This is a genomic window from Aeromicrobium sp. CFBP 8757, assembly GCF_014841755.1.
Lineage (GTDB): Bacteria > Actinomycetota > Actinomycetes > Propionibacteriales > Nocardioidaceae > Aeromicrobium.
Genome location: NZ_JACYUM010000001.1, coordinates 114,092 through 171,048, shown reverse-complemented (window position 1 = coordinate 171,048; position 56,957 = coordinate 114,092). Strand labels below are relative to the sequence as shown.

The following is a 56,957-nucleotide window of genomic DNA, read 5'->3' as shown; positions in this document are numbered from 1 at the left end:
TTTAGCTGGGTCACCGCGTCCTCAAGAGCTTCGAGGGCTTCGCCCTCCTTGCTCACCGCCTCGAACAGGCGGTCGATGTCGCTGTCGTTGGCATGCACTCTCATCACCTCGAGTACTCACGGCCCCGGGTGGGCGATGAGTAGCCCCAGTCGTGCGAGGTTTCTTCATCCGCGGCGGCCGCGAACTGCGCCAGTCGATCGAGCGAGAGGCAGGCGCGCCGCCGGAGTGTGCGCGGATTCAGCCCGTGCCGGGTTGCCACTGCGGCAACGGCGGCCGAACCCGTCATACCGGCGCGACCACGGCGGGCTGAGTAGTTCTCGCTGTCAGCTGCCACGGCCAAGTCAACGAGCAGGGCGCGGTCGGCCTTGCTGATGACGCCTGCGCTGATTGCCTCGGAGAACAGGTCGAGCAGGTCGGCGGCCGGGTTGTCCTGCTCGTCCTCGACGAGGGTGTTGAAGAGCCTTCGCCACACCGGCGAGTCCTCGTCGACGCAGACGGATTGCATCCAGGTGCGCCCCGATCGGCGTGCACCATCGCCGACTCCGAGCTCGGCCTGCACTCCTTTGCGGGTGTCGCGCAGGATCGAGAAGGCCGTCGAACGGCGGTTCTCCCAGTCGAACGTCTTGACCGTCGACCACAAGTGGCTGGCCACGAGCTCATCGATCGTGACGCTCAGGTCTGACAGATCCCATGCGATCTTCGCTGCTCCGGGGAGCAGAGCCCAGGTCAGCGCTGTGATCGCCGCCGGGTCCGCATGGCCGGTCGATGAACCGAGCTTGGCCAGCGTCCGCAGCACACGGTCGGTCGCCTCGTAGTCAGCCGACCTCGTCCAACTACTCAGGTCTGCCGGATCGTCCACGACGGCCAGCTCGGGCTCCATCGTCGTCCACTGGATCCATCGGCTGCGTGCCAGCGTCATCGCAGGCCCTTCGACGTCGTCGACGCCGAGCATCTTTGCCACGCTCATCTCCAGGTCCTTCCTGTCTGCCTTGGTGGTCATGGCAGGAAGGTGGCGCGCCGATGTCGCCCGATACGTTCCCCCTTCGGGCTCTCTGGCCTGCTTCTCAGGGGGGAACGTCAGTGTTTGCGCAGGTCACGGCACGTTCCCCCGAAAGTTCAGGGAAGAGGCCGCCCAGGGTTGACCCACGCAAAAAGCAACGGACTGACGGTGGCCGAAGCCGCCGTCAGTCCGTCGTGCGCGAAGGGTGATTGCCTACATGGCTGCGCGCCGTGCCCACTGGTGCGCGTCGAGAATCTCCTCGGTGCGGGCCGGCAGCTCGGTGCATGCCTGTCCGTCGTCGTCGCGGTTGCACACCTCATCGCGGATGACCCGGGCGGCTTCGCCGATGTGTCCTCGGGCTTCGAGCACGGCCGCCAGGTCAAGTCGGGTTACCTCTTCATCTGGGGCTGCCGTGACGGCGATGCTGGCTGCCGTCCGGGCGCGCTCGAGGTCGCCGGCGTGAAGGTTGTGGGTCACGACCACGTGAGCGACGTCGGCGATCGCGCAGACCATGTGCTGGTCAAGACGGTCACCCTCGAGCAGCCAGCCCCAGCCGCCAGGGCGGAGCTTCTCGAACGGGCGGCCGGTGATCAGCCGCAGGGCGCGCTCGAGGTCGTCGATACCGGCGGGTCCGTGGCTCTCACCGCGGAGTCGGAGCCTGCGGAACAGGTCCACGTCGACCAGGGCATCGACGACTTGGTACACGCCGGTGCCTCGTTCCTGTGCCATCGGTGCTTCCCGCGCGGCGGGGAGGAACTTCTGCCCGGTGACGGGGTCAGTTCCCAGCCAGTGGCGCAGCTTGTTGACGTCGGTGCGCACTCTGGCGGCGTTGAGGTCGAACGCGGTGGCGACCTCGTCGGTGGTAGCGCCGTAGGGTCGTGTGGCGAGGTAGGCGAACAGCTCGGTGTAGAACGGCCGGCGCCGATCCAGTGCTGTGCCGCTGGTCCTGGCGACGACGGGTCCGAGCAGCGTCAGCCGGGGTCGGATGCAGCTGTCGGCTTCCCACTCCTGCAGGTCCGCATCCAGCGTCGGGTCCGCCGCGGCGACCTCCTCGCGCACGGTCTGCGTCACCTTGGGTGCCACTGCGTTCAGGTCCGCCACAGTCGTGGCGGCCGCACGCGTGTACTCCTCGTCGGCGGCGGGGAGCACCGACGCGGCCGGCTCGAGGGTCGTGGCCGATCGGCTGACCGTGTACTGGTCGCGCAGCGATCCCATCGCGTCAGCCATCGGCTGCCACTCCTGGTCGCCCGCAAGATCGGGAACGGCCTCGTCGGCGAGGGAGTCGGCCTGAGCCAGCAGTGCGGCGCACCCGTGAGCTTCGGCCGATGTCAGACCGACGGCCTTCACCGTCAGGTTCACCGACGGGATGGTCAGCTGTCGGCGCTCGTCGATGTGAATCTCGAAGCCGCGGCTCTGCTCGGCGCCGGGCAGGAGAACAGCGGTGGCAGTGCGGCCATGGTGATCCTTCATCAACTCCATCAGCTGCTCGAGCTCGGCGAGGTCGCCGGCCTGGTCCACGATGAGCATGCGCGAAGGCCAGGGGTCCGCGTCGTCCTGCCGGGCCCGGGCGGTCGACGTATCGATGCCGGCGGCCGCGAGGCGATCGATCGTGCTGACCGCTTCGGCGACAGCGTTCGCGGCAGCCGAGGTGGCCTCGGCGTGGACTGTGACCCGATCGGGACTCACCGCGGCCATCTCGTGTGCGATACCAATCACGTCTAGCGCGGTGTGCTTGGACCAGGGGTTGCAAGCGACCTCTGCCGCGACGAACCGGGCGAAGTCGACTCCTGCGGTCTCGTCGCCTGTCACGACCATGTTGAGGTCCTCAAGGTTCAGCATCCAGGAGGCGTCACGGTCGTCCTGGCCGATGGTCACCAGCAGCGGCCACGGGGCGGGACTGTCGGGGTGGTGAGGGCCGATCAGGTCGAGATCGACATCAGTATCCACCACCCACAGCAAGCCGTCATCAGAGATCACCCACGGGACTCCCGGTGCGGTCGCTGGGGTCCGCAGGTGGACGGCCACCGCCGCCCCTGTCACCTCGACGGCAGCCAGCGAAGGCAGCTCCACGGACTGGGCGGCCAGTGAGGAGGCCAGGCGCACCAGCACGGTTTCGACCAGCTCGACCGTCGCGATCGTCGACGAGCCCGCCACGGTGACCGATTTCTCTGCGTGCATCAGCTCGGGAAGCGTCGGTGCGATTGAACGGCCCGGCCGGCGGGACCGGTGCTGTCCGGCGCGGCGGGCGCGCAGTCCTAGGAGCAATGAGCCCGCCAGAAGGGCTCCCCCACCGGCGAGGCCTCGCATCAGCCACGACGGAAGACCTGCGTCATCGACGACGTCGAGGTGTTGCGCAGGCTCGCTCGATCCGCTCGATCCGCTCGAGGCGGCCTGAGCGGAAGGGGTCATCCCGGTCGAGCCCCCCGCTCCAACGGCCTCGGAGGCAACCTCACCGGCGCTCTCCTGAACCACCTCGGGTGCCGCTTCGGGAGTGGCCTCATGGACGGCTGGTGTTTGCGCCTGCTCAGGCGTTGAAGTGGCACGCTTCGGAGTCGAGGTCTCCTTGGATGGGACGGTGAGGTTCCATCCGGGTTGGATCATGTCGGGGTCGGAGAGGGTGCGGCCGTCGACCTGACGTTCGCCCTTGTTGGCCTCCCAGATCTTGGACCAGTTCGCGCCATCTCCGTACTGATCCTCAGCGATTCCCCACAGGCTGTCGCCAGAGTGCACCTCGACTTGCGTGTCTTCGGTCTTCGGTCGACCTGGGGTGGTCGCAGCTGTCGCGGGCATTTTCAGCTCCCAGCCGGGCTGAACGGCTTCGGATGAGCGGAAGACCTTGCCTCCCGTCATAGGCCGGCCCTCGTTGAGGCTGGCGATCTGACTGAACCGCGCCCCGTCGCCGAGGTGCTTCTCGGCCAGGCCCCAGAGGGTGTCGCCGTGCTGGACGGTGATCGTGTCGCCGACTTCCGGTGCCTGCTCACCCGCGGGCGGAACGGGCGGGGTTTTCGTGGCGGGTGCTGCAGCTGCCGGCGGCACAGGTGCCGTTGCGGCCGTTGCGGCAGCTGCGCTGAAGGTGCTGATAGTTCCCGACCCGATCGCAAGCACCACGGCGGTCACCAGCACGCGCGCGAGGTTCTGTTGGAAGCCGAACGCCCCGGGCACACGCACGTCGATTCCGCGGTTGCTGATCGCGGCGGCGGTCTCCACCACGATGCACACCATCAGCTGTGCCCACAGGAACCACGCGAGGGCGGCTAGGACGCCGATGATCGCCTCGTCAGTCAGCGGCTGATCCATCGAGACGCCGCCAGCCGGCCACGGGTTGCCCACGATGACACCGAGCATGACCGGAGGTCCACTGACCAGAAGCGTCAGTAATGCCAGCGCAACGAGTGCTTTGATCCAGCGCATCGTGTTCTCCTAGAGTTGTGCAGTCGCCCCCTCCGTCCGACCACTGCGGCCGACCGAGGGGACAGAATCGGCCGAGAAAGCTCCTAGGCCGTCGGACTCCCACGCACGACGGTGCGTGTGGGCCGCGACCGGTCAGAATCCTGGGCGAGCAGGTCGAGCGTGTGGCTTCGCACGGGCTTCAGGCTCTCGCCGCGTTGACGGATTCGGCAGACGCGGACCCGCTCGTCGGCAGCTGCGTCACGCCGACCGCCGACAGGATCGCGGTCTTAGAGTGGGATTTGATCGTGACCGTGACTGTCCCGCCGTCGACGTCGACCTGGGCTCGGGGTGCCCCGACCTGCGAGAGGTAGCCCTGCGCCGCGGCAACAGCCTTGGACGGGTCGACCGTCGGATCTCCTCCGTCACGGAGGCTGTCCTGGTTCAGCGCGTCGGCGCCGATCCGGGCAGCCTGCTCGGCCTGACCGGTGAGCCGGCGGTTGGATGCCAAGGCGTAGCCACCGTCGATGACCACGCCGGCCATCGCGACCAGCGCCGTGGTGATGAGCACGACGAACAGAGCCGTCACGCCGTCTTCGTTGCGGTGGGTCCGTGTCATGTCGTCGTCCTTTCAGCTGGCCCGGTAGGTCTCGATCGGCACAGTCGCCTGCGCTGAGAACACGCGCCTGCCGGGTAGACCCGACAGAGCGACGTCGCCCAGGCTCGCGATACACCGCAGCTGGACCTTGACTGTCCCGCCCGGCTTGTAGTCCGAGACGTCCACGCTCAGATCGAGGCTCTGGCAGTCCAGTCCCCGATCACCAAGCGCCGCGGCCGCGGTCGAGCGAGCAGCGTCGGAGGACCGGCTGGTGTTGCGCTCGAGCGATGCGACCCGGGCGGCGTCAGCAGCTGCTCCCTCGACCTGCTGGCGGGCATGAGCCATGCGGCCCAGACCCACGACCAGCAGGAACGCCACGATCAGCACCGGCACGATCAACACGAGTTCGACCGCTGCGGTCCCCCGCTCGTCACGGGTCTTCACTGTGCCTGCTCAACGGGAGGGACGTACCGTTCGACCGGGCCCGACGAGGTCTCCTTGACCTTCGGGCGCACACCCGGGACCAAAGAGATGACAGTCCCGGTGACGGTCACTGTCGCGGTATCGGGGGTGCGGCTTGCTGACACCGACCGGGTCGTGAGCATCTTGGGGCCGAGGCGGTCGAGGTACTTGACCGCCTCGGCCTGTGCCCCGTCCTGGGTGCCGTCGGCTCGACGAGCAACCGCGGTGCCCTGCTCGGCCGCCGCTTCGACGACGGACCGGGCGTGCGCTACCAGGGCGTACTGCACGATGAACATCAGGACGAGCAGCAGCACGGGCGCGATGAGGACAAATTGGATGATCGAGGCCGCTCCCCGCTCGTCTTTGCCCTGCTGGTTACTCACGAGTCGTCATCCCGTCGAGATCGACTCGGCCTTGCCGGTGAACTTGGCGATGATGATCCCGCAGATCACGATCGCCGCGGCGGCGAACAACGCGGTGATGATGACGGTCTGCGTGATCTCGCCGCGTTCATCGCGACGCTGGTTCTGGTGGTTGACCTGGGTGATGAACCAGGCCTTCCACATCTGGATCTCGACCATGATTTCCCCGTTTCTTTGTGGTGTTAGAGCACTAGGACGTTGATGACGGCCGGGTATGACAGGAACAGCAGAAACCCGACCGCGAGGATCACCTGGGCGATGCCGATGGACTGATCGCCCTTCTCAGCGTCGCTTTCGGCCTCGGCCAGCTGACGTCGTCGTTGAGTCGCCGCTCGGGCTGTCAGCGACTGGCGCACCTTCGCGCCGTCGTCAGCAACCAACGTCAGCGCGCCGCCGAGATCTCGCAGCTCCGGCAGGTCGACGCGCTCACCCAGGGCAGCGAACGCCTCCCACGGGGTGACGCCCGCATAGCGTGCGCGCGAAATTGTCTCGGCGAGGAGCTCGAACGCCCATCCCTGACCGATCTGCGCCGCCGTCGGTAGTGCCTCAGGGACGCCTCGCCCGCCGGCCAGGCTCATCGAGACCAGGTCGAGGTAGCACGACAGCGCCCGGCGCAGGTCGTCACGACGCTTGGCGGCTTCCTGGGCGACGGACAGGTCTGGCATGACGAAGAAAAGGGCGGCGAGCACCAGGCCCACCAGGACCGGGACCGACCACGGGACGGCCACGCCGGCGACTGCCAGGGCGGTGATCGTTAGCGACGGCAGCACCAGGCCGAAGCCGGCCAGGAGCACCTTGCGGGTCAGGTGTTCCTCGAGCGTTTTGTCGACGAGCTCGAGGTCGGTGCGGATCTTGGTCATCGAGATCCCGCGCTGGCGCAGCTCGCGCGTCAGGTATGTCCCCAACCGGGCCTGGAGGTCAGCTGCGGTGTCGGCCGCAGTGGGTGCGGGCTTGTACTGGCGCTGCGATTCCCAGCGGCCCACCGCTGCGGCCAGGTCGGTGCGGGGCGGCACGAGCGCCAGGCCGAAGAGCAGCAGGGCGATGCCGATGCCTGCACCGCACACGATTGCGAGTGTCATCGTCGGTCTCCTGTCGAGGCAGCCACCGTTACGAGCTGTTCAGGCGAGGCCAGGAACCGCTCGGGGGTGTCGCCGATCGATGCCTTCTTGATCCAGATGAAGCCGGTAGCGAAGACGCCCAGGACGACCGCGAGCATGACCTGGCCACCGGGTGTGCCGTAGGGCTCGACGTAGGTGCGTGAGAACAGGACTAGCCCCGCTGCGAAGGCGACGGTGACGCCGACGATGATGCCCGCGGCCCGTCGCAGCACCTTGCGTCCCTCCTCGATCTTGCGCCGCATCTCGAGTTCTTCGCGGGCCGAGGCAGCAAGAGCGGTCAGGGTGCCGACGAGGCCGGGACCGCGTAGGCGGGAGTTCAGGATCAGGGCCGCAGCGACCAGGTCGACCGAGGCGTCATCGAACTCTTCAGCGAAACCGCTCAGAGCCACTGGAAGGGGCACGTGGGCACGCAGGCGGCCGACCAGCCGCTGCAGGGGTGCCTGGACGGTCTCAGGGGCAGCGTCGAGCGAGTGGGTGATGGCCTGCTCGAGGCCGATGCTGCCGGCGATGGTGTCGCGCAGCGACTCGGTCCACGTCGCGATGCCCTCCAGCCGCTCCAGCTGGGCGGCGCCGGCCTTGGCTCCACCGAACATCGTGGGCCACAACCATGTCAGGGCTCCGGCTGCGATGACCGCGATGGGCCACCTGGTGGCCAGACCGACGACGACGGCGACAGCGACAGCCACCGCAGCGCGCCGGCGCACCTCCTGGCTCCAGCGCGTCAAAGCCTTGCTGCGCCGACTAGACGACGAGCTGCCCCTCTCGGGGAGCCACCCGTTCCAGGCAGCGATGCCCAGGACGATGCCGCAGGCCAGGCCAGCCCCGAGCAGGAGCCCTAGCAGCGTGTTGCTGCTCATGCGGTCCACCTCGCTTCGCCCGGGCCATTGTGCGGCTGCCACCCGGCGGCAACGAGCTCGCGCTGACGGCCGATCGCGACGTCGTCGACGCGTACTGCGTTGCCCTGCGGGTCGGGTGCGAAGATCTCGGACGCTGCGACACCGGACTGGGAGTCGAAGCCGTTGACCTCCAAGATCGTGCGCACCGTGCGCCGCCCGGTTACGCGGTCTTGGGAGACGTAGACGACGAAGTCGACCGCACCTGCGGTCATCTCGTGGACGACGTCGCGTGACATCTGGTGTGCCTGCTGGGCGTACGTCGAGATCCGTCCGAAGACGTCGCGCGCCGATCGGGCGTGGATGGTGGACAGCGACCCGTCGTGGCCCTGCGTCATGGCGTTCAGCATGACGACGATCTCCGGGCCGAGGACCTCGCCGACGATGACGCGGGTGGCGTTCATGCGCAGCGTTCTGCGTAGCAGCTCGGGCAGGGTGATCTCGCCGTTGCCCTCGGAGTTCGCGGGCCGGGTCTCGAGCTCCACACAGTTGGGGTGACGGTCGACGTCGGCTTTCAGTCCGAGCTCGAGAGCGTTCTCGACGGTGATGATGCGTTCCTCAGGGCCGATCTCGGCGGCGAGCGCGCGCAGCAGCGTCGTCTTGCCGGAGTTGGTGGCACCGGCAATCACAATGTTGAACCGAGCCCTGACTGCGGCGGTGAGGAAGTCAGCGACCTCCTGGCTGAGGGTGCCGTTGTCGACCAGGTCGGTGAACTCGACTTGCTTGAAGCGGTGCCGGCGGATCGAGACCAGCGGCCGCGCTGAGACCGACATCGTCGCTGCCAGACGTGACCCGTCCGGCAGCTTGAGATCCAGCGCCGGGTTGGCCGCGTCGAACGGCCTGGACGACAGGCCCGCGTACGAACCTAGGGTCTGGACGAGCTCGATCAGCTCATCGTCGGTTTCGGCGATCCGGTCGACCATGACGCTCTTGCCGTCGGTGCGGGTGACCCAGACCTCGTCGTACCCGTTGATGTCGATGTTCTCGATCTCGTCGTCGTCCAACAGCTTCTGCAGGCGGCCGGCACCGAAGATGCGAGCGAAGATCGCTTCACTGATTTCAGCGTCGACGTCGGAACCTAAGACCGGTTCGCCGCGGCCGAGGCGGGCCTCGTTGTGCTCGCGGATGACGCCGGCGATCGCTGCTCGAGCGAACTGCAGCTCAGCCTCCCCGGCCAGGGCAGACATACCGGTTGCACGCCGGCGGTTCTGCTCGACCTGCAGGCGATCGCCCACGGCCTGGTGAAGGCTTCGGACCAAGCTGACGTCGATCATGAGTGGGCCCCCTGAGTCATGTTCTGCGAGATTTGGTCGACGACGCCTCGAGCTGCCCGCAGCAGCAGGGTCCGCGAGAGCCTGCCGGCCGCGGACTCGCCACCTTCCAGGCGAGCGAGGGCCGGCGCGTCGAGAGGCAGGTGCGCCGCCGGGCTGGCCAGGACGCCGGCGGCCACCATGACCTGGTCGACGTCGTCGCGATCACCGCGGGCGTGACGGGCAGCGCCGATGACCAGCGGTACGAGTCGTGAACCGGACATGTCAGGGCCGACCGCGCCTGCCAGCTCCATGATCGTCTCTCGTGTGTGGACGGTGGATTCCAGCACCGGTGTGCAGGCGACCAGGAGTCGATCGGACGATGCGGCCAGTGGCATCGTCGCGCTGGACCGGTCGATTCGGCCCAGGTCCGCGAGCACGTCCACGTTGGATGAGACGCACGCATGAGCGATCGAGCCCCACAGGCTGGTGAGGCCTCGTCCCTGCGCAGCGGAGGAGACGCCTTGCACGAGCTGGACTCCCCCAGCGAGCTGATGGGCGAACGCGTTGATGTCGCCGATCGAGGCACCGCTGACAGCCGATGCCAGGCCCAGGACGTTGGGAGTCGCAGCGGGCGGTCCCCCGCCCGCCGATCGGCAGCGGAAGGCGAGGTCGCCGCCACTGGGATCAGCCTCGATCAGAACGACCGGCCGAGGCCACACAGCCGCCAAGACCAGAGCCGTGGACGTGACGCCCGGTGCACCCTTGCTCGAGCAAACGCTGACCAACATCAGCGGACCTCATCCGCAGGTGAGGTCTCCACGACCGCCACGCGGTTGCTCGTGGAGTAGGCCGCCAGCCGGGCTGCGTCGGACGCATCGACGATCAGCGTCACCAGGAGACCACCGCCCTCGGCGGACGCGCCGTCAACGGCGTAGACCTCACCGCCTTCGGCCAGCAGCTGCGGTGCGTCGAGCTCCTCGGCTGCTCCACCGTTATCCCCACCGGGCACGGCGATCACGTTGACGACGCTCCCGGCCTTGAGTCCCGACGACGGCACCCGCGTGGGATCAAGCGAGAGGCCGACTTTCGCCTTGCCCTTGCCCGGGATCGGGTCTGAGGTGACCATGTCGCGGTTCAGGATCTGACCCGCCACGAGATCCACCGCGGCGATCTTGCCCACGACGGTGCCGGAGTCTGTCGTCTCGATGGCACCAGTTGCGCCAGAGACCTCAGTCGAGACGAGGTTCTTCTGCTCGACGACCTGCCCCTTGGCGACTGGTTCGCGGACGGTCAACACGGCGGTCTTGTCGCCGGCTTGAGACAGCAGCAGCGCGAACCCGAGCCCGCAGACGACCACCAGGAGAGCGGCGACCGTGACCAGGCCCGTGCGCCTCGACGTCGTGCGCAGCGACCGGTCGTCGACGCGCCGTCCAGCGAGGATAGACGCCGGGTCTTTGCTGGGCTTCCTGCTGCGCTTCTCTACTGTGGTCGTCATGATTTCGTTCCCCCCGAGATCACTACTGATTGGCGTTCTCCCACGCTGATGGCCGCGCCTCCGGGCGCGCTCGGCACTTGTCCGAGATCGCCATCGTCGGCCAGGCACTCCCCCTCGCAGGTCCAGTTGGCCTGGTAGGTGATCGTCGCCGAGATTTGGAACTTCTTACCCGGCTCGAAGTCGGAGATCTTCGTGTACTTGTACGAGCAGTCCGTCTTCGACCCGAGCGGCATCTGCTTGGACTTCCACTCACGACCAGCTGAGTAGCAGGTTGTCGAGCTCGGTCCCATGTCCCACAGCACCGACTTGGGGGCGGCCACCACGGTGACGGTTGTGTCGCCTGCTGTGACCGACTTCTTGAGGGTTGCCCACTGACTTGGCGGCATCCACAGCCACGTGTCCAGACCGACGTACGTCTGGGCCGGCGGAGCAGGCGCCAGGTGGACATCGGGAGTCGCGAGCTTGAGCTCGTCCAGCGCCTTGCGGCCCAGTTCGGCCGGATCGGGCGGTGGTGCGTCGCCGTTCGGCACGAACACGTAGGTGGGGTTACCCGCACCCTGTGGGATGCAGTAGACAAGTCGCCCGTCGTCAGGCGATTTACCGCCCCAGAAAGGAGAGGCGGCCGATGGCTGAGGCTCAACCGGTTCGTATCGAGCGCAGGCGCTCGGTCCTGCCTCGCCTCCGCCAGTACCTGTGTTTGCGGTGCCACCGCCGCCATCTCCCCCACCACCCGACCCGGGGTCAATTGCAGGGATGCATATGCCTCCGCCACCAGGAGCCGGCACCGATCCTGTTGGGCAGTTGCTGTCTGCGAAACTCGCGGTGGGTGCGGCCAACGCCGGCACCATTGAAACGGCAGCGATGACGGCTAGCCGTCGCATGGCCGGTCCTCGGTTGAGTTGGAGATCTCCGCAATGAGCCATCTGCCCCCGGCCTGCTCGACGACGACGTCGAGTAGTTGCGGTGTCGTCGTCGCCTTCGGGAGCGGCTTGTCATTTTGCGTGCCAGAACTCTTCGTGCTGTCGACGCACTGCCGGATAGAGACCGAGCCGCCATCGGCACCGAGTTTGATGCGTGTGGCTTTTGAATCCAAGACGTTCATCTCGAAGTTCAACCGGATGCCGGATGCCTCGTACTGCTCGAGCTGGCCGAAGTAGTACTGCCAGGGGATGAAGTACTCCTTGAAAAGCGCCTCAGCCGTTGGTGTTGCCTTCCCGGCAGCCCAGATGGGCTTCACCTTGGCCTGGTACGCCGTGTAGCGAGCAAGCGCTTCGCTGTAGGCCTCCAGCTCGGCGGGGCTGTACGCCGCTTCCCAATCGGGTGCGCCGGTGGTCGCGGGCGTTGTCGTAGCAGCCTTCGTCGATCTGGGTGTCGTACTCGGCTTGTCATCACTGCTGCATGCGCTCAGACCCAGGATGATCCCGATCGTGGCCAGAGCTGCTGCGGCGGTACGGAGTCGGTTCATCGGCTGCCTCCTAGGACGGGGCGCGGTCGCACGGTGGCGTGCGTGCCTGCGCGGCCGCGGATAGCGAGGGGAACACGAGGGCCGCAACGATCAGAAGTCATCCGCGCACGTCCCGTAGACACGCGTACGGAGCTGCTGCCTTGTCGTGGCAGATACTCCGTGCTTGACGTAGGGCTATTCATGTCCACCCCCGGTGTAACGCCATATTCTCGTCGGTTGTTTGACAAAAGGGAACAGGGTCTCTGCTAAAAAGTTAGGTCACATAGAACAAGGCAGGCGGCACGCTCCAAGTGGCCAGATCTGTGACTATTCGTTTAGAACGTCAAGATCCTCAGGCTTCCAGCGTTCAGCTTCGCGCGGCTCCCTCTTAGAAGTGCAGCTTGCAATTCCGGCGACGTCACACAAGCTGGGGCACGCATGAGCACTCAAGGCCGACTCTGGGGCCCTGGTGTTAGCAAGGCGACCGCCAAGCGTCGCCACGAAGGAGGATCACCGCTATGGCCGCCATCTTTTCTCAACGACTCGTCACGCTGAGGGACGCTGCCGATGCACTTGCCATCTCGACACGCACCGCTCGACGCTACGTCTCCGACGGACAACTCGAAGCAGTACGGCTGGGCAGCAAGACGCTGCGCATCAAGGTTGACTCCATCGAGCGCCTGATGAGCGCCCGACCGGTCGGCAATTGACGCTACACAACTCGGCACCCCGGTTGCGCCCCACAGTTAGTAGCTCGCTGCTCTTCCGTAGCATTTGCTCGTCCCATATGCGGTGGAAAGACCCAGTTGACGAGGTTTGGCGTTTCCGCATCTAGCGGTCAGAGCACCAATCAAATCAACTCATGCTTTATCGAACCCACTGGTGGGAACAGCTCGGACATTCGATCGTCTCGTCACTCTTTGTGGCTGCACGCCGCCGGGCAAGATCGTAAACGTGCGAAAGGCCGCGGCCCTGGGGCCATTCACCGCCTCCTCGCACCCAGACGGACACCTTGGCGAACTTCGACGCGTTACCTTTCGCCCCGTCCTCGGTGAGTCCGCGGTGGAGCATCTCCGTTCGGACCAGTTCGTAGATCGTGGACTTCGAATCCTTTGTTGCTGCCGCCGTCAGACAAGCGTCTCGGAGCGCGCGGCTAGCTGCCTTCACATCTCGCTGATTGAGCTCGGCCCCCTCGGCAGCTCTCTCGGCGTACGTGGTCATGCTCCGAGCCTCTCACGGTCCCACGCCTCGCAGAGCAAAATGTCGAAGGTGATGACCGGTCGAACGGCCAGTTTGAATGGTTCGTGGCGACCACGGACCGAACCGCAACACGCCCATGTTGTACTTTCGCGCTGGCATAGGCGGTGGATTGATGCACCGTCACGCCCTCAGGTGCTCCGCGTCGGACCGTCCGCGAGCATCTCTTCCTCAATGCTTCTGCGGATGACGCCTCTGAGCTTCCGGATGTAGTGCTCCGCGTCGCTGGTGAATTGCCACAACGAGACGTCATGAGTCACGGACGGGCGACTTTTAACTCGTTCGTGACGGTCATAGTCCCCATGAAGGAGCCCTCCGTAGATCAGGTCTTCGATAATCTCCGGCGCCGTGCGAGGCACACCTGAGCCCTCATCCACCCTGATCGCAAGACCGAGTCCTCGGAATCCCTCGCGGTATCCCTCCACGTTCTGGACAAGCGACCGATCTGTTAAGCACCGCTCGACTGCGTCGAGCACGGTAGGCACGTAGACGTGGTCCGACTTCGTCAGCATGAACTTTCGGAGTGCCATAGCGCGGACGACGCGAGGCCAACGATCGGGCGCCGGTTTCGTTGAGAACGGGACGAGTTGTAGGTCCATCTCGACCACGGGAAGAGCGCCCGCCAAGTCGTCATATTCGTCCGCTAGGTCACAGAACAAAACGAGTCGGGCGAAATCGCTTGGTGGGCCGCTCACGACACCCACCCTAATGATCTCAAACGGCAACGTGGCTGTTCCACGATTGCGCGAGTACAAGTGCCAGGCTTGGTGGAATGATGCGCCTTCGCCGGCTGCCTCGTGGCTGGTGATGCCACCGCTTCCCACGGCGCAGGATCGACCTGCGCGCGCCTGCAGGCCGAGAGTGTTTGCCTCCATCTCCACAACCGGATGTTTGGGGCGCGCTCAGACTCAAGAACGAGCAAGAGCGACCAAGCCGACGTCACCTGTCCTCCTTTCTATGCGGCTCCCGGACCCTTCTGCCAGGACCGGCGCCGGGCCCTCGTCAGTCGGAAGTGCCGCAACCTGAGATGCTCGCTGCTTCTCCGCCTGCGCTTACGTTGCACCCCTTACGCTGGCGGGGGCACTTGGCGAAGGGAATCTAATGGATCGCGTCACAAAGTCGTACCTGGAAGAGTTCCGGTCGGAGCAATCCTTGGCTTCAGGCCTCTCGGAGTCGACTATGTTCGAGTACTTTGCGGACTACTGCGTAGTGTCGCTCGCCCACGAAGAAGAGTTTGACGCTCAGGACGTCCACGTCGGGGGCGAAGGCGATCTAGGACTCGACGGCCTGGCGATCATCGTCAACGGCGTTCTGATCGGATCGGTCGAAGAGGCTTCCGATCTACTTGACATAAATGGTTTTCTGGACGTGAAGTTCATCTTCGTCCAAGCCAAGACCAGCAGCGGCTTCAATGGCGAGCAGATCATGACGTTCTTCGATGGCATCGATGAGTTCTTCGCGGAAGACCCGACACTTCCCTTGAATGAGCAGGTCGAGGGAGCGCGCGAAATCATGTCTTGGCTGTACTCGAAGAGTGTGAAGTTCAAGCGCCAGAAACCGGTCATCGAGATGTCCTTCGTGACGACCGGCCAATGGCAGGAGGACGCGTACCTGACGGCCAAGGTCGACAAACGTAAAGGGCAGTTGATGACAACGGGCCTCTTCCACGGGGCCAAATTCACGCCCTTGGGAGCCAACGAGATTCAGGCCGCATATCAGCGTTCCAAGAACAATGTCACTGTCGAGTTCTCGTTCGCCAACAAGGTCCTGCTTCCCGAGATTGAAGGGGTGGAAGAGGCCTACCTAGGGGTGTTGCCGGTGAAGGAATACCTGTCGCTGATCACGGACCCGGTCGGCAACATTCGGAAGCCGCTCTTCTACGACAACGTCCGGGACTTCCAGGGTGACAATGATGTCAACAGCGAGATCCGCGAAACCTTGAAGGACCCGTCTGGCCAACAGAGGTTCGCGGTTCTAAACAACGGGGTCACCGTCGTCACTCGCGGTCTCGACACGACTGGTAACAAATTCGTGGTCACGGACTACCAGATCGTGAACGGGTGCCAGACGAGCCATGTTCTCTTCGACGCAGCCGAGGAGCTGGGTGACGAGGTCCACGTCCCGCTCAAGGTCATCTCAACCGCAGACGAAGAGATTATCAGTGCAATCATCACAGCAACCAATCGGCAGACCGAGGTCACGGCTGAAGACCTCTACGCAATGAGCGCCTTCCAGAAGCGCTTGGAGGCACTGTATGACGCGTTCCCGGACAAGAAGAAATTGCATTACGAGCGTCGCTCGAAGCAGTACGCATCGGCGAACGGCATCGAGAAGGTTCGGATCATTGGAAAGACTCTTCAGGTCCGCGCCTTTGCCGCCATGTTCCTCGACGATGCTCACCGTGCCGCGCGGTATTACGGGGACCTGCGGGCGCAGGTCGGCACAAAGATCTTCATTGATGCTCACAAGCTTGAGCCTTATTACGTGTCAGCGTACGGCTATTATAAGTTGGAGTTCCTCTTTCGGAACAATCTTCTGCCTGTCTACTACAAGCCCGCCCGGTATCACCTACTAATGGCTCTGCGATATCTCATCGGCGGGACGGACATGCCTGCGCTGACAGCCAACAAGGCGACCGGATACGCGAACAAGATCGCCGAGGTTTTGTGGGCCGACGAAGCCTCAGTAGAGGTATTTAAAGAAGCTATTGAACTGATTGATGAAGTTCTCGCGGGCGACGCCCTCACGCGAGATGTGGTGAAGACACAGTCGTTCACCGACTCCGTCAAGGCCGCCGCTGTAGCTCGGGCAGAGGCAAGGAAGGTCGCCGCGGAGGCCACGGCCGCCAAACTCTGAGGTGAGTAGCTTACGAACGCTGCCCCAGAGCAAGCAATCGACGAGCAGAGCGCGCGGCAAGCGCGCCACACGGCATGAACGTTGCATCCGTCTTGAAGCTACCGACGTGAACGCACGTATCGCGGACTGTGGAGTGCCCGTTGCCACCGCAGGAGTCGGGCGAAGGTCAGTGGGCCCGCGCCGGCGCTTATTTGCTCGAGGTTGCGCCGTACTTCCTTTGGCCCACACGGACGGCGTCATCCTGGGCGAATTGTGGCACCAGCCGCGAGCGAGCACAGCAGTAAGTATGGGAGCGCCGTGCGCACGACCCGCGCGTTGCGCAACGCAAGCGAAGCAAACTCCATCGGCTCGGCTCTACTGTCGCCGCAAATGGACCTGGCGGCGCCGTCGGCGCGTCGGGCAGCCAATTCGACTGCATGCGCGGCTCGTAGGGCGTAGCGAACTCCAAGTTTCACAGGCGCGAAGGTCACATCCAGGTCACGAAACGAAAATTGTCCAGAATCTGAGACTTAATTTCGCCTCGAATTCCGGACAACTTCGATTGGTAGCGGGGACAGGATTTGAACCTGTGACCTCTGGGTTATGAGCCCAGCGAGCTACCGAGCTGCTCCACCCCGCGTCGCTGAAGACAACTTTACAGGTCGGTGTCCGGCAGACCAAATCGGGGTGCGCGGACGTGCGGACGTCCGCGGCCCGACACTGCGATCCCGGGGCGGACGGGGCAGGACTAGCGTGGGTCCACGTGAGTCCCACCCCCTTCCCCTCCCCCGTCACCGCCGCCACGATCGACGAGGCCGCCGTCCGCGTGGCCGAGGTCGTCAGCCGAACACCGCTCGAGCTCAGCGCGCGGCTGTCGGAGGCGACGGGCGCGCAGGTGTGGCTCAAGCGAGAAGACCTGCAACCCGTCCGGTCGTACAAGATCCGGGGCGCCTACAACCTGATCGTCCAGCTCGACCACGAGTCGCGCGCCAAGGGCGTCGTGTGTGCGAGCGCCGGCAATCACGCCCAGGGCGTCGCACTGGCCTGTCGGCGTCTCGGCGTGCACGGACGCATCGTCGTCCCCGGCACGACCCCGCGGCAGAAGCGTGAGCGCATCGTGACGCTCGGCGGCAGCAACGTCGAGGTCGTCGTGGTCGGCGACTCCTACGAGGACGCGTTCCGCGCGGCACAGGCCCACTCGGCCGAGACCGGCGCCGTGCTCGTGCCCGCGTTCGACGACCCGCGCACGATCAGCGGCCAGGGCACCGTGGCGAGCGAGATCGTCGACCAGCTGGGCTCGGCCCCCGACCTGCTCGTCCTGCCGGTCGGCGGCGGCGGGCTCGTCGCCGGCATCTCGACGTGGATGCACGAGCGCCACCCGTCGACGCGCATCGTCGGCGTCGAGCCCGCCGGCGCCGCGTCCATGACCGCCGCCCTCGCGGCTGGCAAGCCCGTCGCGGTCGACGCCGTCGACCCCTTCGTCGACGGCGCTGCGGTCGGCACCGTCGGCGCCCACACCTTCCCGCTCGTGCGCGACGCCGGCGTCGAGATGCGGACGGTCGACGAGGGCCACATCTGCACCGAGATGCTGCGCCTCTACCAGTCCGACGGCATCATCGCCGAGCCTGCGGGCGCCCTCGCCACGGCGGTGCTGGACGACGGTCTTCGCATCGAGCCCGGCAGCACCGTCGTGTGCGTCGTCTCGGGCGGCAACAACGACGTCAGCCGCTACGGCGAGATCCTCGAACGGTCGCTGATCCACCGGGGCCTCAAGCACTACTTCCTGGTCAGCTTCCCGCAGGAGCCGGGAGCCCTGCGTCGGTTCCTCGACGAGATCCTCGGCCCCGACGACGACATCACGCTGTTCGACTACGTCAAGCGCAACAACCGCGAGAACGGGCCCGCGCTGATCGGCATCGAGCTGGCCGACCGCGACGACCTTCCGGGCCTGCTCGGACGACTCGACGACAGCCCGCTCGGCGTCGAGCAGGTCCCGCCCGGCAGCCCGCTGTTCCACTACCTGCTCTGAGACGCGACGCGAGGCCGGGACCCCGAGGGGATCCCGGCCTCGTGTCGTCGTGCCGGTGCTACTCCGCGGGCGTCAGGCTGTTCTGCGCACCCTCGATCGCGGTGTTCATGTCGTTGATCTTGCTCTGGTAGCCGGCGAGGTCGCCGTCCTCCAGCGCTTGCTGCGCGTCGTTGTACGCCGCCGACGCCTCGGCCAGCCACTGCGACGTCGTCTTGGTGGTCGGCGTGTCTCCACCGCCACCGCCGCCGGTGTCGCCGTCGGCCGGCGTGTCGCCCTCACCGTCGGTGGCAGGGGGCGAGGTGCCCTCCTCGATGCCCAGCGCGACGCGCAGCGCCTCGTCGAGCGTCGTGCCGAAGCCCACCGACTCGCCGAACGTCGCCGCGACGAACTGCAGCACCGGGAAGCTTCCCTCGGACGCGCTGCGCTGGATGTAGACCGGCTGGACGTACAGCAGCGAGCCGCCGACGGGCAGGGTCAGCAGGTTGCCGCGCAGGATCCGCGCCTCCCGTGACTGCTCGAACTGCAGCAGCGCCTGGGTGACCCCCCGGTCGGTCTGGAACGAGTTGGCGATCTGGCTCGGACCCGGGATCTGGGTCTCGCTCGGCAGCTGCAGGATCTGCATCTTGCCGAAGTTCTCGGTGTCGGTCGCCTCGGAATTGACTGAGACGAACGCCGCCAGGTTCTGCCGGCTGTTGGGCAGGTAGACGCTGGTGACCGAGAACTTGGGATCGGTCTCGCCCGGACGCGCCGTCGACAGGTAGTACGGCGGCTGCAGGGCTCGCGAGCTGGCGGGAGCCGTCGGGTCCTCGGGAACCTTCCAGCGCTCGCCGTCCTCGTAGAACGTCTGCGCGTCGGTCACGTGGTAGCGCTGCAGCACGTCGCGCTGCACCTTGAACAGGTCGACCGGGTAGCGCAGGTGCTCGAGCAGGCCCTGGTCGATGGACGACTTGGGCTCGACGACGCCCGGGAAGACCTTCTTCCACGTCTTCAGCACGGGGTCCTTGCTGTCCCACTCGTACAGCTTGACCGTGCCGTCGTACGCGTCGACGACGGCCTTGACCGAGTTGCGCATGTAGTTGACCTGGTCGGTCGGCAGCGCCGCCTGCGCGTTGCCGTCGGTCAGGGTGTCGGCCGTGGCCTCGCGCAGCGAGCGGTGCTCGGAGTACGGGTACGAGTTGCTCGTGGTGTACCCGTCGACGATCCACACGACGCGGCCGTCGACGACGGCCGGGTAGGTGTCGCCGTCGACCGTCAGCCACGGGGCGACCTTCTTCACGCGGTCGCGCGGCTCACGGTCGTAGAGGATCTTCGAGTCGGAGTTGACGCGGCCCGACAGGACGATGTTGGGCTCGGCGAACTTGAACGCGTACAGCACCTTGTGGAACAGGTTGCCGACCGGGACGCCGCCCTTGCCGTCGTACGTGTTCTGCGTGACGTTCTCGCTGTCGGTGTCGGCCGAGCTGGAGGCCGAGCCGCCACGCGGGATGTCGACCTCGATCGGTGCCGCGCCCTCGGGGCGACCCACGATCGAGTACGACGGCGACTGCTCGCCGAAGTAGATGCGCGGCGGCACCGTGGTCTCGATCTCGCCCGCCTGCGGGATGTCGCTGGCCGTGAAGACCGGCTCGCCGTTGGGGCCACGCTGGTTGCCGCGTGCGGCGATGATGCCGTAGCCGTGCGTGTAGACCGTGTGGTCGTTGGCCCAGTTGCGCTGGTTCGACTGCAGACCGCTCAGGTTGAGCTCGCGCGCGGCGATGATCGTGTCCTGCGGCTGGGTCTCGCCCGGCAGCGTGTAGCGGTCGACGTCGAGCGTCTGCGGCACGGAGTAGTAACCACGCACCTGCTGCAGCTGCTCGAAGGCGTCGGAGATCAGGGTCGGGTCGAGCAGGCGGGTGCTGACCCGCGACTCGGCGGACGCCGCGAGGGCCTCGGGCGTCAGGTCGGTCGTCGCGCTGTACGACTCGACCTCGGTGTCGGCCACGTCGTAGGCCTGCCTCGTCGCCTCGATGTTGCGCGCGATGTACGGCGCCTCCTTGTCGGGCTCCGACGGCTTGACCTGGAACCCCTGCATGATCGCGGGCCAGATCGCCCCGAGCAGGATCGACGAGATCGCGAGCAGGCCCAGGCCGATCGCCGGGAGGGCCCACGACCGGATCAGGACCGAGGCGAAGAACAGCACGGCGCACGCGATCGCGACCCAGATGAGGATGTTCTTGGCGGGGATGCGTGCGTTGATGTCGGTGAACGTGCCGCCGTCGACCAGACCGCCGTTGGCGACCAGCAGGCCGAAGCGGTCGAGGTAGTACGAGACGGCGCGCGTCAGGATGCCGATGCCGACCAGCACCGACAGGTGGATCTGCGCCGCCCGCGTGAGCTTGGGGCCGCGACCCGCGATGCGGATGCCGCCGTAGACGTAGTTGACGAACACGACCGCGAGCACCGTCACGATGATCATCGCGAACGAGAACGACGTGATGAAGCGCCACCACGGGTAGTCGAAGGCGTAGAACCCGACGTCCTTGCCGAACTGCGGGTCCTTGATGCCGAACGGCGTGCCGTTGCGCCAGACCTTGAACGTGTCCCAGTGGCTCGCGCCGACCGATCCGCTGAACGCCGTCAGGACGACGAACACGCCGATGCCGATAGGCTTGAGGATCGGGGTCAGCGCGAGGCGGTAGCGGTAGGCCGGGTCGTCACGGCGCACCGGCACCGTCGCGGGACGGGTGCGGTACGCGATGTAGAGGTTGACCATCACGAACAGGCCGAAGATCAGCCCCATCGCGACGAACAGCGAGATGCGCGTGAACAGGATGCTGCGGAACACGTCGCTGTAGCCGACGGACTTGAACCACAGCCGGTCGGTCCACACGCTCGTGAAGATCGAGCCGAGGAACAGCAGCACCGCCAGAGTGATCAGGGTCGGCACCAGGACCTTCTGGCGGCGGCCGGCCGGTGGGCTCGGCTGTCGAGGTCGGGGCGTTCCGAAGATGTCGCTCACGGGTCTCCTGGGTAGGGGTGGTTCATGACTCTATGTCAGGGTGCTGCGGACAGCGTGCTGCGCAGGTGCTCGATCAGGCCGGGCACGAGGTCGGGGCCCTCGAGCAGCTCGGCCTCGAGGGGCTCGCGGGCCCGGACGGCGCTGTGCGACTGGCCGTCGCGGACGACCGCGGCGACGAGGCGCACCTCCTGGCGGTCGGGGTGGGCCGCGGCCGCGGCGACGAGCGCCTCGGGATCGTCGGGCAGCGACTCCTCGGCCTCCGGCGGCAGCATGATGCGCTCGATGACGGCAGCGCACCCGATCACGGCCTCGGGCCACTCGATCTCGGTGAGCAGGTCCTCGAGCTCGCGGGAGTGGTCGAGCTCCTGCTCGACCGGCGTGATGCCGTCGGGGTCGGACGACAGCTGGTCGGCCAGCGCGGGCTCGTGGGCGATCAGGTCGGCGGTCGGCACGAGCGCGAACAGCCGCGGCGACTGGTCCCAGCCCTCGGCCGCGACGTGCGCCTCGACCTCGAGGGCCGCGCGGCGCAGGGGTGAGTCGGGCATCAGCTGCATGAGGGGACCTTCGCGTCGGGATCCTGGGCGAGCGCCTCGAGCGAGGAGATCGCGTCGTCGAGCTTGGTGATCTTGACGAGCTTGAGGCCGTCGTCGTCGCCGTCGGTCGCCTCGGAGCAGTTGGCCTGGGGCACCAGGAAGATCGAGGCGTCGGCGTTCGCCGCTCCGCGCATCTTCTGGCGGATGCCGCCGATCGCGCCGACGACGCCGTCGGCGTCGATCTCGCCGGTGCCGGCGATCTTCCGGCCGCCCGTCAGCTCGCCGGGGGTCAGCTTGTCGTAGATGGCCAGCGCGAACATCGTGCCGGCGCTGGGCCCGCCGATCTCGCGTCCGACGTTGTTGTCGATCTCGAACGGGAACGTGTAGTCGGTGCCGAGCGACACGCCGATGCGGGGCACCGACGGGTCGTCGGCGTCGGGGCGGGTCGTGACGTCGACCGTGCGCTCGGCACCCTTGCGCTCCACGGTCACCGCGACGGACTCGCCCGGGGTGGTCTCGCCGATCGCGGCGACGGCCTCCTGCGAGCTCGCGACCTTCGTGCCGCCGACGGACGTGATGATGTCGCCGACCTTCAGCAGCTTCGCGGCCGCTCCATCGGGCGTCAGGCCGGCGACCTGCGGGCGTCCCGTCACGGTGTAGCCGGCGGCGCGCAGGGCGGCGACGCGCGAGGAGTCCTTCGAGCCGTCGAGCTGGGCCGCCGAGACCGCGGTCGACTGCTGCGCCGTCTGGTTGTCGGGGTAGACCAGCGACTTCGGCACGACCGCGACGTCGCCCGAGAAGTAGGCGCGCACGGCGTCGGCGAGCGAGAGCCGGGCGTCGGCGCGCGTCACCGACACCGTCGTGAAGTCGAGCGAGCCGGAGGTCGGGTAGGTCTTGACGTCCTTGCCGAACGTGAACATCGGCTGGTCGTCGAACGAGCCGAGCGTGTCGAAGGCCGGCCCCGGACGCATCGTCACGTAGGGCATCGGGATGAGGTACGCCGCACACGTCAGCACGATCAACGAGATCGTCGCCACGACCATCGTCGAGTAGCGACGGCTCAGGCGTGTGGGGTCGGACACGGGGTGAATCCTAGTGAATCGCCCCAACTCGACGGGCACGTGGTCGGCGCTACCCGCCGTGGTCGGGGCGCACCCACTCGGCGTCGCCGGAGACAAACGTCTGGTGCTTCCACACCGGGACGTCGGACTTGAGCTCGTCGATCAGCCGCCGGCACGCCTCGAAGGCGTCGGCGCGGTGGGCGGCGGACGCCGCGACGACGACCGCCAGGTCGCCGATCCGCAGGTCGCCGACGCGGTGGACGCCGGCGAGCGCCACGACGTCGCACTCCCCCGCGATGCGCTCGGCAACGTCGCGCAGACGGTCGACGGCCGTCGGGTGCGACGAGTAGCCGAGGCCCGCGACGGCCTGGCCCCCGTCGTGGTCGCGGACCGTGCCGACGAACAGGCAGATGCCCCCGGCTGCGGGGTCGCCCACGGCGGCGTAGACCTCGTCGAGGCTCAGCGGGGTCTCGCGGATGTCGACGAGGCGTACGGCGGTCACGGCGACCTTTCGGGGTGGTGGCTGCCCTGAGGGCGGGAATTCATCGTAGGGCGAACAGCGAGGGCGGGGACCCGGCGGGACCACTCGGTACTGTGGACGCATGGCCGATGACGACAGGGACGACGCGCAGAACCCCTTCAAGGGCACGCCGATGGAGCAGATCTTCGGCGCGTTCTCGAGCGGTCAGATCGACATGAACCAGATCATGGGGCAGATGCAGAAGATGTTCGCGCCGCACGAGGGCAGCGTCAACTTCGATCTCGCCAAGGACGTCGCGCGCCAGACGCTGGCCGCCGCCGGGCCCGATCCGAGCCCCACGTCCCACCAGCAGAACGCCGTCGACGACGCCGCGCGCCTGGCCGAGCTGTGGCTCGACACCGCGACCTCGTTCCCCGCGGGCGCCACCACGGCCACGGCGTGGAGCAAGGCCGAGTGGATCGAGGCCACCGCCGCGACGTGGCAGCAGCTCGTCGAGCCGATCGCCCAGCACGTCGTCACGGCGATGAGCGAGGCGCTGCCCGACGAGGCCAAGGCGATGGCCGGTCCGCTCATGGGCATGCTCTCGCAGGCCGGCGGGGCGATGTTCGGCCAGCAGGTCGGCCAGGCCCTCGGCGGGCTCGCCGGCGAGGTCGTCTCGTCGACCGACATCGGGCTGCCGCTCGGTCGCGAGCGCGTCGCCGCGGTCATCCCGTCGGGCGTCGCCGCGTTCGGCGAGGGGCTCGAGCACCCCGCCTCCGACGTCCTGCTCTACGTCGTGCTGCGCGAGTGCGCGCACCACCGCCTGTTCCAGCACTCCCCGTGGCTGCGGTCCGCGCTCGTCGGCGCGATCGAGGAGTACGGGCGCGGCACGCGCATCGACGTCGCGGCGATCGAGTCGCAGATGCGCGGTCTCGACCCGTCGCGCCCCGAGGACATCCAGGAGGCGCTCGCCGGCGGCCTGTTCGAGCCCGAGCGCACTCCCGAGCAGCAGCGGGCGCTCGACCGCCTCGAGACCCTGCTGGCGTTCATCGAGGGCTGGGTCGACGAGGTCGTCGCCCAGGCCACCGCCGGACGCATGCCCGCCGCGACCCCGCTGGCCGAGGCGATGCGTCGGCGCCGCGCGACGGGTGGGCCGGCCGAGCAGACGTTCGCCGCGCTCGTCGGGCTCGAGCTGCGCCCCCGCAAGCTGCGCGAGGCGACGTCGCTGTGGGCGGCCATCCGCGACCGGCAGGGCCCCGAGGCGCGCGACGCCGTGTGGAGCCACCCCGACCTGATGCCCGACGCCTCCGACCTCGACGACCCCCTGGGCTTCGCGCAGGGCGAGAAGCGGTCGCAGAGCGACGACGACTTCGACGCCGCGCTGGGCGAGCTGCTGGACGGCACGACACCCGACTCCCCCGAGTCGCCGGAGTCGCCCGACTCCCCCGACGACAAGGGCCCCACCGGGTGACGCTGCGCGACGATGCTCGCGACGTCCTGACCCACTGGTCGGCACCCGACGACGAGCAGGATCGCCTGCGGTCGCTCTACCTCGACCACGTCGAGCGTCATGACGACGCCCTGAGCCGCGAGTGCCACCCCGACCACCTCACCGCCAGCGCACTGATCGTCTCGGCCGACCACACGCAGGTCCTGCTGACCCTGCACCGACGCCTGGGGCGCTGGCTGCAGACCGGCGGGCACTGCGAGTCGTCCGACGCCTCCCTGGCGCAGGCCGCGACCCGCGAGGGGCGCGAGGAGAGCGGCATCGACGACCTCGCCGTCGATCCCGACCCGGTGCTGCTGTCGCTGCACGAGGTGCCCGGCTGCGGGCCCGTCCGACCGTCCCACCACCTCGACGTGCAGTACGTCGCGGTCGCCCCCGAGGGCGCGTGCGAGGTCATCAGCGACGAGTCGGACGACCTGGGCTGGTTCGGGGTCGACGATCTGCCCGACGGCGTGGATCAGTCGGTGCGCGACCTCATCGCTGCTGCCACGAGACGCCTTCGAGAAATCCCTTAGCCTTCGTCGCGTCCGGGTGGGCGTCGACGAGCGCCCAGAACCGCGCGCCGTGGTTCGGCTCGATCAGGTGCGCCAGCTCGTGCAGCAGCACGTAGTCCACGACGTACGTCGGCATGCCCTGGAGACGGTGCGACAGACGGATCGTGCGGTCGTCGCTCGTGCACGACCCCCAGCGCTTCTCCATCGTGGTGACCCACCGCACCGACGCCGGGACGGCCTCGCCACCGAGCCACTTCCGCGACAGCACGGCAGCACGCTCGAGCAGCTCGTCGTCGCCGGGCCGCACCCGCTGCTCGCGTCGCTCGAGCCGGGCCACGAGGGTGCGCACGTGCTCCTCCTCGACCGCCCGGGGCAGATTCGCCGGCATCAGGACGATGGTCGTGTCACCGTCGCGGTACGCGCGCACGGTGCGCTTGCGACGGGCGCTGCGACGGATCTCGATGTCTCCCACACCAGCAATCTACCGGTCCGGTCGAGCTGATGTTGTCCACAGGCTTACGCAGGCATCAGCGCTGGTCAGAGGCCCTTCGATGTTTTCGTCCCCAGGCTGTCCACATGTTGTGCACGGCCCCGTCCACACGCTCGCTCGGCGTTCCCCACAGCTTGTCCCCAGTCTTATCCACAAGCGTGGACAACAGTTCGGGGAAGTCGCTTGACGGGACCCTCCCGGGACCCCTACGGTCACGCCGCCGAGGTCCCGGTCGGACGGTCGTCAGGCCTTGCCGAGGATGCGGTTGAGCTTGGTGCTGCACACCGGGCAGATGCCCTTGGCCATCCGGGTGCCCTTCTCGCTGACCTGCACCTCTCCGGTGGTCTCGCGCTTCTCCTTGCACTTGACGCAGTAGAACTCGCCACTCCAGGTCTCCGCCATGGCTGCCTCCTAGAAGTTGTGATGTGGATCACTGTCAGGGTAGCCGTGATCGGTCGCACAGTGCGTCGCCCTCACGTCGTCGCCCACGTGTCGCCGCCCCGTGTCCTGCTGTGGACGACCGGCTGGCCTGGAGCCCGCCACGGGACGACGCTGGCGCCATGGCCTTCCGACCCGCCCTGCGACCCGGCGCTCCGCTGCTGCGACGCGACGCGACACACCTGCAGATCGGCACCTCCCCGGGCATCGTGATCGCCGATCGTCCGGGGCTCGGGGCCCTCCTGCGCCTGCTCGACGGCGTCCGCGACACCGAGCGCCTCCAGCAGCTCGTCGCCCGTGACGTCCCCGAGCTGCACGCCGACGTCGCATCGACACTCGCCGAGCTGCGGGCCGTCGGGGCGGTCGTCGACGCCGACGCCGCCGAGGCCGTCCGCCGGCGGTTCGACCGACGACGTGTCGGGTTCGTCGTGACCCCCGGCGCCGCCGGTCTCGTCGCGACGACGCGAGCCGCCCTCGTGTCGGCGGGCCTGCACGACCTCACCTCGTCCGATCCCGAGCTGCTGGTCATCGTGTCGCACGGCGAGGTGGAGCGGTCGGTCTACGAGCTGGCGTCGACGAGAGGCCTCGACCACCTGCCGGTCGTCGTCGACGAGGACCGCGTGCGCATCGGGCCCCTCGTCCGTCCCGGACGCACCCCGTGCGTCACGTGCCACGACCTGCACCGGGCCGACTGGGACCCCGCCTGGACCGCGATCGTGCCGCAGCTGGGCAGCCGGCCACCGCTCGTCCGGCCCGCCGCCCTCGACGGCCTCGCGCTGCACGCCGCCGCCGTCGAGGTCGCGGCCGAGGTCGTGGCGCTGCTGGACGACGACACGCTCCGCACCGCCGGGCACTGCCTGGTCGTCGGACCAAGGCACGACGACCGCGCGTCGTGGCCCGTCGCGTTCCACCACCGCTGCGCCTGCGATCTGCTCACCGCGGCGTAGTCGCAGGAGGGTGGGGCCCCGCCTGCAGGGCCCGATCGCTGACGGGGCGGAGCAGCCGACAGGGGACTATCCTGACGAGGTGTCCGACAAGCCCGCGAAGGATCCCAGCAGGAGCCGTCCGATCAACGGCAGCACCTTTGCCCGCACGGCACGACTCGCGTCATTGCCGGTCGGATTCGCCGGGCGCACGACCCTCGGCCTCGGCAAGCGCATCGTCGGCACGCCGGCGAACCTCGTCCTCGACGAGGTGCAGCGACGCACGGCCGACCAGATCTTCAGCGTGCTCGGCCAGCTCAAGGGCGGGGCCATGAAGTTCGGCCAGGCCATGAGCATCTTCGAGGCCGCCCTGCCCGAGGAGTTCATCGGGCCCTACCGCGAGACCCTCGTCAAGCTGCAGGACTCCGCGCCGCCCATGCCGCCCGGCACCGTCCACCGCGTCATGGCCGAGGAGTTCGGCCCCGCCTGGCGCGATCGGTTCCCGACCTTCGACGACAGGCCCGCCGCGTCGGCCTCCATCGGACAGGTCCACCGCGCCACGTGGTCCGGTGACGACGACTCCGTTCCCGTCGACGTGGCGGTCAAGCTGCAGTACCCGGGAGCCGCGAAGGCCCTCATCTCCGACCTCAAGCAGATCTCGCGGCTCGCCCGCCTCTTCGGCGTCATCGCGCCCGGGCTCGACGTCAAGCCACTCGTCAAGGAGCTGCAGGACCGCGTCGCCGAGGAGCTCGACTACAGCCTCGAGGCCGGCGCCCAAGGGGTCTTCGCAGCCGAGTTCAACGGCGACTCCGACATCGTCGTGCCCGAGCCGCTGGCCCACACCGAGCGCGCCCTGGTGTCGACGTGGCTCGAGAGCGACTCGTCGCTCGCGCAGGTCATCACGTCGGGAACCCAGGACGAGCGCGACCGCTACGGCGAGGCCTACGTGCGGTTCCTGTTCGCCGGGCCCCGCCGCGCCGGCATGCTGCACGCCGACCCGCACCCCGGCAACTTCCGCATCATGCCCGACGGCCGGCTCGGCGTCGTCGACTTCGGCGCCGTCGCGCGCCTGCCCGAGGGGCTCCCGGCCTCGATGGGGCGGCTCCTGCGTCATGCCGTCGACGGCGACTACGACGGCGTGCTCGAGGGCCTGCGCGACGAGGGCTTCCTCAAGAGCAAGACCGATCTCGACGCCGACACGATCGCGCGCTACATCGGGCCCTTCGTCGAGCCGGCGCAGGTCGAGCGGTTCACGTTCAGCCGTGAGTGGATGCGCGAGCAGACGTTGCGCGTCAGTGCGCCCACGGCAGAGGGCATGGGAACGGCGATGAAGATCAACCTGCCCCCGCAGTACCTGCTGATCCACCGGGTGTGGATTGGTGGCATCGGCGTGCTGAGCCAGCTCGGCGCAACGGCGCCGTTCCGCGCGATCCTCGAGGAGTCGCTCCCGGGGTTCGCCGACGGCTGAGGGCGCTGCGCGCCGGTCAGGCCTGCTGCACCAGGTCGAGCACGGCCTCGCCGTACTGCTCGATCTTGGCGGGCCCGACCCCCGGCACCTTGGCCAGCGCGTCGGCGTCGGACGGCTTCGACTCCGCGATCGCCTGCAGCGTGGCATCGGTGAACACGACGTACGCGGGCTTTCCCTGCTCGGTCGACTGCTCCTTGCGCCACGTGCGCAACGTCTCGTAGAGCTCCTCGTCGTACGTCGCCGGGCAGTCGGCGCACCGGCCGAGCTTGCGGTCGGCCACGGCCAGCACGGTGTTGCACACGCGGCACTTGGCCACCTTGCGCTGGCGCGCCTGCGACGACACCTGACGGGCCGCGTGCCCCGCGGGCAGCAGCGTGTCGAGGAAGCGGGTGGGCTGGCGGTTGCCGCGTCCGCCGGCCTTGCGGGTCGCGGCCCACGAGATCATGAGGTCGTGACGGGCGCGGGTGACGCCGACGTAGAACAGCCGGCGCTCCTCCTCGACCATCTCGGGGGTGTCGGCGTGGACGCTCGGCATCATGCCCTCGTGCATGCCGACGCAGAACACGGCGTCCCACTCCAGGCCCTTGGCCGAGTGCAGCGTCGCCAGCGTGACGCCGTCGGCGGCCGGCGCGTGCGCCTGCTCGATGCGCCGGTCGAGATCGGCCACGAGGGCCGTCATGCCGGCCGAGGGATCGCTCTCGGCGAGGTCGGAGGCCATCGACACGATCGCGTGCAACGACTCCCACCGGTCGCGCACGGCTCCGGCGCCGGTGGGCGGCTCGTCGGTGTGCCCCATGGTCGAGAGGATGGCCCGCACGTCGTCGACGAGGTGGTGGCCCTCGGCCTCTCCCCCGCGGGCCGACCCCCTCAGCAGCGTGACGGCCTGCCGCACCTCGGCACGGTTGAAGAAGCCCGTCGCACCGCGCATGACGTACGGGATGCCGTGCTCGCCGAGCGCCTCCTCGAAGGCCTCGGACTGGGCGTTGATGCGGAACAGGATCGCCATCTCGCGGTACGGCACGCCGCGACGGTGCAGCAAGGAGATCTCGCTGGCGACGGCATTGGCCTCGGCGAGCTCGTCGGGGTAGCCGATGTAGCTGACCGGGTCGCCGGGCTCCTGCTGCGACTGCAGGCGGATGTCGTCGGTGGTGGCGGCCCGCGCGAAGACCGCGTTGGCGGCCGCGACGATCTGCGGCGTCGACCGGTAGTTGCGCACCAGCTCGATGCGCTCGGCACCCTCGTGCCGACGGGCGAACGACGTCAGGATGCGCGGCGAGGCCCCCGCGAACGAGTAGATCGTCTGACGGGGGTCGCCGACGACGCAGATGTCGTTGCGCCCGCCCAGCCACAGGTCGAGCAGCGTCGACTGGAGCGGGTTGACGTCCTGGAACTCGTCGACCACGAACCAGCGGTACTGCTGGCGGACCGTCGCGGCGATGCGCTCGTCGTCGGCCAGGATCGCGGCCGTGACGAGCAGGATGTCCTCCATGTCGATGCGCCCGCGCTCGCGCTTGACCTCCTCGTAGGTGGCCAGCACGTTGGCGACCTGCCCCGCGTCGAGGTTGGCGACCTCGCGCCGCGCGGGGCCGGCGGCGGCGGCGTAGGCCGTCGGGGCGATGTTGGAGACCTTGGCCCACTCGATCTCGGACGAGAGGTCGCGCAGCAGCGGGGTGTCGGCCCGCTGACCGAGCCGGCGCACGGCCTCGGCGACGAGCGAGAACTTGGACTGCGTGACCTCGGGGAACTCGCCACCGTAGACGTGCGGCCAGAAGTAGCGAGCCTGGCGCAGGGCCGCGGAGTGGAACGTGCGCGCCTGGACGCCCTCGGCGCCGAGGTCGCGCAGCCGCACGCGCATCTCGTTGGCGGCCTTGGTCGTGAACGTGACGGCCAGGACCTCGGTGGGCTTGTAGACGCCCGTCGCGACGCCGTACGCCATGCGGTGCGTGATCGCGCGGGTCTTGCCGGTGCCGGCTCCGGCCACGACGCTGACGGGGCCGCGGAGCGCGAGCGCGACCTCGCGCTGCTCGGGGTCGAGGCCGGTGAGCAGGTCGTCGGCGTCGGGCATGCGTCAAGACTAGACGGCGCCACCGACACCCCCGGTCCTCCGGGTCGCGGGGTGTGGAGCGCCGAGCGGTGGCTCACACGGGGCCCCGGAATGACGCGGGCGTCCCGCCTGTTGACATGATGGAGACCAGTCGTCGAAGGAGACCTTTCATGTCCGGCACGTTCACGATGTACTCCACTCCGTGGTGCGGCTACTGCCACCGCCTGAAGGGCCAGCTCAAGCGCGAGGGCATCGAGTTCGACGAGGTCGACATCGAGCAGCAGCCCGATGCCGCCCTGGTCGTCGAGAAGGCCAACAACGGCAACCAGACCGTGCCGACGCTCGTCTTCGCCGACGGCACCGCGCTCACCAACCCCAGCCTCGCCCAGATCAAGGCACAGCTGGCCTGAGCACGCCCCGCGCGCGAACGGCCGGCTGCGCGCCAGCGAAGCGTGAGCGCCGCGCGGCGGAGCCGCCCGCCCGCGAGGCGTGGCGAGCGGTCGAGCTCGATCGATGTCGCCTCGCTGCGCTCACGGTCGGCCGCGAGCGGCCTCCCTGGCGACCGGGATCGCGGTTGAGCCGACCGGTCAGGCCCACTTCCCGTGGATCGTGCCGCCGTGCCACTGCTGCAGGAGCCAGCGCGAGATCGACACGTTGGGCGGCAGCAGCAGCTCGCTCGAGGCCGTCATCTCGGTGACCTCGTCGCGGGTGAACCAGCGGGCCTCGGCGATCTCGTTCTCGTCGACCCTGATGTCGTACGACAGCGCCCGGCCGAAGAACCCGAGCATCAGGCTCGACGGGAACGGCCACGGCTGGCTCGCGGCGTACGTGACGTCGCCGACCGGCACGCCGACCTCCTCCATGACCTCGCGGCGCACGGCGTCGCCGAGGGTCTCCCCCGGCTCGACGAAGCCCGCGAGCGTCGAGAAGCGGCCCTCGGGCCACACCGGCTGACGTCCGAGCAGGGCACGGTCCTGGTCGTCGGTGATGAGCATGATGACGGCGGGGTCGGTGCGGGGGAAGTGGTGGGCCGAGCACACCGGGCACACGCGGACGTGGCCCGCGTCCGCGACGTCGGTCGGGGCGCCGCAGCGCGCGCAGAAGCGGTGCGTCTGGTGCCACCGCGCGATGCCGACGGCGTGCACGGCCAGCGAGGCCTCGCCGGCGTCGACGCTCGGCCCGATCATCCGCAGGCTGGCGGGCTCGAGCTCGTCCGGGACGCGCTCGACCATCACGGCGGCGTGGCGCTGGTCGCCCTTCAGGCCCAGGAAGATCCACTCACCGTCGGGGGCCTCGTCGAGCGAGACCCAGCGCAGGCCCGAGCCACCGGTCGTGGGGACGTGCTCACCGCCGATGACCAGCACCTTGACGTCCGGGTCGCCGACCGGCACGCGCCGCCAGGCGTCGTCCTTGCGGAGATGTCCGGCGCGGTCGTGCTGGGCGTGATCGAAGGCGAAGTCCACCCCATCACGTTAGCCCGAGCTGCTCCTCCAGGTCGGCCCGGCCGGGCAGGTCGGAGTAGCGGCGGACGTCGTCGAGCCGCACGTAGTAGAAGACCCCGTCGACCGTGGACGGGTCGATGCCCTGCAGCTCGGCCCACGCGAGCCGGTAGATCGCGAGCTGCAGCGGATCGGACGTCGGCTGCCGGTTGGTCTTCCAGTCGACGACGTCGAAGCCCTTCTCGGTGCGGTAGACCGCATCGATGCGACCGATGATCTGCTGCCCGCCCAGCATGATCGAGAACGGCGCCTCGATCGCGTGGGGCGTGCTGCCGCCGTAGGGGCCCGCGAGGAACTTCGCGGTCATCTCGTCGAGCTCGTCGTCGTCGCCGATGTGGGCGTCGCCCCGCCCCGGCAGGTCGGCGGGGTCGAGCAGCGACTGCTGACCGCCCTCGAGCTGCGCCTCGACCCAGGCGTGGAAGCGGGTGCCGAACCGCGCGCCGGGCACGGGCTCGCGCGGCATCGGGCGGGCGAGCTCGGCCAGCAGCTCGTCGCGCTCCTGCGCGAGCCGCAGGGCCGCCGTGGCCGACAGCGTCGACGGCAGCTCGATCGTGCGCACGGGGTCGGCTGCCCGGTCGGCCTCGGCGATCAGCAGCTCGAGCTCGTCCTCGATCTGCCGGACGAGCTCGAGCTCGGCCTGCTCGTCGGCCGTGCCGAACTCGGGCAGGTCGGGCGAGCCGGGGTCGTCGATGTGGGCGTCGACCAGGGCGGCCAGCCGGTGGCGGGCCGTGAGGTCGGCCGTCGAGGCGGGCCAGGCCACGGCGAGTCGCTGCTCGGCCAGGGGGTTGCGGTCGTCGGCGTCGGGCTCGGGCGTCCACAGCACCGGCTCGACACCGCGCGCCTCCAGCCAGGCCCGGGTGTTGTCGAGGAACGGCGAGGGCCCCCGCGGCCTGGTCGCCGTTCGACCCCACCAGTGCCCCGAGACGTGCAGCTCGAGCTTGGCCCGCGTGTAGGCGACGTAGCCGAGGCGACGCTCCTCCTGGAGGGCGTCGGCGGAGTTCAGCGCGCGGTACTCCTTGTCGCCGGCGTACGTCCACGCCTCGATGTCGGGCAGCTGGTCGGCGTCGCCGCGCAGGGCGACCGGCAGGGTCGTGGCACTGCCGACCCAGCGCGAGCGCCCCCGCGAGTGCGGGAAGACGCCCTTGGCCATGAAGGGCACGAACACGACGCGCCACTCCAGGCCCTTGGCCTTGTGCGCCGTGAGCAGCTTGACGGAGTCGGCGTCGGACGGGGTCGAGACCTCCATGCCGTCGTTGTAGCGCTCCTCGGCCTCGAGGTACGCCAGCAGACCCGCGAGCGAGGCGTAGGAGTCGTCGGAGGAGTAGGCCGCGACGGCGTCGAGCAGCAGGGCGATGTTGTCGAGGCCGGACGGCGCGCCGGCCGCCTCGAGCTCGACGTCGAGGTCGAGGGCGTGCATGACCCGGCGGGCGAAGTCGTACAGCGGCTCGCCGACGTGCGAGCGCAGGCCCGACAGCAGGCCGGCCAGCGACTGGAACCGGACGCGCGCCTCGGCCGAGTAGGGCAGGTCGCCCGGGTCCTCGACGGCGTCGGCGAGCGACACGATCTCGGTGGGGTCGGCGCCCTCGACGGCCTTGGCGAGCTGCTCGTCGAGCGACAGGTCGCCCTCACGGCCGAACGTCCGTCCGCTCAGCGACGCCGCACGCCGGCCCAGGAGCGCGAGGTCGCGCGGCCCGATGTGCCATCGCGGCCCCGTGAGCAGGCGCAGCATCGCGGGATTGGCCGTGACGTCGTCGACGACCTCGAGCACCGACACGAGGTCGAGCACCTCGGGCTGCGACAGCAACCCGGTGAGCCCGACGACCTCGAACGGGATGCCGGCGGCCCGCAGCCCCGCGACGATCTCGCCGTTCTCGCCCCCGACGCGCACGAGGATCGCGATCTCGGACAACGGGTGGCCGGCGTCGATCGCCGCGCGGACCCCCGCCACGACCGAGGCGACCTCGTCGGCGACCGTCGGGTGCAGCGCCACCGTGACCTCGCCCTCGACGTTCTCGGGGTGCGCCTGGAGGGGCTGCACGACGTCGGACGTCGCGTAGAACTCGGCGGCCAGCTCGTTGGCCGCCCCGATGATGCTGCGGCCGCAGCGTCGCGTCTCGACCAGCGAGAACTGTGCCCCGCGGCCGCCGTCGGACGTCGGGAACTGGTCGAGGAACTCGATCAGGTTGCCTGCCGCGGCTCCGCGCCACCCGTAGATGCCCTGCGCCGGGTCGCCCACGGCCATGACGGGGTGCCCGAGCCCGTGCTCGGCGTCGTCGCCCGAGAACAGGTTCTTGAGCAGGTCGCGCTGGGCCACCGAGGTGTCCTGGTACTCGTCGAGCAGGACGACGTCGAACCGCTCGCGCAGCGACTCGGCGACCTCGGGGACGGCCGACAGCTCGGCGCCCCACGCCATCTGGTCGGAGAAGTCCATGACGCCGGCCGTCGCCTTGGCGCGGCGGTAGCGGTCGACCAGGCGCGTCAGCTCGATGCGCTTGCGGGCTGCCGCGATGCCGCTGTCGTGCACCGCGTAGCGCTTCTCCTCGCCCTCGAGCCGGGCGATGAGGTCGACGTCGAAGGCGCGCAGCTCGTCGGTCCTGACGAGGTGCTCGGACAGCTGGCCGTCGAGGGCCATGACGTCGCCGACGAGCCGGGGCACGTTGGTCGAGACCTCGACCAGCTCGCCGTCGTACGACTCGATGGCCTGCGCGACCCGCTGGAAGCGCGACGCGTCCGAGAGGATGCGCAGATCGGGCTCGATGCCGAGACGCAGGCCGTGCTCGGCGATCAGCGTGCCGGCGAAGGCGTGGTACGTCGACGTCGTGGGCTCGCCGTCGGCCTCGACCTCGAGGGCGGCCAGCGACCGTCGGATGCGGACGCCCAGCTCGGCGGCGGCCTTGTTGGTGAAGGTCAGACCGAGGATGCGCTCGGGCGCGACCCCGTGGTGGCCCACGAGCCACACCACGCGCGCGGCCATGACGGTCGTCTTGCCCGACCCGGCGCCCGCGATGATGACGCTGGGTCGGTCGACCGGAGCCGTGATGGCGGCCAGCTGGGGCTCGGAGAAGCGGAACGGCGGCCGTCCGGGAGCCGCCGGGTACAGGCCCTGGAAGACGCGGTCGAGGGCGTCGGTCGTGGGGAGCCGCGTCATGGCTGCCCACCTCCGAGGATGCTGGCGCCCTCCGGCTGGGCGGGGCAGGCGCGCTGGAACTCGCAGTAGCGGCACGACTTCTCGCTGGGCGTCGCGTCGAAGCTCTCGTCGGCGATGACGTGCACCGACCGGGTCAGCTGCTCGAGCGCGAAGAACGGCTGATCGGCCGGTGGAGCGTCCTGCGGCTGGACGACCGGGTAGTCGGGCAGCTTCTTCTCGCCGTTGCGCAGCTGGACGAGCTCGGCACCGGCCGCCCGGATGCCCTCGGCCAGCTCGGACGTCGCGCCGAGGTCGACCGCCAGCTGGTAGAAGCCCAGCTGCGGGTGCTCGGCGAGGTCCTTGCGGTCGGCCACGGACTTGCTGGTCTTGAGGTCGACGACGTGGACGCCGTCCGCGTCGATCTCGACCCGGTCCATCGAGCCGCCGAGGGTGACCTCGCGCCCGTCGATCGTGGTCGTCACCGAGAACTCGTGCTCGGCCGCCAGCGTCGTGCGGCCGTGCTGCAGGTGCCACGACACGAAGCGCACCAGCGCGTCGCGCGCCTCGGCCCGCTCGCGACCGCCGATCCAGTCGGCGGCGAAGGCCAGCTGGTCCCAGACGGAGTCGACGTAGACCCCCAGCGCCTCGGCGTCGGCCGGGAGGCGCTGCTCGGCGACCTCGGCCGCGACGGCGTGGACGACCGATCCGAAGCCCTGGGCCGTCGTGGTGGCGGTGGAGGCCTTGACCTCGTGGTCGTAGAACCACTTGAGCGGGCACTCGACGATCGAGCTGACCGAGCTGCCCGACAGGCGGATCGTCGCCTCCGGATCGCGCATCGGCAGCTCGCTGCGGGTGATCGCCGCCATGCCCCACCACCGCTCGGGACGAGCCGGTCGCGTGGCACCGCCGGGGCGTTCGGCCAGCAGCGCGAGCGACCGGGCGACCCGGTCGCGGACGACGTCGCTGTCGGTGGTCTCGCCGAGACGCCGGAGCGCGGCGATGGACCCACGCAGCGACAGCGGACGGTCGGGACGGCGCCGGGGCTGCCGCTCGGGCACCGAGCCGTCGGCGTGACGGTGCAGGTGGTCCCACAGCTCGGAGACGAACAACGACGGCTGGTCGCCGTCCTCGCGGCCGCTCTCGACCGCCGTGACGACCAGGTGCTGCCGGGCCCGCGTGCACGCCACGTAGAACAGTCGTCGTTCCTCGCGCAGCGCCTCGCGCGCCGTCGGGGGCGACACCTCGCCGTGGGGGCCGAGCCGCTCGGCGCGCAGGAAGCTGCCGCGGTGCCGCACGTCGGGCCAGGTGCCGTCCTGCACGCCGGCGACGACGACGGTGCGCCACTCGAGGCCCTTGGACCGGTGCGCCGTCATGAGCTGGACGGCGTCGGGCGCGATCGCCCCCTGGGCCAGCGTGTCGGCCGGGATCTGCTGCGCCTCGAGCTCGGCCACGAAGGTCGCCAGGCCACGACGCTGCTGCTGCTCCTCGGCGCGGGCCGCCTGCGCGAACAGCGCCACCAGGACGTCGAGGTCGTGGTCGGCGCGGGCCGAGCCCTCGCCGTCGCCGAGCGCCTCGGCCCGCAGGCGGTCGCGCCACGGGGTGCCCGACCACAGCGTCCAGAGCACGCGCTCGGCCGACTCCCCCGCCAGGATCTGGTCGGCGGCACGGCGCAGCAACGAGGCCAGCCGCGAGGCCTTGGCCGCCGAGTGGCCCAGCGGCTCGTCGGGGCGCGCCAGCGTCAGCAGGACGGCGGGTTGACCGAGTGCCTCGGCCAGCAGCAGCCGCGAGGCCCGCGGACCTCGCTCGTCGGTGCGGTCGGCGGTGCGCAGGGCACGCCCGACGCGCCGGAGGGCGGGTGCGTCGAGCCCGCACAGCGGTCCCGAGAGCAGGGAGTCGGCGGCCGCCGGGTCGAGGGGGCGGTCGTGTGCGATGTCGTCGGCGGCCCGCAGCGCCGCGAGCAGCGAGCGCACCGAGGGCTCGGACGCCAGCGGCAGCTCGTCGCCGGCCACGACGACCGGCACGCCGGCCGCGCTGAGCGACCGCTGGTAGCGGGCGATGTCGGCGCCCGACCGCACCAGCACGGCCATCTGGCCCCACGGCACCTCGCGGGCCAGGCGCTGCTCGCGCAGGATCAGCGCGATGTGCTCGGCCTCGGCGGTGGGCGTCGCGAACGTCTCGACGTGCACGTCGCCGTCGAGGTGGCGACGCGGCGTCAGGTGCCGCAGACCGTCGAAGTCGGGGCCGTCGACCGCCCCGAGCACACCGCGGTTGGACACGATCGAGGCGGCGGCCGCCGAGATCGTCGCACCGTAGCGACTGGTGCGGCTGAGGACCACGAGATCGGCCGGCGAGCCGTCCGGCCGGGGGAACTGCGTGCGGAAGTCGAGGATGCCGCGCACGTCGGCGCCGCGGAACCCGTAGATCGACTGGTACGGGTCGCCGACGACGATGACGTCCCTCCCGTCGCCGGCCAGTGCCCGCAGCAGCTCGACCTGCAGCGGGTCGGTGTCCTGGTACTCGTCGACGACGACCAGGCGGTAGGCGGCGCGGACGCGGTCGCGCCGGGCCGGGTCGCGCAGCATCTGGACGGCCTGGAAGACCAGGTCGGAGTAGTCGATCGTGTTCTGCAGGGCCGCGACCCCGGTGTAGTCGTCGAAGAACCGCGCCGCGGCCTTCCACTCCTCGCGTCCGGTCGACTCGCCCAGGCGCAGCAGGTCGAGCGCGTCCATGTCGCGGCCGCGGGCCGTGGACAGCAGCCGCTGCATCTCGGCCGCCAGACCGCGCGTGCGCAGCGACGGCCGGATGATCGCCGGCCACTCCTCGGCGTCGCCCTCGGCCAGGAGCCGCTGGATCACGGCGTCCTGCTCGGGCGCGCTGAGCAGCTGCAGGGGACGCACGAAGTCGTCCGGGTCCTGCAGCTGCCGCACCAGGGCGTAGCAGAAGGAGTGGAACGTCATGGCCGGCGTGGACGCCGTGGTGCGGGCGAGCCGGCGCGCGATGCGCGACTTGAGCTCGTCGGCGGCCTTGCGGCTGAACGTCAGCACCAGGATCTCGTCGGGCGCGAGGCCCCGGTCGACCCGGTCGGCCACGACCTCGACGAGCGTGGACGTCTTGCCCGCGCCGGGGCCGGCGAGCACCAGCAGCGGCCCGCCGGGGTGGTCGACGACGGCTCGCTGCTCGGCGTCGAGCGTCGGCACGTGCGCGGGCTCGACGTCAGGCGTCCGGAGCACGTACTCGATCGGCATGACCCCATCCCACCAGACGGGGCCGACAGTCAGTCGCGGTACTGCCAGAGTGCCCGCGACATGTCGACCGCGTGGCCGTTGGCACGCATCGGCGTGCCCTCCTCGGCGTAGTGCTCCTGGGCACCCATGCCGTGCGCCGCGGTGAGGCTGCCGTCGGCCCGCACGACGCGCCACCACGCGACCGCGCCACCGTCCATCGCCATGACACGACCCACCTGGCGCGGGCCGCCCTCGTCGAGGATCTCCGCGACGGCCCCGTACGACAGGACCCGGCCGGGCGGGATCCGCTCGACCAGGTCCAGGACGCGATCGGTGTAACCGTCGTCCACGTCGGTTCGCTCAGTACGTCGGCTGGCTGGGGTCGATCTGGTTGACCCACGCCACGACGCCGCCGCCCACGTGGACGGAGTCCTTGTAGCCGGCACCCTTCAGGACCGCCAGCGCCTCGGCCGAGCGGACGCCCGACTTGCAGTGCAGGACGATCTGCTGGTCGCTCGGCAGCTGCTCGAGCGCCTTGCCGTTGAGGAACTCGCCCTTGGGGATCAGCACCGAGCCCGGGATCTTGTTGATCTCGTACTCACCCGGCTCGCGCACGTCGACCAGGACGAAGTCGCGGCCGCCGTCGTTGCGCTCCTTGAGCCAGCCGTCGAGCGTCGCGACCGAGATCGTCGAGTCGGCGGCCGCGTCGGCGGCCTCCTCGCTGATCGCACCGCAGAACGCCTCGTAGTCGCTCAGCAGCTCGGTGGGCAGGACGCCGTCGGGGTCGCGACGGATCTTGAGCGTCGAGTACCGCATCTCGAGCGCGTCGTAGACCATCAGGCGGCCGATCAGCGGATCGCCGATGCCGGTGATGAGCTTGATCGCCTCGGTGACCATGATCGAGCCGATCGAGGCGCACAGGACGCCCAGCACGCCGCCCTCGGCGCACGACGGGACCATGCCCGGCGGCGGCGGCTCGGGGTAGAGGTCGCGGTACTGCGGACCCTCCTGGGCCCAGAAGACGCTGACCTGGCCCTCGAAGCGGTAGATCGAGCCCCACACGTACGGCTTGCCGAGGATGACCGCGGCGTCGTTGACGAGGTAGCGCGTCGCGAAGTTGTCGGTGCCGTCCACGATCAGGTCGTACTGGGCGAAGATCTCCAGCACGTTGTCGTTGTCGAGGCGCTCGTTGTGGACGATCGTCGTCACGTACGGGTTGGTCTCGGCGACCGACGCGGCGGCCGACTCGGCCTTCGGCCTGTCGATGTCGGACTGGCCGTGGATGATCTGGCGCTGCAGGTTCGACTCGTCGACGACGTCGTCGTCGATGATGCCGAGCGTGCCGACGCCCGCCGCGGCGAGGTACAGCAGCGCGGGGCTGCCGAGGCCGCCGGCGCCGATGACCAGCACCTTGGCGTTCTTCAGGCGCTTCTGGCCGGTCATGCCGACGTCCGGGATGATGAGGTGGCGGCTGTAGCGGCGCACCTCGTCGATCGTGAGCTCGCTTGCTGGTTCGACGAGTGGGGCGACCACGGGTTCTCCTTCGATGGCACGTACGACGACTTCAGGCACAACGTCGCATCGGTTCCCCATTGTTCCCGGTCGGGACACGGGCCCGCTCCGCCCGTCCGGATCGTGGGCGCCCCCAGTAGGCTGAGCTGGTGACCGAAGCCATCCCGATGCGTCAGCGCACGAGCCGACTGCCGCGCACCGCGCGCAGGGCCCAGCTGCTCGAGGTCGCGCTCGAGGTGTTCGTCGAGCAGGGGTACCACTCGGCGTCGATGGACGAGATCGCCGACCGCGCCGGCGTGTCCAAGCCCGTGCTCTACCAGCACTTCCCCGGCAAGCTCGACCTGTACCTCGCCCTGCTCGAGACGTCGTGCGACACCGTCGTCGAGGGCGTCAAGGACGCCCTGGCGTCGACGCAGGACAACCGCCGACGCGTCAAGGCCACGATGGAGCTCTGGTACGACTACGTCGCCGACCAGGGCGCCGCGTTCCGCCTCGTGTTCGAGTCCGACCTGACCAGCGACCCCGCCGTCCGCGCGCAGGTCGACCGGGTCGTCGAGGAGTCCGCGGCCCTCGTGGCCGAGGTCATCAGCGACGACACCGGGCTGCCGCCGGCCGCCTCGCACCTGCTGGCGGTCAGCCTCGTCGGCATGGGTCACGTCGGCGCGCGCAACTGGCTGTCGCACGACTCGAGCCTGTCGCGCGACGAGGCCGTCCAGCTCGTCGCAGCCCTCGCGTGGCGCGGCATCGGAGCCTTTCCCCGCAACGAAGACGACAACATCCAAGGAGTTGAGTGACCGTGGAGGTCAAGATCGGCGTGCAGTACGCGCCCCGTGAGCTGTCCGTGTCGACCGAGGACGCGCCGAAGGACGTCCTGGCCGCGCTCGACGAGGCTCTCAAGAACGACAGCGTCTTCACGCTGACCGACGACAAGGGCCGCACCGTGGCCGTCCCGGCCGCGAAGGTCGCGTACCTCGACTTCACGTCGGACGCCGGGCGCAAGGTCGGCTTCGGCCTCGCCGCCAGCGAAGCCGTCACCGCGGGAGCCTGACCGCTGCGCGGTGACCTGGCGACGTGTCCTGCGACCGGACAGGTCGCCAGGTCACCGCGATGGTGAGGCTCTACGCGGCCAGGCCCAGCTTGTCCATGCGGGCGGCGTGGGCCTCGGTCAGGCGCGTGAACATGCGCCCGATGCCGGCCAGGTCCATGCCCGGGTGGTCGACGCCGCCCACCAGGACGGTGCTCAGCGCGTCGCGCTCCGCGACGACCATCTGCGCCTGGCTCAGCGCCTCGCCCATGAGCCGGCGCCCCCACAGCGCCAGACGTCCACCGACGCGGTGGTCGTCGTCGATCGCGCCCCGGATCGCGTCGATCACGAAGTCGGAGTGCCCCGTGCCGCTCAGCGTGTCGAGGACGAGCTCGCGGGTGTCGGCGTCGAGGTACGCCGCGATCTCGCGGTAGAAGTCGGCGGCCAGGCCGTCGCCGACGTAGGCCTTCACCAGGCCCTCGAGCCAGTCGGACGGCCTGGTCTGCCGGTGGAACCGCTCGAACGTGGCCGCGAACGGCAGCATGACCTCGAAGGGGTCCTCCCCCATCGCGACGAGGTGGTCGCGCAGCTTCTCGAAGTGCCCGAACTCGGCCGTCGCCATCGCGGCGATCTCGACCTTGTTGCGCAGGTCGGGCGCCATCTTGGCGTCCTCGGCGAGTCGCTCGCACGCGCTGATCTCGCCGTAGGCCAGCAGCCCCAGCAGCTCCAGGACGCCGGTGCGGTACACCGGATCGTCGATCGTGGAGGGGGTCGGATCGTCGAGGGAGGCCATGACGATGGAGCGTAGCGTGCGCCCGCGGCGGCGGGCTCACGAACCACAGGGCTCGCAGACGTTAGACTGACGGTGGAAATCCCACGAATCTGAAGAATTCGAGAAGACCCTGACTACGTTCAAAGATCTGGGCGTCATGCCCGAGATCGCCGACGCGCTCATCGCCGTCGGCATCGAAGAAGCTTTCCCGATCCAGGAGATGACGCTCGGCGTCGCCCTCCAGGGCACCGACCTCATCGGCCAGGCGCGCACCGGAACCGGCAAGACGCTGGCCTTCAGCATCCCGGTCATCCAGCGCATCTCGCTGGCGGCCGACGCCGACTTCGACGAGGAGCTCGCCGGCAAGCCGCAGGCCCTCATCGTCGCGCCGACGCGCGAGCTCGCGATCCAGGTCGCCAGCGACGTCGCCGTCGCCTCGAAGGGTCGCGGCACCCGCAACCTGACGATCTACGGCGGCGTCCCCTACGAGTCGCAGCTCGACGCGCTGACCGCGGGCGTCGACATCGTGGTCGGCACGCCCGGACGTCTGCTCGACCTGGCCAACCGTGGCGCGCTCGACCTGTCGCACATCCGCACGCTGGTGCTCGACGAGGCCGACGAGATGCTCGACCTGGGCTTCCTGCCCGACGTCGAGTCGCTGCTGGCCAAGACGCCCGAGTCGCGCCAGACGATGCTGTTCTCGGCGACCATGCCGGGCGCGATCGTCGGGCTGGCCCGCAAGCACATGCGCCACCCCATGAACATCCGCGCCGAGTCCGGTGACGACGACAGCCAGATGGTGCCGGCGACGGCGCAGTTCGTCTGGCAGGCCCACGACATGGACAAGCCCGAGATCGTCGGGCGCATCCTGCAGGCCGAGGACGTCGGACGCGTCATCATCTTCACCCGCACCAAGCGCACGGCGCAGCGGGTGGCCGACGAGCTGATCGACCGGGGCTTCCCTGCCTCGCCGCTGCACGGCGACATGGCACAGCCGGCCCGCGAGAAGGCACTCGCCCGCTTCCGCGAGGGCAAGATCGACATCCTCGTGGCGACCGACGTCGCGGCCCGCGGCATCGACGTCGCCGGCATCACGCACGTCATCAACTACAACTGCCCCGAGGACGACAAGACCTACGTGCACCGCATCGGCCGCACGGGTCGCGCCGGCGCCTCGGGCATCGCGGTGACGTTCGTCGACTGGGCCGACATCACGCGCTGGAAGCTCATCAACAAGGCCCTGGGCCTGCCGTTCGACGAGCCCCAGGAGACGTACTCGACGTCCGAGCACCTGTTCCACGACCTCGGCATCGACCCGAACGTCAAGGGACGCCTCAAGGCCGCGTCGCCGCGCGAGCCGAAGAAGGACGACGACCGTGGCGGTCGTGGCGGCAACCGCGGCGGCGGTCGCGAGGGCGGCAACCGCGGCGGTGGCGGAGGCGGTCGTGACGGCGGCAACCGTGGCGGCGGAGACCGCGGCGGACGCCAGCAGTCGTCGGGCGGGGGCCGTCCGCAGGCCGCGCCCGATGCCCCGGCTCCCCTGCCTACGGGCGAGGACGCGCCCCGCATCCGCAAGCGGAGCCGCACCCGCACCCGCAGCGGTCAGCGCTCGACCAACCCCGAGTAGCACCCGCCCGCGAGTCGCGTACGCCCGCTCGCGAGTCACACAGGCCCGGCCACGAGTCACTCGTGGTCGGGCCTTCGTGACTCGTCGGCGGGCGTACGTGACTCGTCGGCGGGCGTGCGTGACTCGTCGGCGTCAGGGGATGACGACGACGGGGGTGCCGACGGGGGCGAACTCCCACAGGGCGATCGCGTCGGGCTTCCACTGCCGCACGCAGCCGGCCGACAGCGGCGTGCCGAGCTGGGCCTTGGTCTGCTCGAGGACGCCGTCGTTGTCGCGGGGCACGGAGTGGAAGCCGATCGGCTCGCTGAACCCCGTCGCGAAGCGGACGAAGTACTCCATCGTGCCGCTGGCGTCGAAGGCCGTCGCGTCGCGCGTCTTGGACTGGACGCGGTACGTGCCCGGGTCGAGGTTGTCGAAGCGGCTGCCCGAGACGGGGTAGGTGCGCTCGACGGTCTCGTCGGCGTCGACCAGCCACACCCGCTGCTCGGTCTCGGAGAACACGATGCGCCGGCCCTCGCCGGAGTCGGCCGGCACGGCGGGATCGTCGACGGCCAGCGCGACGGCGTCGACGTCGACGTCGACCTGCGGCTCGGTGACGGTCGACGGCGCGGCCTGCTCGACCGGCGCGGCCTGCGTCACCGTGGGCGTCGTGCCACCGGGGGCGGCGACCGCCTGCCGGGCGTCGGCGGCGTCCGTGCCGAGCTGCGGCACCACCGCTGCGGCGGCACCCACGACGGCCGTGAGCCCCAGCGCGGCCACGGCGAGGGCCGCCCGGCGGGCAGGACGACGTTCGGCGCGGTGCTTGGACACCCGGTCATCCTAGCCCCGGGTCGACGGCTCAGTCCGGGGAGTCGGACCGCTTGCGCGAGCGTGCCCGCTTCGGGCCCGTCGCCGCACCCGCGGCCGCCAGGATGCCGGCCGCGACCTCGCGGTACGCATCGGCTCCCTTGTGGTTCTTGGCCGTCGACAGCACCGATCGACCGATCGCCGGGGCCTCGGCGAACCGGATGGTCTTGGGGATCGGCGGCAGGACGACCGGCAGGTCGTACGTCTCGCCGATCGCCTCGAGGACGTTGCGGGCGTGCGTCGTGCGGCCGTCGTACATCGTCGGCAGGACGCCCATGATCTCGAGCCTGGGGTTGATGAACTGCCGGACGTCGTGGATCGTGTCGAGCAGCTGCCCGACGCCGCGGTGCGACAACGTCTCGGCCTGCAGCGGGATCAGCACCTGCTGCGCCGCCGAGAGGGCGCCGACGGTCAGCACGCCCAGCGTCGGCGGGCAGTCGATCAGGATGTAGTCGTAGTCGTCGACGACCTTGTCGAGTGCGACCCGCAGACGCTGCTCGCGTCCGGTGCGGCCCACGAGGCTCTCCTCGGCCTGCGTCAGCGTGATGTTCGCCGGCAGCAGGTGCATGCCGTCGTCGGTCACGACGATCGCGTCGTCGGCCAGCTGGGTGCCCAGCAGCACCTGGGCGACCGTGAGCTCGAGGTCCTCCGGGTCGATGCCGAGCGAGAACGTCAGGCTGCCCTGCGGGTCGATGTCGACCAGCAGCACGCGCTGCCCGAGCTCGGCGAGCGCCGCCCCGAGGGACACCACCGTGGTCGTCTTGGCGACCCCGCCCTTCTGGTTGGCCACCGCGATCGTCGTCGTCACGCGCCCATTGTGTCAGTAATGCGACCGCAGAGGGGGCGCTCGCGCGAGGGTTTGGCATGCTGGGTGCATGACACGTCGAGCACTGGTGACCGGGGCGACATCAGGCATCGGCCTCGCGTTCGCGCAGGAGCTCGCGCGACGTGGCCACGACCTCGTGATCGTGGCCCGCACGACCGACCGCCTCGAGTCCGTCGCCGCCGACATCCGCGACCGTTCGGGGGTCCGCGTCGACGTCGTGACGGCCGATCTGTCGACCGAGCAGGGCATGCAGCTGGCGTCCAACGCCCTGACCGACACGACCCGTCCGGTCGACCTGCTGGTCAACAACGCGGGCGCGTCGCTGGCGGGCTGGTTCGGCACCACCGACATCGCCGACGAGGACCGCCAGCTCGACCTGCTGGTGCGCGCCCCGATGCACCTCATGGACGCCGCGATCAAGACCATGGCCGGGCGCGGCGGGGGCCAGATCATCAACGTCGCGAGCGTCGCGGCCTTCACGCCGCGCGGCGTCTACTCGGCCCACAAGGCCTGGCTCGTCAACCTGTCGCGGTGGGCCGACGTGCACTACGACGACGTCAACATCTCGGTGCAGGCCCTGTGCCCCGGCTTCGTGCGCACCGAGTTCCACCAGCGCGGAGAGATGGACGTCTCGGGCGTCCCGCGCTGGATGTGGCTCAAGGCCGACAAGGTCGTCGCGGCATCGCTGTCCGACCTCGCGCGCGACAAGGCGGTCTCGATCCCGAGCCTGCGCTACCAGGTGCTCGCAGGCCTCGCCCGCCACCTGCCGGCCCCGTTCGTCACCCGGATGGCCAAGCGTGGCCGCTGAGGTGAGCGGTCGCGTGGGCGAGCAGTCGTGAGCGTCCCCAAGTTCCTCGAGCTGCCGCCCGGCGTCGTCCGCACCACCGAGGCCGGCCTGCACGGCGAGCTCGCGGTGCTGTCGGCGGACGCCGTGGGCCCCAGCCGGGGCGCCGTGCTGCTCGTCCCGGGCTGGACCGGCAGCAAGGAGGACCTCCTGCCGCTGCTGCCCCTGCTCGCCGCGAGCGGCTACGACGCGCGCACGTACGACCAGGCGGGCCAGTACGAGAGCGGACCCAGCGACGACTACTCCCTCGAGGCCTTCGCCCGCGACGCCCTGCACCTGGCCCACGCGACCGGAGCGAAGACGCACCTGCTCGGCCACTCGTTCGGCGGTCTGGTCGCGCAGGTCGCCACGGTCCTGGCGCCGTCGCAGGTGGGCAGCCTCAGCCTGCTGTGCACCGGCCCCGGGGCGCTCGGCGACTCCGACCGGCGTCCGCTCCACAAGCTCGTCTCGGCGATCGGCAAGGTGCCGCTGCTCGACATCCACGAGCTGCGCGAGCAGGGCATCAAGCGTCCCGCGCAGATCACGCGGTTCCTGGCCAAGCGGTTCACGTCCAACGACCCCCGCTCGCTGCGCGCCATCACCCAGCACCTGATCGACGCCCCCGACGTCGTCGACGACGTGCTCGCCACCGGCGTGCCGACGTGGGTGGGTCGCGGCGCGGACGACGACGCGTGGCCGCACGACGTCCAGGACACGTTGGCCGAGCGGCTCGGCACCACGGTCCACGTCGTGCCCGACTCGGCGCACTCCCCCGCCGTCGAGAACCCCGCAGCCCTGATGGACGCGTGGCTGCCCTTCCTGCAGACCCAGCACGAGGAGACGATCTGATGGCCGTCACACGAGGATTCACCGGACGCGACCGCCGGGGCGGTGACGACCGCCTGCCGCCGGGCCAGTACGACACCGGCGCGGGGTGGCCGACGCTGACGGCCGAGCTCACGCCGCAGGTCGACGTCGACACGTGGACCATGACGGTCGACGGCCTCGTCGACACCCCGACGACGTGGGACTGGCGCGGCATCCACGCCCTGCCCGGCTCGACGTACTTCGGCGACATCCACTGCGTCACGACGTGGACCAAGTTCGACACGACGTTCACGGGCGTCAGCGTCGACACGCTCCTCGCGGTCACCGGCGTGCGGCCCGAGGCGACCCACGTCTTCGCGACGGCCACGACGGGCTACACGACGAACCTGCCGCTCGCCGACATCACGGGCGGCAAGGCCTGGCTCGTGTGGGAGTTCGACGGCAAGCCGCTGACGCCCGAGCACGGCGGCCCGGTCCGGTTGCTCGTGCCGCACCTGTACTTCTGGAAGTCCGCCAAGTGGATCACCCGCATCGAGCTGCGCGACCACGACGAGCAGGGGTTCTGGGAGCGCAACGGCTACCACGACCGCGGCGACCCGTGGCTCGAGCAGCGCTACCAGGGCGATGCATGACGACCTCCGCCGACGAGGTGCTCCCCGAGCCGGTCGCCAGCTCGTGGACGACGGCCACGGTGCGCGAGGTCGAGCACGTCGGCTCGTCGTTCGTGAAGCTGCGCCTGGAGGTCGCCGACCGGCACGACCACGTGCCCGGCCAGCACTACGTCGTCCGCCTGCGGGCCCCCGACGACTACACGGCCCAGCGGTCGTACTCGATCGCGTCCGACCCGGCCGATCCACTGGTCGAGATCATGGTCGAGCGCATGCCCCGCGGCGAGGTCTCGGGCTTCCTGCACGAGGTCGTCGAGGTCGGCGACGAGCTCGAGGTGCGCGGCCCGATCGGACGCTGGTTCGTGTGGGGCGGCACGACGCCGTCGCTGTGCGTCGCGGGTGGCTCGGGCGTCGTCCCGTTCGTCTCGATGATGCGGCACGCGCGCCGCACGGGCACCGAGCCGCTGCTCCGCGTCGTGGCCTCGGCGCAGACGCGTGACCGCCTGCCGTACGCCGACGAGCTCGAGGAGTACGGCGCGTTCATCGCGCTGACCCGCGAGAACCAGCCGCAGGCCGACGGCCCCGAGCGGGTCGCGGCCCACATCTACCCCGACGAGCTCGTGTCGCTGGCCGAGGGGATCGAGCGGGCGTACGTCTGCGGATCGGTGGGCTTCGTGAGCTTCGTCGGCCGCATCCTCGGCGAGGCCGGCGTGCGCAGCGACGCCGTGCGCGTCGAGCAGTTCGGCCCCACCGGCTGAGCCGGCCCCCTGCCGCGGGCGGTCAGCGACCGAGCAGGCGCTCGAGCTCCTCGGGGGCCGTCGTGTGCGCCCCGAGGTGGAACTCGGGCCCCTTGCCGGCACCGTGGTAGTCGCTCGAGCCCGTCACGACGAGGTCGAGGTCGCGGGCCAGCCCCCTCAGCTCGGTGCGCGCCTCGTCGGAGTGGTTGAGGTGGTCGACCTCGATCCCGCCGAGCCCCTGCGCCGCGAGGGCCGCGATGACGTCGGGCGTCAGCACCCGTCGCGCCTTGCGGGCCCACGGGTGGGCCACGACCGAGACGCCCCCGGCAGCGGCGACCAGGTCGATCGCGTCGCGCAGCGGGGTGCCGTAGCGGGCCACGTAGACCGGCCCGTCGTCGTAGAGCCAGTCGCGGAACGCCTCGTCGCGGTCGCGGACGTAGCCCGCCGCGACCATGGCATCGGCCACGTGGGGACGGCCGGACGCCGCCGCGGCCCCCGACTGGGCGACGACGTCGTCGACCGTCAGGGGCATGCCGTGGCCGGCGAGCTGGTCCAGCAGTGCCGGGAGCCGGTCGTCGCGACCGCTGAGGACGCGTCCGAGCTCGGCCAGCAGCGCGGGATCGTCGGGGTCGAAGCCGTAGCCCAGCAGGTGGATGCTGACGCCGTCGAGCATCGTCGAGATCTCGATGCCGCCGACCAGCTCGATGCCGGCCCGCTCGGCGGCGTCACGTGCCTCGGCCCAGCCGGCGGTCGAGTCGTGATCGGTCAGGGCCACGACGTCGAGCCCCTGGGCCGCCGCCTTCTCGACCAGCTCGCCGGGCGTGTCGGTGCCGTCGGATCGGTTCGAGTGGGTGTGGAGGTCGATGCGCACGGCCTCAGGCTATCGAGACGCCCGCGCTAGCCCAGCCGCTGGATGTAGTCGGTGGCCAGCTGCCGGGCCATCTCGGTCGCCGCGTCCGCGCCCCGCGGCCCGGTCATCACCGTGACGTAGCAGGAGATCAAGGTGGTGCCCTTGACCAGGTGCACCTGCGTCGACTGGTACGGGTGCGTCGCGCCCTCGCCCTCGGGGTCTGCGAACGTCACGTCCCGCGCGGAGACGAAGCCCTTCCACCCCTCGAGCGTGACGTCGTCGAGCGTCCCCTCGCCCTTCTCGGCCGGCGTGTACGTCGTGTCGGACGTCTTCGTGGCCGGCAGGTCGAACGCGCCGACGTAGCGCGCCGCACGGTCGCGGATCGTCGCGAGCGTCGTCTGCGGTGCCGCCTCGTCGGTGCCGGCGGTGGCGGTGACCTGGACGAAGTCCCTGGAGAACTCCTCGGCCGCCAGCGTCTCCTGCTCCTGGGCGCCGACGGGCCGAGTCAGCTCGATCGTCACCGAGGCCGTGTCGGCCTGGCACGAGTCGTCCCCGGGGCACGACCCGATCTTCCGGTCTCCTGTCGGCACCTGGCTGCTGCGTGGCAGCGCGGCCGTCAGCTCCTCGACGGCGCGGACGCGCTCCGGCGTCGGGCTGCTGCTGGCGGTCGCCCCCGCCCCCGCCGTCGGCGTCGGTGCCGTGTCGGACGGCTCGTCCGAGCCACCGCCGCAGGCAGCCAGCAGCAGCGACGCCAGCGCGGTGGTCGCGACGGTTCTCAGCATGATCGTCCCCCGATGTGTTGGCCGACAGCCTGCCACAGACGGGACGATCGTCAGGCGGAGACGTTCCAGCGGCGGACGACGGGGGTGCCCCGGTCGTCGCCGAGCACCGAGACCGTCGCGGTGTCGAGGTCGAAGATCCGCCCCTCCGAGACCTCGAGCCCCAGCCACCGGGCCGCCAGGACGCGCAGCGAGTGGCCGTGCGCGAACACCAAGGTGCGTCCTCCGGCCGCCCGCGCCCGGGCGACCACGCGGTCGAGCCGCTCGCCGACCTGCGCGGCCGTCTCGCCGCCCGGCGTCGTCCCCGTCCAGATCGACCAGTCGGGGTCGGACTCGTGGATCTGCGGCGTCGTGAGCCCCTCGTAGTCGCCGTAGGCCCACTCGGCCAGGTCGGCGTCGGGCTCGGCGTGCGCGAAGCCCGCGAGCTCGGCCGTGCGTCGGGCCCGGCGACGCGGGCTCGTGAGCACCAGGCCGAACGGGTGCTCGGCCAGCGGGTGCGTCAGGCGTGCCGCGACGGCCTCGCCGTCGGGCGTCAGCTCGAGGTCGGTGACGGACGTGTGCTGGCCCGAGCGGCTCCACTCGGTCTCGCCGTGGCGGACGAGCCACAGCTCGACGGGCGTCGCGTCGTCGCTCATCGGGGGACGAACGCCCAGTAGTCGAGGTCGAGCAGCACCCCGTCGCGGTACTTCCCGTCGTCGCCGCGCAGCATGGTCGACTCGTCGCGACCCTTCGTGGCCACGAGCCGCAGACGCAGCGCGCCGACGCCGGGGGCGGACGTCTCGGCCGTGTCGAGCACCTCCGACCACGCGTAGACCGTGTCGCCGGCGAACGCCGGTGCGACGTGCGCGCCGGCGTTGATCGCGGCGATCAGCTGGGCGTTGGCCAGACCGTTGAACGACAGCGCCCGCGCCATCGAGATGACGTGACCCCCGTAGATCAGCCGGGTGCCGTCGGGGCGCGCCTCGGTGTTGAAGTGCACCTTGGCGGTGTTCTGCCACAGCCGGGTCGCGAGCATGTGCTCGGGATCGGTGAGCGTGACGCCGTCGACGTGGTCGATCGTCTCGCCGATCTCGTAGTCGCCGAGGCGGTGGGGCTCGCCGGCCGCGACGACGTCGTAGGCGCTGAAGTCGAGGCCGTCGGGCACGACGAGGTCGGCCGGCGCGACGACGTCGGCCAGCTCGGGGACGACGGTCTCGGGCGCCGGTGCGGCGGCGTCGCGCTTGTGCACCATGACCCAGCGCGCCCAGTCGAGGGCGGTCTCGCCGCGCTGGTTCGTCGCGGTCGACCGGACGTACACGACGCCGGTCCGGCCGTTCGAGTTCTGCTTGAGGCCGATGACCTCCGAGGACGTGCGCAGCGTGTCACCCGGCACGACCGGCCGGTGGAAACGGCACTCGGCGTAGCCCAGGTTGGCCACGGCGTTGAGCGACACGTCCGGGACGGTCTTGCCGAAGGCGATGTGGAAGGCCACGAGGTCCTCGACCGGCGCGGGGGCCAGTCCGACCGAGGCGGCGAACTTGGCCGACGACGGGATCGCGAACCGCGTCGGGTACAGCGCCTGGTAGAGCGCACGGTCGCCCTCGGTGACGGTGCGGGGCGTGGCGTGGTCGATGACCTGGCCGACCGCGAAGTCCTCGAAGAAGTTGCCGGGATTGGTCTTGTTCACGGCCCCAGCATGCCCGATCTGCGGGCGTCTCAGGCGAAGGGGTCGGGGCGCAGCCCGGGCTGCTGGCTGACCAGCTCCTGCGCCCGTCCGAGCAGCTTGTGCTCGACCAGCACCTCGTAGCGGGTGGCGACGACCCTCTGCACCGAGCTGAAGTCACGCTGCCCCCGGGTGGCGGCGTAGCCCGCTGCCGAGAAGATCATCGCGAACACGATGCCGAGCAGCACGCACCCGGCCACCGTCGCCAGGAAGCCGCTGCCGTCGGAGAACGCCGACAGCACGACGCCCACGAACAGACCCATGCCGATGCCCGACCAGGCGCCCGCGGAGAGCACCTTGCTCCAGGTCAGGCGGCCCGTGACGCGCTCGACCTGGCGCAGGTCGGTGCCGACGATCAGCACGTTCTGCACCGGGAAGTCGTGGTCGGAGAGGTGGTCGACGACCTTCTGGGCGTCGGCGTACTTGTCGTACACCCCGAGCGACTGGGGGAACTCGAGCTCGAAGAGCCCGTTCTGGAGGGGAGGCATGGTTCCAGCGTAGTCCCGTCGCGCGGACCGGGGCCCCGGACGATCCCGTCCGGGGCCCCGTGGCCGTGCGCCGTGCGCTACCTCGCGCGAACCTTCAGGACGTTCATCGTCGAGCCCGTCCTGACGCCCAGGTTCCACTGCTTCTGGCGCTGCATGCCGTTCTGCATCAGCACCGACAGGGCCCACCGGTTCCTGCCGGCCTTCTTGAAGGCGTGGTCGCGCTTGAACGGCTTGCGCGGCGAGACCTCGGCGTCGTAGTACACGGGACGGCCGGATCGTCCGACGACGACCAGGCGGTAGGCCCGCCCGGCCTTCACCGAGTAGACGCCGCGCGAGTAGCGTGCGCCGTCGATGTAGACCGCGCGGGTGCTGTAGGTCACCGAGGCGCGCGACGTGTTGCCTGCGCGGTCCGTGGCGACCGCCGTGACCGTCGTGCGCGATCCCTTGGTCTTGCGCGACACCGTGCAGGAGTCGACGCCCGACACTGCGTCCCGAGCGGCACACCGCGCCTTCGGCGCCGTGCCCGCGTAGCTGCGACCGGCCTTGACGCCGGTGACCTTGGCACGCGGTGCCGACCGGTCGACCGCGATGCCGTCGACGCTCACGGTGGCCACGCCACCGTCGGCCGCAGAGATCGAGCGCGTGATCGCCGGGGCGACGCCCTCGGCCCCGATCGTGACGGGCGACGGGCACTCGGTGACCAGCGGCGCACCGTTCGGCGCGCACGTGAAGCTCACGGTGACGGGGCTGCGGTACCAACCCGCCGCCGACCTCGCCGACGAGCTGCTGAGCGAGGCCGTGATGGTGGGGTCGTTGCGGGTCACGGAGGTCGACGAGCCCGCGAAGTCCTCGGTGCCGGTGTAGCTCGCCGCCACCTGGCGGGACTGTCCGCCCGGGACGGCGTACGTCAGGACGGCCTGGCCGTCCTTCACCTCCGCGGCGCCGACCGACGTGCCGCCGACGAGGAAGTCGACCGTCCCGCCGGGGTCGCCCGCGCCGGGCGCCGTGACGGCGACGTCCGCGACGAGGCGCTCGGGCTCGACCGTGAGGGTCGTCTTCGTGGCGGCCTGGCCGACGACGATCTCCTGACGTGCCTGCGTGGCGGCCGAGTAGTCCTCGCTGCCCGCGCGGTCGGCCGTCACGGTGCACTGGCCCGCGTGGGTGAAGGTCACGGTGCCGTCGGCCAGCGTGCAGGCGCCGCCCTCGACGCCCAGCACGACCGGCGAGCCACCGCCGCTGCTCGTGGTGGTCGGCGTGTAGGTCGCACCGACGACCGCAGCCGCCGGGGTCGAGTCGATCGCGACGGTCTGTGCGGTCTTGGCGACCGTGATGGTCTCCTGCGCCGTCGGTGCGGCGTTGTGCCCGTCGTCGCCGGCCTGGTCGGCCTTCACCGTGCAGGAGCCGGCGTGCTCGAACGTGACCTCCGCGCCGTCGATCGAGCAGACGCTCGTGCTGGCGTCGGTCAGCGAGTAGGACACGGGCAGCGTCGAGCTGGCGGTCGCGGCCACGGTGTAGGTCGAGCCGATCGACGCAGGGTCGGGACGCGTCGACGTGATCGTGACGGTCTGGTCGACCTTGGTCACACCCGGCTCGTACGCCACGACCTCGTAGTCGGTGCTGTCGTTCAGACCCATGACGTCGCCGATGCGGAACCCGCCGACGTTGTCGAGGGTGTGCAGGCACAGCTTGTCGCCGCCGGCGCTGACGTCGCACGACGACAGCTGCACCTGCTCGCCCTGACCCGCGAAGCCCCACGACCAGTTCGAGCGGTAGTACCACTCGGATCCGTTGACCAGATGCGTGACGTTGCCGCTGGTCACGGCGATGGCCTCGGCCCGCGGGGCGGCGGCCAGCAGTGCCAGCGTGCTGCCGCCGGTCGTCCGCCCGGCCAGCAGCAGGTACTCGCCCGCGCACGTGCCGAGGATCTTCCCGGCCGACTCGCCCACCGGTTCACCCATGGTCTTGATCGCGCACTGCTTCCACCCGCCGGCCGTGACGGTCGACACCGGCACGTCCTTCTGGGGACCGGACGGGTAGTACGACGGTGCGGCAGGCAGATCGGCGTTCGCGGCGGGAGCCATGACCACGGGGACGACCGCGACCAGGGCGGCGGAGACGGCGGACGCGAGCACGCGTCGGGACAAGGACATGCAAGAACCTCTGAACTCGCGACACACGTCGCGCTATCGCTGGGAGCCGACACTCCGTCGGACCGTCGGACAGCGTAGAGGTCGCCGAGCGTCCTCGTGACCCTTTTCGACCTATTCAGCAGAGAGGTCGTCTCAGATCTTGTAGTCCTTCAGGAGGGCGCGGCCGATGATCATCTTCTGGATGTCGGAGGTGCCCTCACCGATCAGCATGAACGCGGCCTCGCGGTAGAGACGCTCGATCTCGTACTCCTTGGAGTAGCCGTAGCCACCGTGGATGCGGAACGAGTCCTGCACGACCTCGTTGCAGTACTCGCTGGCGACGTACTTGGCCATGCCGGCCTCGACGTCGTTGCGCTTGCCGGCGTCCTTGAGGCGGGCGGCCTTGACGACCAGCGCGTGGGCGGTCTCGACCTTGGTGGCCATCTCGGCCAGGCGGAACAGGATCGCCTGGTGCTGGGCGATCGGCTTGCCGAACGTCTCGCGCTGCTGCGCGTAGGCGATGCCGAGCTCGAAGGCACGGTTGGCGATGCCGACGGCGCGGGCGCCGACGTTGACGCGGCCGACCTCGACACCGTCCATCATCTGGTAGAAGCCCTGGCCCGGCGCTCCGCCGAGGATCTGATCGGCCGAGATCTTGTGCTTCTCGAAGATCATCTCGGTCGTGTCGATGCCCTTGTAGCCCATCTTGTCGATCTTGCCGGGCACCGTGACGCCCTGGGCCGTCTCGCCGAAGCCGGGCTCCTTCTCGACCAGGAACGTCGTCATGTTCTTGTAGACGCTCTCGGCGCCCTCGTCGGTCTTGACCAGGACGGCGACCAGCGTGGACGAGCCACCGTTGGTCAGCCACATCTTCTGGCCCGTGATCTCGTAGCCGCCGTCGTCGGTCCGGGTGGCCTTCGTCGAGATGGCCGAGACGTCGGACCCGAGGCTCGGCTCGCTCATCGAGAAGGCGCCGCGGACCTCGCCGGTGGCCATCTTCGGCAGGTACTTCTGCTTCTGCTCGTCGGTGCCGTGGTGCATCAGCAGGTACGCCACGATGAAGTGCGTGTTGATGACACCCGAGACGCTCATCCAGCCGCGGGCGATCTCCTCGACGACCAGCGCGTACGTCAGCAGCGACTCGCCGAGCCCGCCGAACTCCTCGGGGATCATCAGGCCGAAGATGCCGAGCTCCTTGAGGCCCTCGACGATCTCGGTCGGGTACTCGTCCTTGTGCTCGAGCTCCGTCGCGACCGGGATGATCTCCTTCTCGACGAACTGCCGGACGAGCTTCAGGATCTCCTGCTGATCCTCGGTGAGACCTTCGGTGCTGACAAGACGACCCATCGTGCTCCTCCAACGGTTGGCGTGCGGCCTTCGACGACCTGCTGAATGTACCGACAAGTAACGGGCACGTCCCCTCGACGACGAGGTGACCTGCGTTACAAGACGTTAACCTGCGGGTCCGCTCAGTCGGCGATCGCGGGGGCCGACGGCGGACGGCGCAGCACCACGACCACGAGCCCCGCGAGGATCAGCGCGAGCCCTGCGTACACGCCCACGGGCGGCGTCTGGTCGAGGAAGATGCCGGCCAGGATCGCGGCGCCGGGCACCTCGAGGAGCAGCAGGAGCGAGATGAGTCCGGGGCTCATGACCGCCAGCAGGTGGTTGAGCACCGAGTGCCCCAGCAGCTGCGCGCAGATCGTCACGCCGACGATCGCGAGCCACGTGCGTCCGCTGAAGTCGACCATCTCGACCTGCGCCACGACGCACGCGGCCAGCAGCGTCGCGGCGCAGATCCCGTAGCAGGCGACGGTGTACGAACCCGTCGAGAGGCGCTCGCGCACCCGGCTGCCCGCGATCATGTAGAGGGCCGCGGTCAGGCCGCCCACCAGCGCGAGCAGGTCGCCGACGAGCGCGCGGGCCGACAGCGAGAAGTCGACGCCGGTGATGACGAGGACGCCGACGATCGCCAGCGAGATGCCCCCGATCACGGAGCGGGGCGTGAGCTCGCCCCGGAACCGGTCGATCACGACGACGAACACGACCTGCATGCTGACCATCGCGGTGGCGGCCGCGACCGACGTCATCTTGAGCGCCGTGACCCACGTGGCGAAGTGCACCGCGAGCATGACGCCCGCGAAGGCCGTCGTGCGCCAGAGGTCGCGTCCGAGCGTCGCCAGCTCGCGTCGGGCACGGGGCGCGACGACGGGAGCGATGGCCAGGGTGCCGAGCGCGTTGCGCCAGAACGCGATCGCCAGCGCCGGGGCGGACGCCCCGGCCATCAGGGGGCCGGAGGCGGAGACGCCGAGGATCGCGACGACGACGAGGAGGGCGTTCACCCGATCAGTGTGGTGGCCCCCCGACCCACGATGCCGTCGGGGTCGCGAAGACGCGGCCGAGCCCCCACCACGCGCAGCCTGCCGCCAGGACGGCCAGGGTCGCGCCCGACGGGCCGACCAGCGCGACACCGACGACGAGCGCGATCCCCGCGGCGGTGGCGGTGCCGACCGCGCGCCAGTGACGCGTGCGTCGCCGGGCCAGGCCCGCGACGAGCGCGGCAGGAAGGCCGATCACCCAGCCGGCAGCGAAGCCGATGCCGACCCCGTAGACGACGGCGATCGCGATGAACGGTGCGGTCGAGGCGTCCAGTCCCCCGCCCACCAGCATGAGGGCGGCGATCGGTACGGCGCACCCGGCTCCGGCCACCATCCCGATCCACGCCGACCAGCTGACCGTCCGCGCGTAGACATCCGAGCCCATGCCGACCTCCTCATAGTTGAACATGTTCAAGATCGAGCCTAGACCACTTCTTGAACATGTTCAATACGTGCCACGGGCAGCTCCCGCCGTCGGCGTGCCACGATGTCCGCATGACTCTCGTGGCCATCGTCCTCATCGTCGTCGGAGCGGCGCTCAGCCTCTTCGCGACGTCCCTGATCGTCCG

Annotated in this window: 55 protein-coding genes and 1 tRNA gene (2 of these 56 running past the window's edge); 16 read left to right on the top strand and 40 right to left on the bottom strand. The window is 69.7% G+C overall.

All coding sequences use genetic code 11. The annotated features are described in order from the left end of the window. From IFT73_RS00780 to IFT73_RS00715, 14 genes are all read right to left on the bottom strand, one after another. Positions 1-98, bottom strand: the beginning of a protein-coding gene (locus IFT73_RS00780) for a hypothetical protein (RefSeq protein ID WP_192165803.1). The gene continues 103 nt to the left of window position 1, outside the view; the window shows 98 of its 201 coding nt (coding positions 1-98); the start codon lies at positions 96-98; the stop codon falls past the left edge of the window. Between the two features lie 5 nt (positions 99-103). Then, positions 104-1,000: a hypothetical protein gene (locus tag IFT73_RS00775; RefSeq protein WP_192165801.1), complete on the bottom strand. Its 897-nt coding sequence runs from the start codon at positions 998-1,000 to the stop codon at positions 104-106. Between the two features lie 213 nt (positions 1,001-1,213). Next, positions 1,214-4,411 (bottom strand): LysM peptidoglycan-binding domain-containing protein, encoded by a 3,198-nt coding sequence (locus tag IFT73_RS00770; RefSeq protein ID WP_192165799.1) that lies wholly within the window; start codon positions 4,409-4,411, stop codon positions 1,214-1,216. A gap of 178 nt (positions 4,412-4,589) precedes the next feature. After that, positions 4,590-5,006, bottom strand: coding sequence for a TadE/TadG family type IV pilus assembly protein (locus IFT73_RS00765; protein WP_192165797.1), 417 nt, complete (start codon positions 5,004-5,006; stop codon positions 4,590-4,592). 12 nt (positions 5,007-5,018) lie between these two features. Continuing rightward, complete coding sequence (locus IFT73_RS00760; RefSeq protein ID WP_192165794.1) at positions 5,019-5,429, bottom strand: TadE family protein; 411 nt, start codon at positions 5,427-5,429, stop codon at positions 5,019-5,021. Next, a complete protein-coding gene (locus IFT73_RS00755; RefSeq protein WP_192165792.1) occupies positions 5,426-5,830 on the bottom strand; it encodes a TadE family protein in 405 nt (134 codons plus the stop codon). The genes IFT73_RS00760 and IFT73_RS00755 overlap by 4 nt, the downstream gene beginning before the upstream one ends. Positions 5,831-5,836: 6 nt before the next feature. Further along, positions 5,837-6,028: a hypothetical protein gene (locus IFT73_RS00750; protein ID WP_192166998.1), complete on the bottom strand. Its 192-nt coding sequence runs from the start codon at positions 6,026-6,028 to the stop codon at positions 5,837-5,839. A 23-nt stretch (positions 6,029-6,051) separates the two neighbouring features. Further along, entirely contained in the window at positions 6,052-6,948 is an 897-nt protein-coding gene (locus IFT73_RS00745) for a type II secretion system F family protein (RefSeq protein ID WP_192165790.1), read from the bottom strand. Next, on the bottom strand, positions 6,945-7,844 hold the full coding sequence (locus IFT73_RS00740; protein WP_192165788.1) for a type II secretion system F family protein: 900 nt from the start codon (positions 7,842-7,844) through the stop codon (positions 6,945-6,947). Before IFT73_RS00740 ends, IFT73_RS00745 begins: the two co-directional genes overlap by 4 nt. Further along, positions 7,841-9,154: a CpaF family protein gene (locus tag IFT73_RS00735; RefSeq protein WP_192165786.1), complete on the bottom strand. Its 1,314-nt coding sequence runs from the start codon at positions 9,152-9,154 to the stop codon at positions 7,841-7,843. Before IFT73_RS00735 ends, IFT73_RS00740 begins: the two co-directional genes overlap by 4 nt. Further along, complete coding sequence (locus IFT73_RS00730) at positions 9,151-9,921, bottom strand: hypothetical protein (protein WP_192165783.1); 771 nt, start codon at positions 9,919-9,921, stop codon at positions 9,151-9,153. Before IFT73_RS00730 ends, IFT73_RS00735 begins: the two co-directional genes overlap by 4 nt. Beyond that, positions 9,921-10,628 (bottom strand): SAF domain-containing protein, encoded by a 708-nt coding sequence (locus IFT73_RS00725; RefSeq protein WP_192165781.1) that lies wholly within the window; start codon positions 10,626-10,628, stop codon positions 9,921-9,923. The genes IFT73_RS00730 and IFT73_RS00725 overlap by 1 nt, the downstream gene beginning before the upstream one ends. Further along, complete coding sequence (locus IFT73_RS00720) at positions 10,625-11,164, bottom strand: hypothetical protein (RefSeq protein WP_192165779.1); 540 nt, start codon at positions 11,162-11,164, stop codon at positions 10,625-10,627. The genes IFT73_RS00725 and IFT73_RS00720 overlap by 4 nt, the downstream gene beginning before the upstream one ends. 332 nt (positions 11,165-11,496) lie before the next feature. Next, a complete protein-coding gene (locus IFT73_RS00715) occupies positions 11,497-12,093 on the bottom strand; it encodes a hypothetical protein (protein ID WP_192165778.1) in 597 nt (198 codons plus the stop codon). Positions 12,094-12,590: 497 nt separating this feature from the next. Between IFT73_RS00715 and IFT73_RS00710 the strand changes: the two genes are divergently transcribed. Then, the gene (locus tag IFT73_RS00710) at positions 12,591-12,782 is read left to right on the top strand and encodes a helix-turn-helix domain-containing protein (RefSeq protein ID WP_192165776.1); all 192 of its coding nucleotides are present in this window, start codon (positions 12,591-12,593) and stop codon (positions 12,780-12,782) included. Between the two features lie 678 nt (positions 12,783-13,460). Here the strand turns inward: IFT73_RS00710 and IFT73_RS00705 are convergent. After that, complete coding sequence (locus IFT73_RS00705; RefSeq protein ID WP_192165774.1) at positions 13,461-14,024, bottom strand: hypothetical protein; 564 nt, start codon at positions 14,022-14,024, stop codon at positions 13,461-13,463. A gap of 406 nt (positions 14,025-14,430) precedes the next feature. Here IFT73_RS00705 and IFT73_RS00700 point away from each other — a divergent pair, with 406 nt between their 5' ends. Continuing rightward, positions 14,431-16,185, top strand: a complete 1,755-nt coding sequence (locus IFT73_RS00700) for an AIPR family protein (protein ID WP_192165772.1) — start codon at positions 14,431-14,433, stop codon at positions 16,183-16,185. A 542-nt stretch (positions 16,186-16,727) separates the two neighbouring features. On the opposite strand, the gene IFT73_RS00695 is transcribed toward IFT73_RS00700, so the two are convergent. Beyond that, positions 16,728-16,804: transfer RNA gene (locus IFT73_RS00695), tRNA-Met, on the bottom strand. A gap of 123 nt (positions 16,805-16,927) precedes the next feature. Here IFT73_RS00695 and ilvA point away from each other — a divergent pair. Continuing rightward, positions 16,928-18,193, top strand: a complete 1,266-nt coding sequence (gene ilvA, locus IFT73_RS00690) for a threonine ammonia-lyase IlvA (protein ID WP_192165770.1) — start codon at positions 16,928-16,930, stop codon at positions 18,191-18,193. Positions 18,194-18,251: 58 nt separating this feature from the next. Here the strand turns inward: ilvA and IFT73_RS00685 are convergent, their stop codons facing one another. The 4 genes from IFT73_RS00685 to IFT73_RS00670 form a co-directional block, all read right to left on the bottom strand. Beyond that, positions 18,252-21,119 (bottom strand): UPF0182 family protein, encoded by a 2,868-nt coding sequence (locus tag IFT73_RS00685; protein WP_371811120.1) that lies wholly within the window; start codon positions 21,117-21,119, stop codon positions 18,252-18,254. A gap of 107 nt (positions 21,120-21,226) precedes the next feature. Next, positions 21,227-21,736, bottom strand: coding sequence for a PPA1309 family protein (locus tag IFT73_RS00680; RefSeq protein ID WP_197983450.1), 510 nt, complete (start codon positions 21,734-21,736; stop codon positions 21,227-21,229). Further along, positions 21,736-22,806 (bottom strand): PDZ domain-containing protein, encoded by a 1,071-nt coding sequence (locus IFT73_RS00675; RefSeq protein ID WP_192165763.1) that lies wholly within the window; start codon positions 22,804-22,806, stop codon positions 21,736-21,738. Before IFT73_RS00675 ends, IFT73_RS00680 begins: the two co-directional genes overlap by 1 nt. A gap of 49 nt (positions 22,807-22,855) precedes the next feature. Continuing rightward, complete coding sequence (locus tag IFT73_RS00670; protein WP_371811119.1) at positions 22,856-23,287, bottom strand: molybdenum cofactor biosynthesis protein MoaE; 432 nt, start codon at positions 23,285-23,287, stop codon at positions 22,856-22,858. Positions 23,288-23,387: 100 nt separating this feature from the next. Between IFT73_RS00670 and IFT73_RS00665 the strand changes: the two genes are divergently transcribed. Further along, a complete protein-coding gene (locus IFT73_RS00665; RefSeq protein WP_192165759.1) occupies positions 23,388-24,716 on the top strand; it encodes a zinc-dependent metalloprotease in 1,329 nt (442 codons plus the stop codon). Beyond that, the gene (locus tag IFT73_RS00660) at positions 24,713-25,267 is read left to right on the top strand and encodes an NUDIX domain-containing protein (RefSeq protein ID WP_192165757.1); all 555 of its coding nucleotides are present in this window, start codon (positions 24,713-24,715) and stop codon (positions 25,265-25,267) included. Before IFT73_RS00665 ends, IFT73_RS00660 begins: the two co-directional genes overlap by 4 nt. Here the strand turns inward: IFT73_RS00660 and IFT73_RS00655 are convergent. Beyond that, the gene (locus tag IFT73_RS00655) at positions 25,227-25,718 is read right to left on the bottom strand and encodes a M48 family metallopeptidase (protein ID WP_371811118.1); all 492 of its coding nucleotides are present in this window, start codon (positions 25,716-25,718) and stop codon (positions 25,227-25,229) included. The genes IFT73_RS00660 and IFT73_RS00655 overlap by 41 nt on opposite strands. Before the next feature lie 261 nt (positions 25,719-25,979). Further along, positions 25,980-26,138, bottom strand: coding sequence for a DUF5679 domain-containing protein (locus IFT73_RS00650; protein WP_192165755.1), 159 nt, complete (start codon positions 26,136-26,138; stop codon positions 25,980-25,982). A 158-nt stretch (positions 26,139-26,296) separates the two neighbouring features. On the opposite strand from IFT73_RS00650, the gene IFT73_RS00645 reads away from it, so the two are divergent. Next, the gene (locus tag IFT73_RS00645; RefSeq protein WP_192165753.1) at positions 26,297-27,121 is read left to right on the top strand and encodes a hypothetical protein; all 825 of its coding nucleotides are present in this window, start codon (positions 26,297-26,299) and stop codon (positions 27,119-27,121) included. Positions 27,122-27,200: 79 nt separating this feature from the next. After that, entirely contained in the window at positions 27,201-28,565 is a 1,365-nt protein-coding gene (locus IFT73_RS00640) for an ABC1 kinase family protein (RefSeq protein WP_371811117.1), read from the top strand. A 16-nt stretch (positions 28,566-28,581) separates the two neighbouring features. Here IFT73_RS00640 and IFT73_RS00635 read toward each other — a convergent pair whose 3' ends face one another. Beyond that, positions 28,582-30,630: an ATP-dependent DNA helicase UvrD2 gene (locus IFT73_RS00635; protein ID WP_192165751.1), complete on the bottom strand. Its 2,049-nt coding sequence runs from the start codon at positions 30,628-30,630 to the stop codon at positions 28,582-28,584. 149 nt (positions 30,631-30,779) lie between these two features. On the opposite strand from IFT73_RS00635, the gene IFT73_RS00630 reads away from it, so the two are divergent. Next, positions 30,780-31,019, top strand: coding sequence for a mycoredoxin (locus tag IFT73_RS00630; protein WP_192165748.1), 240 nt, complete (start codon positions 30,780-30,782; stop codon positions 31,017-31,019). Positions 31,020-31,196: 177 nt separating this feature from the next. On the opposite strand, the gene nudC is transcribed toward IFT73_RS00630, so the two are convergent. The 5 genes from nudC to moeZ are packed head-to-tail and all read right to left on the bottom strand — an operon-like array spanning position 31,197 to position 39,992. Further along, the gene (nudC, locus tag IFT73_RS00625) at positions 31,197-32,072 is read right to left on the bottom strand and encodes an NAD(+) diphosphatase (RefSeq protein WP_192165746.1); all 876 of its coding nucleotides are present in this window, start codon (positions 32,070-32,072) and stop codon (positions 31,197-31,199) included. A gap of 4 nt (positions 32,073-32,076) precedes the next feature. Beyond that, entirely contained in the window at positions 32,077-35,256 is a 3,180-nt protein-coding gene (locus IFT73_RS00620; protein ID WP_192165744.1) for an ATP-dependent DNA helicase, read from the bottom strand. Continuing rightward, positions 35,253-38,480, bottom strand: coding sequence for an ATP-dependent DNA helicase (locus tag IFT73_RS00615; RefSeq protein ID WP_192165742.1), 3,228 nt, complete (start codon positions 38,478-38,480; stop codon positions 35,253-35,255). Before IFT73_RS00615 ends, IFT73_RS00620 begins: the two co-directional genes overlap by 4 nt. A gap of 29 nt (positions 38,481-38,509) precedes the next feature. Further along, positions 38,510-38,809: an MGMT family protein gene (locus IFT73_RS00610; RefSeq protein ID WP_192165740.1), complete on the bottom strand. Its 300-nt coding sequence runs from the start codon at positions 38,807-38,809 to the stop codon at positions 38,510-38,512. A gap of 10 nt (positions 38,810-38,819) precedes the next feature. Continuing rightward, on the bottom strand, positions 38,820-39,992 hold the full coding sequence (gene moeZ, locus IFT73_RS00605) for an adenylyltransferase/sulfurtransferase MoeZ (protein WP_192165738.1): 1,173 nt from the start codon (positions 39,990-39,992) through the stop codon (positions 38,820-38,822). A gap of 128 nt (positions 39,993-40,120) precedes the next feature. On the opposite strand from moeZ, the gene IFT73_RS00600 reads away from it, so the two are divergent. Next, positions 40,121-40,765, top strand: coding sequence for a TetR/AcrR family transcriptional regulator (locus IFT73_RS00600; protein ID WP_235501782.1), 645 nt, complete (start codon positions 40,121-40,123; stop codon positions 40,763-40,765). Next, complete coding sequence (locus IFT73_RS00595; RefSeq protein WP_235501781.1) at positions 40,762-41,019, top strand: DUF3107 domain-containing protein; 258 nt, start codon at positions 40,762-40,764, stop codon at positions 41,017-41,019. The genes IFT73_RS00600 and IFT73_RS00595 overlap by 4 nt, the downstream gene beginning before the upstream one ends. A gap of 70 nt (positions 41,020-41,089) precedes the next feature. Here IFT73_RS00595 and IFT73_RS00590 read toward each other — a convergent pair whose 3' ends face one another. Beyond that, positions 41,090-41,788, bottom strand: coding sequence for a ferritin-like fold-containing protein (locus IFT73_RS00590; RefSeq protein ID WP_192165736.1), 699 nt, complete (start codon positions 41,786-41,788; stop codon positions 41,090-41,092). Between the two features lie 136 nt (positions 41,789-41,924). Between IFT73_RS00590 and IFT73_RS00585 the strand changes: the two genes are divergently transcribed. Further along, positions 41,925-43,394, top strand: coding sequence for a DEAD/DEAH box helicase (locus IFT73_RS00585; RefSeq protein ID WP_192165733.1), 1,470 nt, complete (start codon positions 41,925-41,927; stop codon positions 43,392-43,394). A 132-nt stretch (positions 43,395-43,526) separates the two neighbouring features. Here the strand turns inward: IFT73_RS00585 and IFT73_RS19450 are convergent, their stop codons facing one another. Next, a complete protein-coding gene (locus tag IFT73_RS19450; protein WP_192165731.1) occupies positions 43,527-44,204 on the bottom strand; it encodes a L,D-transpeptidase in 678 nt (225 codons plus the stop codon). Positions 44,205-44,232: 28 nt separating this feature from the next. Beyond that, entirely contained in the window at positions 44,233-45,048 is an 816-nt protein-coding gene (locus IFT73_RS00575) for an AAA family ATPase (protein ID WP_192165729.1), read from the bottom strand. Positions 45,049-45,115: 67 nt separating this feature from the next. Here IFT73_RS00575 and IFT73_RS00570 point away from each other — a divergent pair, with 67 nt between their 5' ends. The 4 genes from IFT73_RS00570 to IFT73_RS00555 are packed head-to-tail and all read left to right on the top strand — an operon-like array spanning position 45,116 to position 48,083. Then, complete coding sequence (locus tag IFT73_RS00570; RefSeq protein ID WP_056606878.1) at positions 45,116-45,874, top strand: SDR family oxidoreductase; 759 nt, start codon at positions 45,116-45,118, stop codon at positions 45,872-45,874. Between the two features lie 27 nt (positions 45,875-45,901). Then, positions 45,902-46,738 (top strand): alpha/beta fold hydrolase, encoded by an 837-nt coding sequence (locus IFT73_RS00565; protein WP_192165727.1) that lies wholly within the window; start codon positions 45,902-45,904, stop codon positions 46,736-46,738. After that, positions 46,738-47,349: a sulfite oxidase-like oxidoreductase gene (locus IFT73_RS00560; protein ID WP_192165724.1), complete on the top strand. Its 612-nt coding sequence runs from the start codon at positions 46,738-46,740 to the stop codon at positions 47,347-47,349. Before IFT73_RS00565 ends, IFT73_RS00560 begins: the two co-directional genes overlap by 1 nt. Further along, positions 47,346-48,083 carry an FAD-binding oxidoreductase gene (locus tag IFT73_RS00555; protein ID WP_192165722.1) on the top strand — a complete coding sequence of 246 codons (738 nt, stop codon included), beginning with the start codon at positions 47,346-47,348 and terminating at the stop codon, positions 48,081-48,083. The genes IFT73_RS00560 and IFT73_RS00555 overlap by 4 nt, the downstream gene beginning before the upstream one ends. Positions 48,084-48,105: 22 nt before the next feature. On the opposite strand, the gene IFT73_RS00550 is transcribed toward IFT73_RS00555, so the two are convergent. The 9 genes from IFT73_RS00550 to IFT73_RS00510 form a co-directional block, all read right to left on the bottom strand. Next, entirely contained in the window at positions 48,106-48,933 is an 828-nt protein-coding gene (locus tag IFT73_RS00550; RefSeq protein ID WP_192165720.1) for a PHP domain-containing protein, read from the bottom strand. Positions 48,934-48,959: 26 nt separating this feature from the next. Beyond that, on the bottom strand, positions 48,960-49,694 hold the full coding sequence (locus IFT73_RS00545; RefSeq protein WP_192165718.1) for a hypothetical protein: 735 nt from the start codon (positions 49,692-49,694) through the stop codon (positions 48,960-48,962). Positions 49,695-49,744: 50 nt separating this feature from the next. Further along, positions 49,745-50,326, bottom strand: a complete 582-nt coding sequence (locus IFT73_RS00540; protein ID WP_192165715.1) for a histidine phosphatase family protein — start codon at positions 50,324-50,326, stop codon at positions 49,745-49,747. Continuing rightward, positions 50,323-51,357 carry a MaoC/PaaZ C-terminal domain-containing protein gene (locus IFT73_RS00535; RefSeq protein ID WP_192165713.1) on the bottom strand — a complete coding sequence of 345 codons (1,035 nt, stop codon included), beginning with the start codon at positions 51,355-51,357 and terminating at the stop codon, positions 50,323-50,325. The genes IFT73_RS00540 and IFT73_RS00535 overlap by 4 nt, the downstream gene beginning before the upstream one ends. Before the next feature lie 29 nt (positions 51,358-51,386). Beyond that, positions 51,387-51,881 (bottom strand): general stress protein, encoded by a 495-nt coding sequence (locus tag IFT73_RS00530; protein ID WP_192165711.1) that lies wholly within the window; start codon positions 51,879-51,881, stop codon positions 51,387-51,389. A 77-nt stretch (positions 51,882-51,958) separates the two neighbouring features. Beyond that, positions 51,959-54,031 (bottom strand): Ig-like domain-containing protein, encoded by a 2,073-nt coding sequence (locus tag IFT73_RS00525; RefSeq protein WP_192165709.1) that lies wholly within the window; start codon positions 54,029-54,031, stop codon positions 51,959-51,961. A gap of 132 nt (positions 54,032-54,163) precedes the next feature. Next, a complete protein-coding gene (locus IFT73_RS00520; protein ID WP_192165707.1) occupies positions 54,164-55,357 on the bottom strand; it encodes an acyl-CoA dehydrogenase family protein in 1,194 nt (397 codons plus the stop codon). Between the two features lie 122 nt (positions 55,358-55,479). Beyond that, positions 55,480-56,352, bottom strand: coding sequence for a DMT family transporter (locus IFT73_RS19445; protein ID WP_192165705.1), 873 nt, complete (start codon positions 56,350-56,352; stop codon positions 55,480-55,482). A 4-nt stretch (positions 56,353-56,356) separates the two neighbouring features. After that, a complete protein-coding gene (locus tag IFT73_RS00510) occupies positions 56,357-56,773 on the bottom strand; it encodes a hypothetical protein (protein ID WP_206759086.1) in 417 nt (138 codons plus the stop codon). Positions 56,774-56,883: 110 nt separating this feature from the next. Here IFT73_RS00510 and IFT73_RS00505 point away from each other — a divergent pair, with 110 nt between their 5' ends. Then, positions 56,884-56,957: the 5' end (the start) of a DUF3592 domain-containing protein gene (locus tag IFT73_RS00505; RefSeq protein WP_192165701.1), read on the top strand. 298 nt of this gene lie beyond the right edge of the window; the window shows 74 of its 372 coding nt (coding positions 1-74); it begins with the start codon at positions 56,884-56,886; its stop codon lies off the right edge, out of view.

Coding starts and splice junctions, on each gene's coding strand:
- IFT73_RS00775 (WP_192165801.1), bottom strand. CDS start 1,000: ATGACCACCAAGGCAGACAGGAAGGACCTGGAGATGAGCGTGGCAAAG.
- IFT73_RS00770 (WP_192165799.1), bottom strand. CDS start 4,411: ATGCGCTGGATCAAAGCACTCGTTGCGCTGGCATTACTGACGCTTCTG.
- IFT73_RS00765 (WP_192165797.1), bottom strand. CDS start 5,006: ATGACACGGACCCACCGCAACGAAGACGGCGTGACGGCTCTGTTCGTC.
- IFT73_RS00750 (WP_192166998.1), bottom strand. CDS start 6,028: ATGGTCGAGATCCAGATGTGGAAGGCCTGGTTCATCACCCAGGTCAAC.
- IFT73_RS00745 (WP_192165790.1), bottom strand. CDS start 6,948: ATGACACTCGCAATCGTGTGCGGTGCAGGCATCGGCATCGCCCTGCTG.
- IFT73_RS00740 (WP_192165788.1), bottom strand. CDS start 7,844: ATGAGCAGCAACACGCTGCTAGGGCTCCTGCTCGGGGCTGGCCTGGCC.
- IFT73_RS00735 (WP_192165786.1), bottom strand. CDS start 9,154: ATGATCGACGTCAGCTTGGTCCGAAGCCTTCACCAGGCCGTGGGCGAT.
- IFT73_RS00730 (WP_192165783.1), bottom strand. CDS start 9,921: ATGTTGGTCAGCGTTTGCTCGAGCAAGGGTGCACCGGGCGTCACGTCC.
- IFT73_RS00725 (WP_192165781.1), bottom strand. CDS start 10,628: ATGACGACCACAGTAGAGAAGCGCAGCAGGAAGCCCAGCAAAGACCCG.
- IFT73_RS00715 (WP_192165778.1), bottom strand. CDS start 12,093: ATGAACCGACTCCGTACCGCCGCAGCAGCTCTGGCCACGATCGGGATC.
- IFT73_RS00710 (WP_192165776.1), top strand. CDS start 12,591: ATGGCCGCCATCTTTTCTCAACGACTCGTCACGCTGAGGGACGCTGCC.
- IFT73_RS00700 (WP_192165772.1), top strand. CDS start 14,431: ATGGATCGCGTCACAAAGTCGTACCTGGAAGAGTTCCGGTCGGAGCAA.
- IFT73_RS00680 (WP_197983450.1), bottom strand. CDS start 21,736: ATGCCCGACTCACCCCTGCGCCGCGCGGCCCTCGAGGTCGAGGCGCAC.
- IFT73_RS00665 (WP_192165759.1), top strand. CDS start 23,388: ATGGCCGATGACGACAGGGACGACGCGCAGAACCCCTTCAAGGGCACG.
- IFT73_RS00650 (WP_192165755.1), bottom strand. CDS start 26,138: ATGGCGGAGACCTGGAGTGGCGAGTTCTACTGCGTCAAGTGCAAGGAG.
- IFT73_RS00645 (WP_192165753.1), top strand. CDS start 26,297: ATGGCCTTCCGACCCGCCCTGCGACCCGGCGCTCCGCTGCTGCGACGC.
- IFT73_RS00635 (WP_192165751.1), bottom strand. CDS start 30,630: ATGCCCGACGCCGACGACCTGCTCACCGGCCTCGACCCCGAGCAGCGC.
- IFT73_RS00630 (WP_192165748.1), top strand. CDS start 30,780: ATGTCCGGCACGTTCACGATGTACTCCACTCCGTGGTGCGGCTACTGC.
- IFT73_RS00620 (WP_192165744.1), bottom strand. CDS start 35,256: ATGACGCGGCTCCCCACGACCGACGCCCTCGACCGCGTCTTCCAGGGC.
- IFT73_RS00615 (WP_192165742.1), bottom strand. CDS start 38,480: ATGCCGATCGAGTACGTGCTCCGGACGCCTGACGTCGAGCCCGCGCAC.
- IFT73_RS00590 (WP_192165736.1), bottom strand. CDS start 41,788: ATGGCCTCCCTCGACGATCCGACCCCCTCCACGATCGACGATCCGGTG.
- IFT73_RS00585 (WP_192165733.1), top strand. CDS start 41,925: ATGCCCGAGATCGCCGACGCGCTCATCGCCGTCGGCATCGAAGAAGCT.
- IFT73_RS00570 (WP_056606878.1), top strand. CDS start 45,116: ATGACACGTCGAGCACTGGTGACCGGGGCGACATCAGGCATCGGCCTC.
- IFT73_RS00560 (WP_192165724.1), top strand. CDS start 46,738: ATGGCCGTCACACGAGGATTCACCGGACGCGACCGCCGGGGCGGTGAC.
- IFT73_RS00555 (WP_192165722.1), top strand. CDS start 47,346: ATGACGACCTCCGCCGACGAGGTGCTCCCCGAGCCGGTCGCCAGCTCG.
- IFT73_RS00545 (WP_192165718.1), bottom strand. CDS start 49,694: ATGCTGAGAACCGTCGCGACCACCGCGCTGGCGTCGCTGCTGCTGGCT.
- IFT73_RS00540 (WP_192165715.1), bottom strand. CDS start 50,326: ATGAGCGACGACGCGACGCCCGTCGAGCTGTGGCTCGTCCGCCACGGC.
- IFT73_RS00530 (WP_192165711.1), bottom strand. CDS start 51,881: ATGCCTCCCCTCCAGAACGGGCTCTTCGAGCTCGAGTTCCCCCAGTCG.
- IFT73_RS00525 (WP_192165709.1), bottom strand. CDS start 54,031: ATGTCCTTGTCCCGACGCGTGCTCGCGTCCGCCGTCTCCGCCGCCCTG.
- IFT73_RS00520 (WP_192165707.1), bottom strand. CDS start 55,357: ATGGGTCGTCTTGTCAGCACCGAAGGTCTCACCGAGGATCAGCAGGAG.
- IFT73_RS00510 (WP_206759086.1), bottom strand. CDS start 56,773: ATGGGCTCGGATGTCTACGCGCGGACGGTCAGCTGGTCGGCGTGGATC.